We start from the raw sequence: 56,260 nt of genomic DNA, 5'->3' as shown, positions 1-56,260 counted from the left end.
GCTGGCCTGGTTGGCGCGGAGTTATCACCTGGGCTACAGCGTTGGACGGCCACGGGTAGAACGGCGCCTGTCGGTTTCCTCCTAAATGGCATGGTATGCTAAACGATGGGCAACGGGGGCAATCGTCATGGAATACGCCTTACGCACCGTCACCGGTAACCGTTACCGCTGTGACCTGATTCCCCTACCACCGACCCAACAAGGGGCTGATGTGGTTCAGGGCCTCACCCGCCGTCCGAAAACCTTGCCCAGCTACTACTTCTACGACCAGCGGGGGTCAGAACTGTTTGAACAAATTTGTGACCTACCGGAGTACTATCCCACCCGCACAGAACAGGGCATTTTAGCGGGTGCCGCTCCCGAAATTGCCGCCTTGACCGGCCCCTGTGACCTGGTGGAGTTAGGCAGTGGCAGTTCCCGGAAAACACGGCTTCTCCTGGATGCCTACACCCAATTACAACCCCACTGCACCTATATACCGATTGATGTGAGTACAACCATGTTGCAGGCGACGGCCTTTGCTTTATTAACCGACTATTCCAATTTACGGGTGCATGCCCTAGCCGGTATTTATGAGACGGCATTGGATTATTTACCCCCATTGCTAAACCCTCGTTTACTCATTTTTCTAGGCAGTACGATTGGCAACTTATCGCCCCAAGAAGAACAGCTATTTTTGCAAAAAATTTATCAAAAATTGGCGCCGGGGGACTATTTTCTATTGGGCGTAGATTTACACAAAGATGCGGACGTTCTTACGGCTGCTTATAACGATAGTCAAGGGATAACGGCAGCGTTTAATTTAAATATCTTACACCACATAAATCGTAAATTCAACGGTAACTTTAATGTGGAGAACTTCACCCACTGGGCCTTCTACAATGAAGACCTACAGCAAATCGAGATGCACCTGGTCAGCCTGAATTCCCAAGTGGTGTGGCTATCGGCCTTGGGATTAGAGGTTACTTTCTTGCCCAACGAGACGATTCGCACGGAGATTTCCCGTAAGTTTAATCTCCCAACATTAACTAAGCAGTTAGATGGCCAGGGATTGGCGGTACGGCGGGTCTGGCAGGATGAACAGCGATGGTTTGCGCTGGTGCTCTGTCAACGTCAGTTATGATTCCCTAGACCAATGTTAGCGATTGCCATGGCAAATATTTGGGAAAAGTTGCATCGTCGCTACTTGAGATGGACAACCCCAATTTGGGGAGAAATACCGGCGCAAGGCTATTGGTCATCTGCTGGGGAATACTACCAAAACTATCGAGGAGTTTTGCCTGATTTGGAGTACCAAATTTACTATCCAGCCCACGAACTTATTTATCCGTTGCCCCGCACCATCCATCCAGAGGTTCATCCTTGTTTTCAACAACGTACCCGGATACCCATACCGGAAACCTACTGGCTAACTGTACCTGGAGGCACTATTCTCAGAGCACATCATTCCATGGGAAGTGTCATCGCCCATGATGGTCGTGTTATCCATGATATTTCGCGCCAGTTTATTTTTCCAGCCGAGAAAAACGAAGCTCTATATCTCCGCTTTCCCAAGGTTCAGTCAACCAATAGTTGTATTGCCGTGACAACGGACGGTGGTGGTGCCGGTGGATGCAACTATTGGCATTGGCTCACCGATATAGTACCCAGGGTCTACTTATTACAGCAACAAAAAATCCACTCTAAAATCAACTATTTCTTAATAGATAAACCCCCAAAACAATTAGAGGTAGCATTGGACATCTTAGGCATTGATAGACAAAAAATTGTTTATCCAAGATTTAACTATTCTCTCCGTAGTCCTTTGGTTGTTGTGCCCAGTTATATCAAACAAAGGCCCAAGTGGATTTTAGATTGTTTAAGGAAGTTATTTTTGCCCCATGGGGAAACATGCTTGACTGGTTATAAAAAGCTCTACATTAGCCGTTCCAAGGCTAGAAGACGACGAATTGTCAATGAGTATGAAGTTTTGGATTATCTCGTTTCTCGAGGATACATACCCTGCTGGCTGGAGGATTTAAGCTTCTCGGAGCAAATCGGTCTGTTTCGTGGGGCAAAATATGTCATTGGTTTACATGGTGCCGGTTTGACGAATATTGCTTGGTGTGAACCTGGAGGAAGGGTCCTAGAGATTTTTCCCGATGTACCCTGGCGTGATTGTTACTGGGTTTGGGCCAATCAAGTGGGCTGGGATTACTACTACTGGTACCCCCAAATCGAGCAGGCAACTGCAGGTTATGATGCTGACATTTGGATAGATATGGCGGCCTTTAGACAGGTTGTCGAACATTTTGAGAGTTAAATTTTGTGATTGGTGATTGAAGCTCGTATCTAGCAGTAGGGACTATGGAAATAGGTTAGGAGCAAGAAAGGGAGCAGGTGTAATTGCCGTGTCATCCCCTGGAACAAACTCTCTATAAGCCGGCCGGTCTTGACCCTGGTTGGCTCATGAATCTACTATACACAGCAGGGGGGTAGGGTGTGGTTAACCAGGGAGAGAAGGCAGTGCGAAACAGGGGAGTAGCCATCCTGCTGTGCTTTTTTCTAGGATGGTGGGGGGTGCATCATTTTTATTTGGGCAACAGCGGTGTTGGTATTCTTTATCTGCTGAGCAGTACGGTGGGGATATGTTTGGTACTTCCTCCCATCATTATTGGTCTACTGACTTTTGTGGACTTTTTGGGGTTGCTGGTAATGTCGGATGCGGATTTTGACCGGCGCTACAATGCCACTGCTTCCCTACCGCCTCTGAACCCCAGCGATATAACCCGTGCCCTGGCCGAGTTGAAACAACTCTATGAAGATGGGGTGATTACGGCGGAGGAATACGAACACAAACGGCGTGACCTGCTGCGCAGGCTCTAGCGGATGGGGTTGGATCATCAGCGCTCGCTTACCTGGTTTTACTTCGCCTGGGTTCCCTGGCTGGGTGGGATAGCCCACATCTGCCTCGGTTGGCACATCAAAAATTACCGATTGCTCCTGGCGGGCTTAGCCTTCACCTTGGCACCCCTGGTTGCGATGGATGCCCTAGTGCTGACGTGGCTCGGACAAATCATTGTGGCTTTGGTGTATCGTCGGGAGTTTTTAGCGCATTCCCATCCTCGGCCCCTGCCGCCCCCTGTAACCCTGGACTTGAATACCTGTTCCAAACACGACCTGGTCTATCAGCTCGGCTTGCCCATTGTTTATGCCAATGCCATCATGGCTTTGCGGGAAAGGGGCCACCAATTTACCCACCCGGAGGAGCTGACGGACCTGGTGGGGATTCCGGCGGCTACGGTCCAGCGGATCGCCCCCTACCTGACCTTCAGCTATGACCTGGCCCAAGAACCCTATGTGTCCTGGCGCCGGGCCAATCATCTGGAGGCCGAACGCCTGGTGGCCATTGGTTTGGAGCCGGATGTAGCTTGCCAAATCGTGGCTGAGCGCCAACGCCGGGGTCCCTACCGCTCGGTGGCCGACCTTGTCCAACGCACGGGGCTATCCACGGAACAGTTGCGGCCGTTGCTCTAGGAGGAACTCACCAGGGATTTGGGCACATACAGTTCCACTCGCCGCAGGGCGGGAATGGTCAGGGCAAAGAGCAAAAACGTCCGGCTACAGGTGATGGCGGTAAACATGCTCACCAACACCCCAATCGCCAGAGTGACAGCAAACCCTTTCACCATCCCCGTCCCCAACCAAAACAGGGCGGCGCAGGCAATCAGGGTGGTCACGTTACCGTCCAAAATGCTGCTAAAGGCGCGATAGAAACCCGACTCCACCGAGCGATACAAGCTCTTGCCCGCCTGCAATTCCTCCCGGGTACGCTCGAAGATCAAGATGTTGGCGTCCACGGCCATACCGATGCTGAGAATGAACCCGGCAATCCCCGGCAGGGTCAGGGTCACCCCCAGTAACAAAAAGGCGGCGAAGGTCAATAGGGCATAAATCATCAGGGCCAGGTCGGCGATGAGCCCCGGTAGACGGTAATACCAGACCATAAACAGCAGCACCAGGGCCAACCCCCCGGCAAAGGCCCAGTAACTGCGCTGGATACTGTCTTGGCCCAAGGTCGCCCCCACCGTACGGTTCTCTACGATCTCCACCGGCACCGGCAGGGCACCCCCCCGCAACTGCACCGCCAAGTCGTTGGCCGATTCCGCCGTGAAATTGCCCGTGATCACCGCTGCCCCCCCGGTAATCCCCGTCGCCGCAAATTCCGGCCCTACGGTGGGGAAACTGATGAGCTGGTTATCCAAAAAAATTCCCAGGGTGCGTCCTGTGCCGGCAATGGCTTTGGTTAGCTCGGCAAACTTTTGTCCCCCCGGCCCGTCAAAGCGAATGGCCACCTGCCATTGGTTCCCTGCTGGCAAAGGCTGGGCAAAGGCATCCTTCAGATTTTTCCCCGTCAATCCCGTGGGTTCGTAAAAGGCCGCCAGGGCCGCATCCGTCTTTTGCAAATCTTTTTTCACCTGTTCCGGGTCGGCCAGGTTCTGGGGTTTTTTCAGCAGGGCCGCCAATTGCTCCCGCACCGCATAGAGCTGTTGGATTTGTTGGGCGTCGGTGCCCGGTTTTTGCAGGCGAAACTCCAGTTGGGCCGTGCCCCCTAGCACCCGTTCCGCCTGTTGGGGGTCGCTGACACCCGGCAGTTGCACCAGTAATTGGTCGCTGCCGACGGTTTGCACCACCGCTTCAGCCACCCCCAACCCATTGATGCGGTTTTCCACCACCCGCTGCACCGCCTCCAGAACCTGGGGCGTGATTTGTTTCACTTCAGCCGTGGTTTTTACCTGCAGGGTCAGCTGCGCCCCCCCCTGCAAATCCAAACCCAGGCGCACGGGTATCCGGCTGATGACCAGTAAGGCCCCCAGCACCAGGGCAATCACCAACAAGAGAATCAACCGCTGCCGACCGACCATCGTCCCCTGATACGGGCGATTTTTTTATCATACGGCACTCACCACTCCACGCGCCCCGGCAGTTCCCCCCGCTGATACCAAATGGCCAGCCGCAGCAGGTAATACCCCAAAAACAGCCCCAGCAACCCCCACTGCACCGGTCGCCGTGCCAACCACTGCCGGTAGGGCAGGACCATCGCCCGGTTGAGCGCTAACTCCAGCAGCAGATGCCCCCCCAGCAGGAAAAAGGCGCCAAACAGCAGGGGTCCAAAGGCATGGAACCGCACCGCCTGCAGTATATCCCCCCGGGCCAGGGCCATAAACGAGCGGGTCAGGCCGCAACTGGGGCAGGGAATGCCAGTGACGTGATACAGAGGACACACCAGCCCGGGAATCTGCCAACCCCGGTTGTAGAAAAACGCGGCCACCACCGGCGACCAGAGCATCCCTAGCCCTATCCACCGGTCCCGCCGCTGGGTTGGTGTCAACGACACTTGACCCCTAGTCATGGGATCATGAGTAAGGTAAGGCCGTTTCCATTGTACGCCCATGAGTTTCTATCAACCCCATCCGACGCTGGCCCAATGGGGAGACGAATTATTGCGGGAGATGGGTTCTCGGCATCACCTGACGCCCGAGCAGATAGGGATTGTCTGGTTGGTTTATGGGGGCGGGGTGCGGGTCAACACTGGGGGAGCACTTGAACCCCAAACCTTTTGGCAGCAACGGCCCTGGGGTTGGAGTCATCGGGGTCAGGTCAACGTCTATCCCGCCAGCATCGTCAAGTTGTTTTATCTGGTGGCGACCCACGAGTGGCTAGAGCGGGGCATGATTCCCCCCGACCCGGAAATTGACCGCGCCCTGCGGGATATGATCCAGCTTTCCAGCAACGACGCCACCAGCTACATTGTGGATGTGTTGACGGGGACCACCAGCGGTCCAGATTTGCCCCCCGGTCCCTTCAGTACCTGGCAGTATCAGCGCAATATCGTCAACCGCTATTTCCAGTCCTGGAACTGGCCGGAATTGGCCGGGGTGAATGTCAACCAAAAAACCTGGTGTGATGGACCCTACGGGCGGGAGCGGGCGTTTTTGGGACCGAATCAGGAAAATCGCAACCGGTTGAATCCCTTGGCCACGGCCCGGTTGTTGCACGCTATTTTAGGGGGGGTGGCGGTGTCGCCTCGCCGGTCACAGCAGATGGCTGAGCTGTGTCGCCGCTCGTTAGACCCCGCCGATTGGCCCATTGATCCCGCCTACAACCAAATTCAGGGATTTTTAGGGGAAGGGCTGCCGACGACGGCGCGTCTTTGGTCGAAAGCCGGACACACTAGCCAAGTGCGCCATGATTGCGCCTACGTGGAATGGGGCGATGCCCTGGCTTATTTGCTGGTGGTGTTTACGGTGGGGGAAGCAGCCAGCCGCAACGATAAGTTCCTGCCCGACCTGAGCCGCTGGGTGTTTGCCCGGCTGCAGGCTGAGCCTCTGTTACCCTAGAACTGTGTATCCATCCGGAGTGGCTATGGCCCATACGATTGTGACGGACGTGTGCGAGGGGGTGGCGGATTGCGTGGCGGCTTGCCCGGTGGCCTGTATCCACCCTGGTCCGGGGAAAAACGCCAAAGGCACCGATTGGTACTGGATTGACTTTGGGATTTGTATTGACTGCGGGATTTGTCTGCAGGTGTGTCCGGTGGAAGGGGCTATCGTGCCGGAGGAACGCCCGGATTTGCAACGCACACCCCGCTAGGAACTATGACGCCGCTGTGGCAAAACCCCCAGCTGATGCGGACCGCTCTGGAGCGAGCGTTGGCCCACAAGGGGGTGCAGGTGTGTCAGGTGCATAGGCAGGGGGATGAATGGTTGGTCGAATTGGCGGTCCAGCCGTTGCCCCCAGCCGTCCTGGTGCAAGAACTGCTGGCCCAGGAACTGCACCGCTATGGGCTGCCGTTGACCACGGCGTTGCGGGTGCGGGGGGATGGCTGGGAAATGGCCTTTACCCTGGCGGAGGTCCTGGCACCGGTGCGACGCTCACCCCGGCGTTCCGTTGACCTGCCGCTTTATACCCTTGACGCTACCCAACGTCGTATCCTGCTGATCGGGCTGGTGACGGCCCTGGTGCTGGACAGCATCCCTTTGGTCCGGTTGGTGCTGAGCTACTTGGTGATCACTATCCACGAGTTAGGACATACCCTGGCGGCCTGGTTGATGGGTTATCCGGCGATTCCGGCGTTTGATTTTTTGTACGGGGGCGGGGTGACGTTGCAGTTGGGACAACGGTGGGTGCTGGTGCCCATGGTGGTGTACATGGTGCTGGTAGGGGGGTTGATGTACTTCCGGCGCAACGGTTGGACTTGCTTGGCGCTGCTGGCTTTGGGGTTGATCTACACCGGGCTGTATTTCACCCGCTGGAGTGAGGGGCTGGTGGTGGCCATGGGGCACGGGATGGAGTTGCTGCTGGCGGGACTGTTTTTGCTGCGGGCGCTGACGGGTTGGGCCTGCCAACAACCGGGGGAGCAAACGCTCTACGGCATCCTGGGCTTTTTTGTCCTGGTCTATGACTTGCATTTCGCCTGGCAGTTGTTGTTCGACGCGCAAGTGCGGGCCTGGTATCTCCAGGGCAAGGGGGGCCTACTCGACCAGGATGTGGTGCGTCTGGCCCAGGAGTTTTTGGGGGTGGACCTGGCGTTGGTGGTGGTGCTGCTGGGCCTGTCGTGCCTGGTGACGCCGCTGGTGGCCTGGGGGCTGTACCGTTACCAGAGCTATTGGCTCTATGCTGGTGTAGGGTTGTTGCGCAAGGTGGGGTAATGGCGGATTTGGCCCAGGCGTTGCAGCGGTTGGAAGTCCAGGGACTGGCGGCGATTGCCCAGGCGGAGTCTTTGGCGGCACTCGAGCAGTTGCGGGTGGATTATCTGGGGAAAAAGGGGGAGCTTTCCCAGGTGCTGCGGGGGATGGGACAATTGCCGCCCTCGGAACGTCCTGCCATTGGTGCGTTGGCCAACCAGGTCAAAGAACGTCTCCAGCAGGCGTTGAGCGAACGGATGGCCCAACTCCATGCCGCTGCCCTGCAGGCCCGTATTGCTGCCGAAACCTTGGATGTGACCATGCCAGGGCTGGGGATCCCACCGGGACATGCCCACCCCCTGCAGCAGACCATGCAGCGCATTCTGGATATTTTTGTGGGGCTGGGGTATCAGGTGACCCAGGGGCCGGAGATCGAGACCGATTACTACAACTTTGCGGCGTTGAATTTCTTGCCCGACCACCCGGCGCGGGATATGCAGGATACCTACTACCTGCCCGATGGGCGGCTTTTGCGCACCCACACCTCCACCGTCCAGATTCGCTACATGGAAGGCCACCAACCTCCAGTGCGGATTGTCGTCCCCGGACGGGTGTACCGACGCGATGCGGTGGATGCCACCCATTCGGCCATGTTTCACCAGGTGGAAATCTTGGCGGTGGAACCGGGGTTGAAGTTCACCGATTTGAAAGGAACGCTGGTGACGTTTGTGCGAGCTTTGTTTGGAGAGGAGGTACCGGTGCGGTTCCGGGCCAGCTATTTCCCCTTTACCGAGCCGTCGGCGGAAATGGATTTGCAATGGCGGGGGCGTTGGCTGGAGGTCCTGGGCTGTGGCATGGTGCATCCTAACGTACTCAAGGCCGTCGGCTATGACCCAGAGCAGTACACGGGTTTTGCTGCTGGGCTGGGGGTGGAGCGCCTGGCCATGATCCTGCACGAAATTGACGACATCCGCCGTTTCTACACCAGTGACCTACGCTTTTTGACCCAGTTCTAACGGCTGACTAGAATGGAGGAAACAAAAAGGGGATGCCCATGGACAAACGGGTGTGGGGTTGGCTGACGGGATTGGGGCTGCTGGTGGGTGGGCTGCCGGCAGGGGCTATAGTGCCCTATATACCGGAATTGCGCCCGGAACAACTGGAGGCCCAGGGGTTGGAATTGGCCCGGGAAGTGGGCATCCTAAGCGAAGTGCAAGTCCTAGAACCCAAACGCGCCATTGCCAATGCCCGCCTGGCGACCCAGTTGGCCCCCCATCGCTTTGAACCCTGGGTGATCCTGGCCCAACTCTACCTGCGGCAAAACGACATCAAGCTAGCTAGCAGCGCTCTGCAGGAAGCCCACAAACTGGCCCCTGATAACCCGGTGATTTTGTTTACTCTGGGGTCCCTGGCGTTTCAGCAGGAAAACTACCCCCAGGCGCTGCGTTATCTCCAGGCGGGTCTGGCCCTCAAACCGGACCACGTGGAGGGGTTGTTCCAGCTGGGCAATACCTTCCTGAAAATGAACAAGTATCCCCAGGCGATTGCCCACTACCAAAAAGCCCTTGCCCTTGACAAAAAGTTCTGGCCGGCGATCAACAACATTGGTCTGGTGCAGTTTGAAATGGGGGACCGGGAGGGGGCGCGGCGCAGTTGGCAAGCGTCTATCGCCATTGACCCCAAGGCCGCTGAACCCATCCTGGCCCTGGCGGTGTGGCACTACCAGCAGGGGCAACGGCAAAAAGCGCTGCAATTGGCGGAACAGGCCCTGACCCTTGACCGGCGTTATGCCCAGGTGCCCTTTTTGATTGAAAACCTGTGGGGGCCACGGTTAATTGCGGCGACGAAACCCCTGCTGGCCGAACCCCAGCTGAAACGGTTTATGGGTGACTAGGTCAGGGCCAGCACCGAGACCCGGGCGGCAACTTTACCGGCAATATCCCGAAAGGCCCGGGCGGAGGCTAATTCCGGGTGAGCCACCACCACCGGCTGGCCACTGTCACCCCCCCACTGCACCGGCAACTCCAGCGGCACTTGTCCCAGCAACGGCACACCTAAGGTTTCGGCCAATTGTCCACCTCCTCCTTCCCCAAAAATGGCGTAGCGTTTTTCCGGGGCATCCGGGGGGATGAAGTAGCTCATGTTTTCGATCACCCCCAGCACCGGCACCCCCAACTGGCGGAACATCTCCAATCCCCGGCGAGCGTCCGCTACCGCCACCTGCTGGGGCGTTGTGACGATCACAGCACCGGCCATCGGGACGGCTTGCGCTAGGGTCAACTGGGCATCGCCAGTACCGGGGGGCAAGTCCACCAGTAAGTAATCCAGCTCTCCCCACTGCACCTGGTAGAGAAACTGGCGGATCACACCGTTGAGCATCGGTCCCCGCCAGATCACCGGTTGACCGGGGGTGAGCAAAAAGGCCATGGACACTAGCTTGACGCCATAGTTTTCGGCGGGTGTGAGCATCTCCCCCTGGGGACTGTCGGCTACCACCAGTCGTTGGTGACTCACCCCCAACATAATCGGGTCGTTGGGGCCGTAAATATCTGCATCCAGCAGGCCCACCCGCGCACCCGTCTGGGCTAGGGCAACGGCCAAGTTGACCGACACGGTGCTTTTGCCCACACCCCCCTTGCCGCTGGCGATAGCAATAATATTACGCACACCGGGCACCGGCTGCCGCTGGGGCAGGGATTTCTGCTGGGGCGTTTCTGCCGTCGTGACAATCTCCACCTGCTGCACCCCCGGCAGTCGCAACACGGCCTGGCGGCAGTCATCTTCAATCATCTGGCGCAGGGGACAAGCCGGCGTGGTTAACACCAATTGAAACGACACCCGTCCATTCTCCACCTGTACTTGCCGGATCATGTTGAGTTCCACCAGACTGCGCTGCAATTCCGGGTCCTTGACCGAGCGCAAGGCGTCGAGCACCTGCTGGGGCGTCACGCTCATCATGGGCCTCTCTCAGACTTCCTTTGGCATGGTAACGTACTTATCTAACCTTTGCAGAAACCACTGGGCGCGGGCTTGCACCACCAGGTCCTCGTCCTGGCTCAACTGCTGGAGTAAGGTGACCATCTGGGGTTGGAGAAACCCTGGCAAGCCCCGTTGCTGCCATAGTTCCCAGGCGACCACCACCGCATAACGAATCCCCCAGTCCCCATCCCGGCTCAAGTCAACCAGCGTCTGGGCCACCTGCCGTTGGGGGGGTTCCGGGTTAGGCAGCTGCGACCACTGGAGGTTGCCCAGACCCCGAATGGCGGCGCGGCGCACACTGGGGGCAAAGTCCTGGCGGGCTGCCGTTTCCAGAACTGACAACGCCCGGGGGTCGCCGATGTGGGCCAGCACCCGCACCCCATAGGCCCTAGCCCCGTAGTTATAGCCATCCAACCGCGCTAGCAATTCCGGCACCGCCTGCCGTCCCCACCGTTGGAGCGCAGCCATCGCCACCTGGGCCACCGCCGGATTGTTGTACCCCAGGGCCTCGATCAACAAAGGAATCGCCTGAGACGGCTCCGGCCAATCGGCGACCACCTGCACCGCTGCCACCAACGCCTCCGGCGACGCTGCCGTTTTTACCTGTTGCACCACCTGCGCCCAATCCATGTTTTTCATCCTAGCGGGACTTGACCCTCTAGCTGGAGCAACTCTTTAAGATGGGCCTAGCAACTAGCTTTTGGGGCAGGCCCATGACAGCAGCGCTATTGGTGGTGGATGATGACCCCCTGACCCGTAAGCTCCTCCAGAAATTTCTCACCCAGCAGGGCGGTTACCGGGTAGAGACGGTGGGTGATCCCGCTACTGCCTTAGGACGGCTACAAGCCCAAGCCTGGGACCTGGTGCTGCTGGACTGGCTGCTGCCGGGGATGACGGGGTTAGAGTTACTGAGACGGATTCGCCAGAGCTATCCGCCGGGGGTTTTGCCGGTCATCATGGTGACGGGGCGAGAGTCCAGCAATGACGTGATTACGGCCCTGCGGGCAGGCGCCAACGACTACATCACCAAACCCTTGAACTTACCAGTGGTGGCGGCGCGGGTAGCGGCTCAACTGGCGACGGTGCGGAGCATCCGGGCACAGCGCTCACTTAACCCCTCGCTTCTGGGGGGACGTTACGAAATTCTGCGCCCCCTGGGGCAAGGGGGTTTTAGCCGCACCTATCTGGCCCAGGATTGGCACCGGCCCGGTCAGCCCCTGTGCGTGGTAAAGAAATTACTCTCGGTGCCCCCCGGCGACCCCCAGAAACTGGAGCGCATCCGGCAGTTATTTCACTGGGAAGCCCAGGTTCTCGAGCGGCTGGGACACTACAAGCGCATTCCCCGCTTACTGGCCTATTTTGAACAGGAAGGCAATTTTTATTTGGTGGAAGAATTTATTGCCGGGCCAACTTTGCGGGAGCGTTTTGCCGACGGCCAACCCAGGTCCTTCGCCTGCTCAAAAACCTGCTGAAAACCCTCAAGTTCATCCATCGCCACGGTGTCATCCACCGGGACATCAAACCCGACAACATCATTTATGCCGATGCCAGCGACCACTACTTCTTGATTGACTTTGGCGCGGTCAAGGACCTGTCACCCCAACAAGTAGATGCCTATGTCACCAGCTCCCCCGTTGGCACCCGCGGCTATGCCCCCCTAGAACAACTGCTCGGCTACCCCGAGTACAACAGTGACTTATACGCCCTCGGCATGGTGGCGTTGCAGGCCCTCACAGGGTTACCGCCCACGGATCTACCCTGGGATATTCATACCGGCGACCTGAATTTAACCCCCTGGCGCACACCCGACCATGGCCCCTTGCTGGCGGTGCTATGGACCATGACCCGCTACCGTCCCCAGGACCGCTATCCATCTGCTGCCGACGCCCTGCGGGACCTACACAAACTGGAATCCCTGGTGTTGCCCCTCAAGGACTAGACCGGTACAGGTGCTGGAGCGTGTCCCAAAACTCCGGATAGGAAATGGCCACACAGTCGGCAGGGGCCAGGTAGGACGGGCCTTGGGCATTCAAGGCGGCAATCGCCAGGGCCATGGCAATCCGGTGGTCGTCGTAGGTGTGCAGCTCCGCCCCCACCAGGGGTTTTTCGGCTCCGTAGATGGTCAAACCGTCCGGGTATTCCTCCACCTGCACCCCCAAGCGGGTCAATTGGGTGGCCATGGCCGTCAACCGGTCACTTTCTTTCACCCGCAACTCCGCCGCGTCCCGGATCACCGTTTTTCCTTGGGCCAGAGCCGCCGCCACCGTCAGGATGGGAATTTCGTCAATCAGCCGGGGAATCAAGGCCCCCTCTATCGTTACCCCCCGCAAGGGACTGTGCTGCACCCAGATATCCGCCAGAGGTTCGCCGGCACTTTCCCGCCAATTGGTCACCTCGACCCGCGCCCCCATCGCCTGGAGCACCTCCAAAACACCGGTGCGGGTGGGATTGACACCCACATTGGTCAAAAGAATATCCGCCCCGGGGGTAATGGCGCCCGCCACCAGCCAAAACGCCGCCGAACTAATGTCCCCCGGCACCACCACCCGTTGTCCCCGCAAGGGAGCGCCCCCCCGCAGTTCCACCACCCCCTGGTCCCAGGCGATGTCCGCCCCAAAGGCCCGCAGCATCCGTTCCGTGTGGTCCCGGGAAGGGTACGGTTCTTGCACCCGGGTCACCCCCTCACCGGTCAACCCCGCCAGCAAAATGGCCGATTTCACCTGGGCCGACGCCACCGGACTGGTGTAGTGAATGGCCTGAAGTTCCTGACCCCGGATGGCTAAAGGCGCCCGTGACCCCTTCTGGCGGCCATCGATCACAGCCCCCATCTGGCGCAAAGGAGTCACCACCCGTTGCATGGGCCGGCGGCGTAGGGACGCGTCCCCCGTGAGCACAAAAAACTGGTCTACCCGGCCCGCCAGCACCCCTGCCAGTAGACGCATGGTCGTCCCCGAATTGCCGCAGTCCAGCACCTGGTCCGGCTCCTGCCAATCCCCCGGCGTCACCTCCACCCCCTGGGGCTGCAGCGGCGCAATGTGGTGTCCTAACGCCCGCAAACACTGGGCTGTACTCTGGGGGTCCGCTGCCGGCAGGATACCTTCGATCACCGTCGTCCCCACCGCCAGACACCCCAGGATCAAGGCGCGGTGGGAAATGGATTTATCCCCTGGCACCTGCACCTGTCCCCGCAGGCTGGCTCCCGCAACGGGACCAATAACGACACCGTTAGCCGTGAAGCGCAAAAGGCTCATGGGGACCGTTCCGGCAACGGCTCATGGGCTGCAGCACTGGCCTGGGCCAACTGGTCCCGCACCTGGTCAATCGTCTCGTTGAGCTGGTTAATTTTTTCCTCCAAATTCTGGCGCAAGTTGTTGCCATTGGGGGGCGCTTTGACCGTCTTGGTCGGCGAAGGGCTACTCAAGCGGTTGGCCAGGATCACCCCGACGATGCCACCCACCACACCCCCCAGCAACGTTCCCAACAATAACCCCTTACCAAAGCCGTCCCCACGAGATTCCATGCGTTTGTGCTCCCAGCCCTACCTTCAGTTTACCCCGTTCCAAAACTCCGGTCACCAGCATCCCCCAATCCCGGCACGATAAACCCCCGCTCATCCAACGTCGGGTCCACACTGGCGGTGTAAATCTGCACCTGGGGATATTGGGCAGTGATTTTTTGCAGGGCCGGCGGTGCCGCAATCACCGCGACCAGACGGATGTAGGCTGGTTGCGCCCCCCGTTCCACCAGGGCCGTGAGAGCCGCCATGGCCGTGCCGCCGGTCGCCAGCATTGGGTCTAGCACCAGCACCCGCGTTTGGGAGTCCAACTGCGCCGGCAAGCTATTCAAGTACACCGTCGGGGTCAGGGTATGTTCATCCCGCACCACCCCCAGGTGATACACCCGCGCCAGGGGCAACAGCCGTTGGGCGCCCTCGACCAGCGTCAATCCCGCCCGCAGGATGGGCACCAGCACCACCGGCACCCTCCCATCCACCCATTGGACCGTTGCCGGCGCCAGGGGCGTTTCCACCGTCGCCGTGGTCAAAGGCAACCAATCCCGCCGGATCGCCTCGTAGGTCAACCACTGCCCCAGCTCCACCAGGGTCGAGCGAAACAGGGCATTGGGCGTGTGTCTATCCCGTACCACCCCCAACCCGTGCTGGATCAGGGGATGGGAGAGCACATAGACCGTTCCTTGGACTGCCACCGGTACATCGCGCCAACGTCCTACCTATTATCCCTCAACCGGTACCGCTGCTGGGGTCTGCTGCTGCAGCCAAGCGTTGACCGTCTCGGCCACCTCCCGGGGATAGATCAACCAGGCGCGGGTGTGGGCATCGCTCAAAACCTGCACCAACGGCGACAGCTCATTAATTTCCCGCACCCCCTCATCCGTCTGCAGCCGAATCCCTTTTTGATAGAGCGTATAGCCACGAATGGAACGGCAGTGCAACCCACAGTAGTAGGCCGCCTCCCACCCCCTTTGCCGCACCGCCTGCTGCACAGCAGTTAACAGCTCCTGACGTTGGGGTTCACTCCAGCGGGTCACCTCCACGATCTTGAACAAATCGCGCTGTAAAAAGCGTCGGCACAAATCCGCCACCACCGGGTCTGGGGCCTCCGTCCAGCGATGGAAATGGTAGTTCAGCACATCGTCATCGGCGGCCAAATAATCCGAGAGCATCAGGGTGTCAATCGGCTGGGTCAACCAGCGGCGCATCGTCGGGTCACAAAACAGGCCGTCGGGGTTTTGTTTAGCGCGGTCCAGCAACCGGCAGAGCATCCAGGTAGCTGCCACATTCTTACGGTGGTTATACACCTGGACATACATGAAATAGCGCACCACCAAGTAATGCTCAATCGCTGCCAGTCCCTTGCGGTGCACCACCAGGTCGCCGCTGGTGGGGTCGTAATCAATCGCCGCCAGAATCCGGTCCAAATCCAAGCGCCCGTAGGCTGCCCCCGTGAGATAACTATCCCGCATCAGGTAATCCAACCGGTCGCAGTCCAGTTGCCCCGACACCCATTGCCCCACAAACGGCAACGGATACTCCCGGCGATAGACCTGCAACACCTGGGGCAGCAGCAGGGGGTCAAAATCCTGCAAAAGCCCCCGAATGGTGGGGTCCTGCTCCAGAATCCGCTGCGTCCACCGTTCATGGTGATAATGAAACATCTCTTCCCCCGTGTGGCTGTAGGGACCGTGCCCCAGGTCGTGACACAACGCCGCCACCAACACCACCGCCCGGTGGGGTCGCAACTCCGGGTAAAGGTTTTGCAACCGGTCAAACACCCGGCGGGCCACCCACAGCACCCCCAACGAATGGGTAAACCGAGACCCCTCCGCCCCGTGAAACGTCAAACTGGCCGCCCCCAACTGGCGCAAGCGCCGCAACCGTTGAAACGCCGGCGTATCAATCAGGCGAATGAGCAAGGCCTCCACCGGGTCCTGCCCATCCAGCGTGATGGCCCCGTGTACCGGGTCATGGTAGGTGCGGGTTTTTCCCTTCATCCGCCATGCTCACTTCCCACCTTAGGACAGGTTAGGCGTTTTTCTGCCCCACCTGCGCCCAGACCCGCAGCGGCAACCCCCATACATAAATGAACCCCTCCGCCGCCCGATGGTCAAACCGGTCGCTATCGGTGTAGGTCGCCAAATCCGGGTCATACAGGGAGTAGGGGGATTGCCAGCCCACCACCGTAGCCGTGCCCTTGTGCAGCCGCAGCCGGATGGTTCCCGTCACCCGCTTTTGCGTCTCCCGGATAAAGGCATCCAACGCGGACTTCAGGGGACTAAACCACAGCCCGTTGTAGACCAGTTCGGCGTAGGTCTGCTCAATCCCGTACTTGTAGTGGAGGACCTCCCGCGTCAGGGTAAGACTTTCCAGGGCCTGGTGGGCCGTGAGCAACACCGTCAGCCCCGGCGCTTCGTACACCTCCCGGGATTTGATCCCCACCAGCCGATTTTCTATCATGTCAATCCGGCCCACCCCGTGCCGCCCCGCCAGAAAATTCAGTTGGGTGAACAGATCCACCGGCGGTAGTCGTTCCTCGTTCAAGCCCACTGGCTGCCCCTCCACAAACTCCACCGTGATGTATTCCGGCAGGGGGGGTGCCTGGGCTACCGAGCGCGTCAGGGTGTAAATCTCCTCTGGTGGTTCCAGCCAGGGGTCCTCCAGGGGTCCGGCTTCAATACTCTGCCCCAGCAAATTGCTGTCAATGCTATAGGGGGACGACTTTTTCACCGGAAAACTTAGGCCGCAGCGCTCCCCGTAGGCCATCGTCTCCTCTCGGCTCATGCCCCACTCCCGCGCCGGCGCCAGCACCTTAAGCCGGGGATTCAGCGCCGCAATAGCCACATCAAACCGCACCTGGTCATTGCCCTTGCCCGTGCAACCATGGGCTACCGCATCGGCCCCGTATTCCGCTGCCACCTCCACCAACAACTGAGCTATCAGCGGCCGGGCCAAAGCAGTCATCAGGGGGTAACGCTTTTCGTAGATCGCATTGGCCTGTATCGCCGGTATAGCATAGTCCCGCACAAAGGTTTCCCGGGCGTCCTTCACCAGGGCCACGCTGGCGCCGGCGGTCAGGGCTTTGTGGCGAATGGCCTCCAGCTGGTGTTGGCGACGGATTTCCAGCTCCGGGATGTCTGCCATATCCAAGGTGATGCCTTGACCCACATCTACCGCCAAAGCGATCACCTCCTCTACTCCCCACTCCTGCCGTAAGTAGGGAATACAGACTGTGGTATCGACCCCCCCTGAGTAGGCCAACACCACCTTTCGCGCCCGCTGTGCCATTGGGTTGCTCCCACTTGACCTCCCTATTCTCCATCGTAGCGGGAGACGATCCACTAAAATACGACGACATCGGTGCCAGCCAGCCCTTTCAAAACAGGAGGCGAATCAAATCACGGGCAATATTGGCACCGGCGCGGTAGTCACTCGGGGTTTTGGCGAAGGAAAAAAATGTAACGATCATCCCCGCGCCATTTAATTTTGTAATGGTTCGGGCTATCTAAAAATTCAAAACCCAGGACACCCAAATCGCGAACCAGTCGTTCTGTCTTACCTTGATAGCTGGTAAACAGTGACTTAATTTCTTGCTGAAATCTATCCCGGTTACCAGAGAAGGAATTACATGCCAAAATGTCCCGTAAAATGTGGTGGCGACGACGGTAATCATCGGGCAAACTATCCATGTGGGTTTTCAGAACACTCAAGATAGTATCGTAGATTTCGTCAGGATATAGGTCCGACTCTGTTCTCTTAAAAATGACAGTGAAATGGGGAATTTGATGAATAGAAGGTGACACTTCTAATCGCTGGTTAATCTTTCCATTGCCGACATATTCTAACAGTTGATCCACTTGCTCCTGCCATTGTTCCGTTTCCTGCTCTAACTGCTTGACATAATTGAGTGCATCTTGATAGTTATGCTGGATTTGATTGAGCTGATTGTGTAACTGTTGGCAGTTCTGTTCCAGATGTTGCACCTGCTGTTGATAGTGTTGACTTTCCCGTTCTAGTTTTTGATTTTCCGTCTCTAGGGCTTGGATGCGGACGAGGGCTAGCTGATGGTCGTGTTCCAGTTCCTGTAGGTTTTGGGTTGCTGCCTGATACTGCTGGACAACTGCTGTCAGTTCCCGTTGTACCTCCTGGAGGGTTTGTTCTGCTTGTTGGGCACGTTTTTGCCACTGGGAATGGACGCGCCGGTAGTGCTGCCATAACCAGATGATTCCCGCGAAACTAACCAGCAGCCCAAGCCAAAAGTTGACCATGGCAATCTGCCCACCGCCTGCATTTTTCCCCATAATTTCTCATAATATAGATGACGTTTTTGGGGGATGACCACCCGATGACCCTGCCGCAAACCCTGCCAGAGGCCATTGCTCAAGCCCAAAGGGCGGCCCAACAAGCAATAGCTGCCGGTGAAACCCGTTTACTGGTGGAGCTGTGGCTGCCGGAGGTTAAACCGATGGCGCTGGGATGGGCCTTCATGCAGGCGTTTGAGGCATGGGGGGAGCATGGCCGGGTGGTGTTTCCCGATGCGGGGGCAGCGGCCTTGGCGCGGCGGGATTGGGGGGAGGTGCCTTGGCGCTTGGAAACCCTGCGGGAACCCCATCACCCCACCGACCAGGGCGTGGTTGTCATTGCTCCCGACCCGGCGGCGGTAACCGAGGTGCGGCTACTGGTGGAAACGGCCCCCTGCCCTGTGATTCTGCTCAACCCCCGCCTGGAGGATGCGGCTACCGTGGGCATTGGCTATGCGGGTCGCCGGTTGCGTCGGGAATTCCTCCAAACCCTGGTGACCGCCTATCACCTGCGTCCGGTAGAGGGGGGAGCTGTTTTACGCCGCTACCCCGACCCCTGGCAGGTCTGGCGGGAAACCCTGGAAGGCGATTACCAAGCTGTCGGGGAGACAGCCACCAATCCAGACCCCGAGACCCTGGAGCGGTTACTGCATCCCCCTAGAGGTGGTTTTTGGCGGGGTTTGGAACGGCTGTGGCGGGCGCTGCGGGCCTAGTCCTCCCGGATTTGTTCCGCCTCCGGGCACTCGTCCGAGACTAGGGGTTCTAGGTTGCCCCGAGGAACGGAGGCGATCTTTTGGGTAATGGAACCGATGCTGTCAATGCGCACCATCTCTTCCCAGGAGCAAATTTCGTCCTCTTCCTCCGTTTCGTAGCGGAGAGTGACCAAGTCCCCCTCAATATCCACAATGCGAGCCCGCTCGATCATGCGTTGCTGGTCCTTGAGATAGACCCACACTTCGCGACCATCACAACAGAGCTGGTAAAGCTTGCGGTGTAACATCGGCGGTCTCCTCAGGTGAAAGAGTGACAAACAATAGAAACCTGTCCGGTTTTCCACAGGTTCTTCCTAATTCTCTAACATGGTGATTATTCTAACAATAGTCAGGCTGGAATGGGTTATGGACCAGCGGGTGGTGGTACTGCTATCGGGCGGATTAGATTCGGCCACCGTCTTGTACCAAGCCAAAGCCGAGGGTTATGCCTGTTACGCCCTGTCGTTTGACTACGGCCAACGGCACCGACGGGAGCTACAGGCAGCCCAAGCCATTGCCCAGCGGGCCGGTGTCGTCCAGCACGAAGTGATACCCATTGCCCTGGGACGGTGGGGGGGGTCAGCGTTAACCCAGGGGGATTTGGACCTGCCGCGCCACCGGTTGCCCGCCGAGATGAACCAGGGTATCCCCATCACCTATGTCCCCGCCCGGAATACGATTTTCCTCAGTTTTGCCCTGGCCTGGGCCGAAGTTTTAGGCGCGGTGCGGGTGTATATTGGGGCCAATGCCTTGGATTACTCCGGTTATCCCGATTGTCGCGAGGACTACCTGGCCGCCATGCAGCAGGTGTATACCCTGGGCACCAAGCAGGGCCGCGAAGGGCAACCAATTCTGCTCACCGCACCCCTGTTGCACCTGCACAAGGCGGACATCATCCGGCTGGGGCAAGCCCTGGGCGTCCCTTGGGAACTCACCTGGTCCTGTTACCGGGGCGAAGCGGTGGCCTGTGGGGTGTGTGATAGCTGCATCCTGCGGCGGGCGGGCTTCCGGGAGGCGGGGATAGAAGACCCCTTGCCTTATGCCATCACCCCAGAAAGCCCCCATGTTTGAGGACATCCTGGACCGGGAACGGGCCTTTCATGACGCCTGGGCCAGTGACCTGGATGTGGGGAGTATTCCGGTGGTTGAAACTTTCACCGCCTGTACCGCCCCAGAAAACCAGTTTATTCTCCGGCACCTGGGGGACCTGCGCAACAAACGGGTTTTGGACTTGGGGTGTGGTGCGGGGGAAAACAGCGTTTATTTGGCGTTGCAGGGGGCCTATTGCATCGCGGCTGATTGCGCGCCGGCCATGCTCGCGGTGGCTCAAAAGCTAGCCGAGCACTATGGGGTCACAATTGGCACAAAAGTGGTGAATGCTATGGCCATGGATTTCCCCGATGATACGTTTGACATTGTCTATGCGGCCAATCTTTTGCATCACCTGCCGGACCCCCTGGGGGCGATTCGGGAAATGCACCGGGTGACCAAACCGGGCGGCCATGTCTGTTTTTGGGACCCCTTGATCCATAATCCCCTTATTCAGGTGTACCGGCGCTTGGCTACCCGCGTGCGGACGGCGGACGAAAAACCTCTATCTATCGGCATTGTTGAGCAAATTCGTCCCCTATTTCGCCACCTGGTCTGGGATACGTCTTGGTTGACGACCCTGTGGATTTTTCTGCAATTTTATTTCCTCGAAAGGGTGGACCCTAACCGGGAGCGCTACTGGAAAAAAATCCTCCTAGAGCACCGGCGCCTGCAACCCACCTACCAGTTCCTGGAACGACTCGATCATTGGCTGAAACGCTTGCCGGGTATGAAACGCTGGGCCTGGAACCTGGCCGTCGTTGCCACCAAGTGACCTGACCACCCGACGCGTCCTGGAGGACTCGAACCCCCGACATCCGGTTTTGGAGACCGACGTTCTACCAACTGAACTAAGGACGCACAGACTCTTATGTTATCACTTCCTAGTTTACACCGGCGCCCCCGGTTCTGGCGCTCACTGGCCCCTTGTGATCTAACTTACACGGATGACCCCCCGTCTTCGGCTCTAATAAATGTCAGGGCAATCACCATCCTGGCGGCGGTATCCGACCTAAGTAAATGTACGTAGGTGTGCATACAATGTACGGTAAAATATCCATGTATTTACGGATGTCTGGGTTGAGGGGGTGGGCTAATGGCTGACTATTTGACGGACATTCTGTCCAATCCAGACGAGGAGGTGATTTACGCGGGGGTGTACCGGTGGGTGCGGCAGGAGACGCCGGAGCAGGTGTTGGCCCGGTTTTGGGAGTTGTTTACCGAGTTGCGGGGTGAAGCGTCGGTTGTTAGGGCTTTGGAGCGGGTGGTTTCCCACGGGGATGCCCCCAAGCGGTTTCGCTACATCCTGAACCGGTGTTGTTACATCCTGGTGAACTACTGGCGCAATCAGCCCCAGTATCGGGAGGCGATGGACCGGTTGGTAGAGTTATTGAGGCGACCGACGCCGGTGCGGGGCCTAGACCGGGGGCGTCCTGTGGGGACCTTGCGGCGTTTGTTTGCGGGGTTTGCCCAGACGGATTTGTACCTGCGGCTGTATCAAACGGTTGCCCTTCTAGAAGCCAGCGATGAACCGGCGGATGACCGGCCCCTGGCGGATTTGTTGCGCCGTTATCCCTATCTCTACGCGGCCCAGTTAGCGGGTGGGGAGGACCGGCAGTTGTTGCGGGAGCAGCAGGAGGTGGTGCAACAGTTGCAGACGGAGACTCAGCGCCAGTTCGAGTACCAGTTGGCCCGCTATGTGACCTATGAGTACCGGCGCGCCTTGGGGGCGGATAAAAATTGCCAACCGGTGAAAAATCCCACGCTGCTAAGCAATCAGGAACTCTATTGGGCGCTGAAGTGCTTTGGCGGTCGGGGGGAAAATGGCCTGACCTATCAGGAGCGGGCGGAGAAGTTTCTCCAGGAAAATCCCCAGGGGCAAAACTACCGCTTGTTCAAACAGAACCTGGCCCATTACGTTCTTAGCACTTTGCCGCTGGGGATCAACCGGGATACCTTTGCCCGCCAGTTGTACAAGTTTATGGAGGGGTTGTTTCCCCAGTTTGATGACCAGGGGGTTGATGATTTTCTCTTGACGCGCACCTGTAGTCGCCTGCTGAATTGCCTGGTCACGGACGGGGCCCAACCGGGAAATCACCAAACGTTCATTGACTTGTTGTGTCAATTGGGGCCGACGCGCCTGGTGGGTCTGCTGCTAAAAATCGTGTTGATTTGCCGCAAGGTCAAGGGGTATCTGGAGCGGTTGCTGGGTCACCTGTTTGACTACTACGCGGAAAAGTTACAGGGGGAGGTGCGTTGGCTCATCAAGGTGTTGGAGAATTTCAAGGTGGCTTTCAGCTTGCACTTTGGGGTGGTGGATTTGCGTTTCATCCGCCAGTTGTTCGCCTAGGGCATTGCACAGACGTACCCAGTCAGCGGCGCTGATGGCTTCGGCCCGCACGGTGTCGGGATAACCGAGTTGCTCCAGGGCAGAGAGAAGTAGGCTGCGGTCAAGTGGCAGGGTATTGCGCAGCATCTTGCGGCGTTGGCTGAAGCCTTGGCGCACCCACTGCTCAAACCGGCGGGGATACAAAGCTATGGGGTCCGGCGAGCGGGGGGTTAGGCAAATCACGGCGGAATCCACCTGGGGACGGGGGTAAAAGGCATCGGCAGGGACATCGCAAACCCAGGTGCAATGGGCCAGGTACTGCAGGAACACCGACAGAGACCCAAAAATTTTGCTGCCGGGGGCGGCGGTGAGGCGTTGGGCGACTTCCTTTTGCACCAGTAGCACCACCCGTTGCCAGGGCCAGGGCCAGGGGCGCGACGGGGTCCCCACCAGGTAGCGCAATAGGGGGCCGGTGATGTGGTAGGGGATGTTGGCCACGACTTTGTTGGGGGTAGGAAATTGGGGATTGTGCGCTAAGGCTGCCGGCAAATTAAACCTTAAAATATCGGCCTGGACTAGCCAAAAATGCTCGTGATGACCGTATTTTTTGTGCAGAAATTGCACCAATTGGGCATCTAATTCCACGGCCAGTAATCCCTGGACCCGGGGGAGCAGATGGCGGGTGAGTTGACCGGTGCCGGGGCCGATTTCCAGTACGCTATCGGTGGGTTGGAGTTGGGCTGCCTGTACGATCCGCTGCAAAAGGTCATCCCGCTGGAGCCAGTATTGGGCTAGGGCTTTGCGGGGGCGGGGCGCTCGGGTTGCCATAGGGCCAGCAATTTTGAATACAGTTGTTGCCACTGGGCCTGTAACGGTGCCGGGGTCACGACCCCTTTTTGCAGCAGCACCACTTCATCCTGTAACCCTATGATGCCGTACTCGCCGCGGGTGATGCGCTCGTTGAGCAGGCGAATATCCCAGGCATTGTGCAAGGGCAGGTTGAATCGGCGCCAATACCACAAATCGGCGATGATGTAATCAACGGGCGCAATTTGCCGGTCATCTAGGCGCAGTTGGTAGTGGGGCAAGCGCACGATCCCCCGCCGGCCGGATAAAGGGGGGACCAGTTGATTAGTAGCCGCCACGGTGGCGTCGGGGGGAATTTGGCGAATCAGGGCCTGAATGGCCTGGCGATGGGACCAGCGTTCGGGCAGCGGTACCCACACCCAGGGTTGCACCGCATCCGGCAGTACCCAAGAAAAGGTCTGGTTGGGATTGGCCAGGATAATTAGGGCAATGGACACCGCAATGCACCACCGCCAAAACGCTAAAAAGCGTTGATGGAACCGATCCAGATGTTGCGACCACCAAAGAATCGTGCCGTAAAAAAGGGCCGGCACCAAATTCATGGCATAGCGCACGTTCAGCAGCAGGGCGATGGGGGAGTTTTGCAGGATGCGTTGCCCCAGGGGAAAGATCACCATTGCCCAGGCCGGCCCGGACAAGGCAGGCACCAACCCCAACGGCAACCACTGCCCCAGTAAATACAGCAGAATGCCCAGGGGACGACGGCCAATGATAACTAGCACCTGCAGGGGATTGGTCAGTAGGCCCCGGAGAATGTCTAGGGTACTCGCAGCATCCACCCCATCCCCCATCACCTGCCCGAAATAACCCGGCAAAAACCGGCGGCTCAAATCATCCGAAAACAGGGGCATCCAGACATTGGTCACCAGCACCACATAGAGAAAGCTCAGCCCGCACACGGCCAGCCCCACTCGGGGAAACCGGCGACTCAGCAGCCAATACACCCCAAATCCAAACACCACAATCCCCGTGTCTTCGCGAATCATCAACGTCAGCAGGACCAAGGGCCAAAACAGCCACCAACGGCGTTTTTCCAGGCTCAAAGCGGCCCCAAACAAAAATAGGGGCAACTGCACCGCATCGTGAAAATTTCCCAGAGCCGGACCAATAACCGCCCCAGCACCGTAATAACTGGCCGTGATCCACCAGGCCAACTTCGGCTCCAGCCAGTGCCGCGCCAAATAGTAGAGAACGATGCCTCCTGCCGTCAGTAGGGCAGCTTGCAAAACAATCAGGGTGACCGGCGACGGGGCCAGGGCGTAAATCGGCAGCCAAACCAGCAGCGCCGGCGTGAAATGCTGACCCAACCGACGGTAGAAAACGCTGGGGACATCGCCATCTAACTTCACCGCCACGGACAAGGTAGAAGACAGGGAACTTTCAAACCAACGCCCCTGGACGCTGTTCCAATACACCTGGTTGAAAATGCCGTGGTCAATGGTGGCGAAAAAGGTGCTGTAGCGCAGCAGGAGAAGGCTGAGGATGGCTATGAAAAAGAGCAAGGCCACGCCGTAGGGGGTATAGGGCTGGCGTAGCTGTCGTATCCCTTTACCGCTCATCCCCAGGCGTCCGACCGTCAATGTGCCCCCCCATTTTACCTCCAGCGGCATGCACTACCCTAGAGATATAAAGTATTAGCGGCGCAATGATTGTATGACCCCCCGACCGCTGTTGGGTCAAACCTTGCCGGAGCTGACCGCCTGGGTAACCGCCCAAGGTCAACCCCCCTATCGCGCTAAACAGTTGCACCAGTGGCTCTACCGGCAAGGGGTGCGCGAGTTCCAAGACATCACCGTGTTTCCCAAGTTCTGGCGGGAGCAGGTGCAGGTGCCCATCGGCCGCTCCCAGCTCCATCGGCAGGTGGTGGCCCAGGACGGTACGGTGAAGTTTTTACTGCGCCTGCACGACGGAGCGTTAATCGAAACGGTGGGCATTCCCAGTAACGACCGACTGACGGTGTGTGTCTCGACCCAGGTGGGCTGCCCCATGGCCTGCGATTTCTGCGCCACCGGCAAGCAGGGCTTTACCCGTAACCTGGCGCTGCACGAAATCCTGGACCAGGTGCTGACGGTGCAAACGGCCATGGGGCGGCGGGTGTCCCACGTGGTGTTTATGGGCATGGGCGAGCCTTTGCTGAACTTGAAGACGGTGGTTAAGGCGGTGCGCCGGCTCAATGAGGACTGCGGCCTTTCCCAGCGGGCCATGACCATTTCGACGGTGGGGGTGCCGCGGCAAATTCGTCGCCTAGCCCAGGAACACCTGCAAGTGACCCTGGCGGTGAGCTTGCATGCCCCTAGCCAGTCCCTGCGCCAGCGGCTTATCCCCAGTGCCCGCCATTACCCCTTGGAGCAACTCCTGGCCGACTGCCGCCACTACGTCCACACCACCAAACGGCGGGTGAGTTTTGAGTACACGCTGCTGGCGGGGGTGAACGATACACCGGAGTTGGCCCGGGCCTTGGCCAGATTGCTGCGGGGCTGGCAGACCCATGTTAACCTGATCCCCTACAACCCCATTGCCGAGGCGCCCTACCAGCGACCCACGCCGGAGCGGGTGCAGGCCTTTGCAGCGGTGCTCTCAGAACAGGGGATTGCGGTGACGGTGCGCCAGACCCGGGGGTTAGACGCCCAAGCCGCCTGTGGTCAATTGCGGGTTTGGGAGCAACAGGGGCGATGACATCGGCTTTGCCCTGGGAGTCGGTATGGGATTATCCCCGTCCACCGCGGGTTGAACCGGTGCCCTATCGCATCCAGATTTACACCCAGGGGCTGTGCCTAGCCGATACCCAGCGGGCCTACCGGGTGTTGGAAACCAGCCATCCCCCTGTTTATTACCTGCCGCCGGCGGATATCCAAATGCAGTATCTGTGCCCCAATCGCCGCCGTAGTTTTTGTGAGTGGAAGGGCTGGGCGCATTACTACAACCTGCACCTAGGGGAGCGGGTGATAGACGATGTGGCCTGGGCCTATGCTGACCCCATGCCGGCCTACCGGGTTATCCGGCATTACCTGGCCTTTTATGCCCAAAAGCTGGAGCGCTGTTTGGTCAACGGGGAAGTGGTCAGGCCCCAGCCGGGCGAGTTCTACGGGGGGTGGATCACCGGCAACCTGGTGGGGCCTTTCAAGGGGGAACCGGGTACCGAACACTGGTAGCCCCAGTAACGATTGGTAACAATTGGCGCTATAATGATGCGTAATCCTGGAAACATCCCTGGTGCGGATGGGTCGGCGATAGGCCGTTTTCAGGTGATTGAGGTTTTGGCGGTTTCAATCAGGGTTCAAGACTCACCGTCTGAGGTGGGGTGCTTGAGGATAGGGGTTGAACCGGAACGCGCCAGTGGAGGCCGGGAGATGATTTTGATGTTTTAAGGAGTATGGATGTCTAAACAGATTATCCTGGCGGAACAACACCGGATTGCTGCCGTGTTTGCCGATGACCAAATCCAGGAGTTGGTGGTGGCAACCGGCAATGTGCAGGTGGGGGACATCTTTTTGGGGATCGTGGAGAATGTGTTGCCGGGGATTGACGCCGCCTTTGTCAATATCGGCGACCCGGAACGCAATGGCTTTATCCATGTGTCGGACTTGGGTCCCCTACGTCTGAAAAAAACGGCAGGCGCCATTACCGAGTTGCTGCTTCCCCAACAGAAGGTGCTGGTGCAGGTGATGAAGGAACCCACCGGCAACAAGGGGCCGCGCCTGACGGGCAATATCACGCTGCCGGGGCGTTATCTGGTGCTGATGCCCTACGGCCGGGGGGTGTTTCTTTCCCAGCGGATTCAAAATGAAAACGAACGCCATCGCCTGCGGGCCTTGGCCGTGCTGATCAAACCACCGCAAATGGGGCTGCTGGTGCGTACCGAGGCGGAAGGGGTCAACGAGGAAGCCATCATGGAGGACCTGGAGGCCCTCAAGCGCCAGTGGGAAAAAATCCAGCGGGATGCGGCGACGGCTAAAGGCCCAGGCTTGCTCAACCGGGATGATGACTTCATCCAACGGGTGCTACGGGATTTCTTCAGCGCCCAGGTCAACCGCATCGTCACTGACACCGCCGAGGGGGTCAAACGGGTCAAACAGCAACTGAGCGCTTGGTACGGGGGGAAATTACCGCCGGGACTCCTGGTGGACCATCACCGGGAACCGATCCCCATCCTGGAGTACTTCCGGGTGAATGCGGCGATCCGGGAGGCCCTCAAACCCCGGGTGGATTTGCCTAAAGGGGGTTACATCGTGATTGAGCCGACGGAGGCCCTGACGGTGATTGACGTGAACTCGGGGTCCTTTACCCGGTCGGCCACCTCTCGGGAGACGGTGCTGTGGACGAACTACGAGGCGGCAACGGAGATCGCTCGGCAGTTGCGGTTGCGCAATATCGGCGGGGTGATCATCGTGGACTTTATTGATATGGAGGACCGCCGCGACCAGTTGCAGTTGCTGGAGCACTTTAGCAAGGAACTGAAACAGGACAAGGCCCGCCCCCAGATTATCCATTTATCCGACCTGGGACTGGTGGAATTGACCCGCAAGCGCCAGGGGCAAAGCATCTACGAACTGTTTGGGCAGACCTGTCCCCATTGCAGTGGGTTAGGGCATTTGGTGCGGTTGCCGGGGCAGGCGACAGCCGAAGGGTTGACCCCCACTATTCCCCGACCGGCAGCTCCTAGTGAGCGTACCGAAAGTGTGGAGGAGATTGGCTTTGCCCCCACCCCCAATCCCGAACTGGCCTACACCACGCCCATGTATCCGGTGGTACCTCTAGGCAGTAGCGGCAGCGACCGGAGTGGTGGGGGGAATGCCAATAACCGGCGGCGTCACCGGCGGTATGAAAAACCGGCTCCTCGGGCAACGGCGGAACCAGAACCACCACCTTTTGCTCCGGCGACTACCAGCCCGCCCCCGCCCAGTGGCAACAATGGCGCCCGGGATACCTACCCGCGTCGGCGACCGGCCAAACCCACGCCTCCCCCGACCCAGGTGGTGACCGTTGGGATGACGCCGGAAGAGCAAACGGTCTATGCTGAGATGGGGGTGTCGCCCTTGGTGTTGACTGGGCAAACCCATTTACAGGACGTGGTGGTGGAGGTGCGGTTGCCGGAGGAGGTGGCGGCTATGAAGGCGGAAACACCGACGCCGTCCCCTGAGGTGGAATCGTCAGCCTCCCTGCCGTCCACGCCAGCGCCAGAAACAGGGGAAGCCATGACAACGGTTCCCTCGGTGACCGACACCCGGCGACGGCGGCGGCGTTCGACGACAACCCTGACAGAGACGCCAGTACAAACCGCTGCCGAGTAGCATGGGGCGCACCTACCAGGTCACGGCCATCAACCTACAGTGCCAGAGTCTGGGGGAGGCGGACCGGTTACTGACCATCCTCAGCCCAGAGCGGGGACTGCAACGGGTGGTGGCCCCCGGTGCCCGCAAACCCCATTCTCCCCTGGCAGCCTTGACGGGCCGGCTGACGGTGAATCGCCTAGAGTTGCGGGTAGGCCGCTCGCTGGACCGGATTGTGCAAGCGACGCTGGTACGTAGCCACCAGCACTTGGCCCAGGACTATACGCGCTGGGTAGTGGCCCAATACTTCGCCGAACTGGTGCTGGGGCAGGCCCTGGTCAATGCCCATCAGGGGGACCTCTTCGACACCTTTGGGCGTCTGCTGGCCGAGGTAGCCCATCTGTCCCCCGAGGACCCTTGGCCGCTAGTGGTGCAGGGGCTATGGCAATTACTGACCCTGGCGGGTTGGCAACCCCAGGTGCGGTTGTGTTGTTGGACGGGAGGACCCGTATCACCGCAACAGCGCCTGGGATTCAGCATTCCCCTGGGGGGATTGGTTCGTTTGCCCTTGCCGCCGACGGTGCCCCCCTGTCGGGTCCTTTCTCCCGATCAGGTGCAGTTGTTACAGGCCTTGGCGGACCCCCCCTGGCCCCCGGCCGCCCCCTGGCGCAGTCTCGAACCGCTTTTGCGGGGCTATGCAGAATATCACCTGGAGCGGCCCATTCGGTCGGCCTCCCTGCTGTATAGTACGATTACGCCTGCATCCTCTTTAGCCGGTTCATGAATCTGCTGCCCTCCCCTCCTCACACCGATGGGGCAAGTCTCTGGTCAAACCACAACTTTTTATTGCTGTGGCTGGCGCAGGTTTTTTCCCAACTAGGGGACAAGGTGTATTTGGTGTTGATGATCGCCTTGGTGGACCAGCAATTCCATGACCGTGCCACTATTACGCCCCTGGTCAGCGGTATCATGGTCGCTTTTACGATCCCGGCGGTCTTGTTCGGGTCCCTGGCGGGGGTGTTGGTGGACCGCTGGCACAAACAACGGGTGCTTTTTATCACCAATGGGTTGCGGGGGGTGCTGGTGCTGCTGTTGATTCCGGTGCTGGGGTTGGGGGGGTCGCCCTGGGTTAAGTGGCTGGTTCTGTTGGCTGTAACGTTTGCCGTCTCCGCCCTCACCCAGTTTTTTGCGCCGGCGGAACAGGCAGCAATCCCCCTGGTGGTGCCCAAGGAACAGCTGCTGTTGGCCAACTCCCTGTACACCACCACCATGATGGGGTCGCTCATTGTGGGGTTTGCCTTGGGGGACCCCTTGTTAAACGTGGCGGCGCAGGTTTTGCCCCAGGGCCGGGAATGGTTTGTCGCCGGTGCCTACTGGGGCGCAGCGGTGTTGCTATTGACCCTGCGGGTGCCGGAGCAGGCGCCAGCAACGGTACATACCTTGGCTCAGGTGGGGCAGGATTTGCGGGAAGGATGGGCGCTGCTGCGGGCCAAGCCCCTGTTGGGCAAAGCGGTGGCGCGTTTGGTGGTCCTGTACAGTGTTTTTGCGGCCCTGGTAGTGATGACGATTCAACTGGCAGAACAACTGCTGCGACCGTCCCAGTTCGGCTTTTTGCTGGCGGCGGCAGGAGCAGGGGTGGCGCTGGGGGCCTTGCTGCTGAGTCTCTGGCCGGCGGTCCGGCGCTGGCATCGGTGGGGAGGGTTGATGATGGGGGCGGCTTTGCTGGGACTGGCCTTGACGATCCGCAGTTTGACCTGGGCTTTTATCTGGTACGGTTTGCTGGGGCTGGGGGCGGCCTGGGTGGCTATTCCCCTGCAGACGCTGCTCCAGGCAGAAACACCGGAGGCCATGCGCGGCAAGGTCTTCGGTTTCCAAAACAATGCGGTCAACATTGCCCTGAGTTTGCCCCTGGCGGTGGTGGGAGTTGCGGCGGCGCGCCTGGGGTTGCCGATGGTGTTGGTGGGATTGGCGGGATTGGTGACCCTGCTGGCGGTCTGGTAGCTTGTCGGGGGCCAACGGGGGTGGTAGGGTTGAAAGGGGAAGTGGCAACAGGTAGCCCGTGCGACCGATTACTGTTTTGGGATCAACCGGCTCCATCGGCACCCAGACGCTGGACATCGTCGCCCAGTACCCTGACCGGTTTCGGGTGGTGGGGTTGACGGCCGGACGTAACATCGCCCTCTTGGCTCAACAGATTCAGCGGTTTCGCCCGGAAATCGTCGCCATCCAGGAGGCCTGCTTACTTCCTCAACTGCAGGCAGCGATTGCCCAGGTGCAACCCCCACCCCAACTGCTGGCCGGTCCCGAGGGCATTGCGGCGGTGGCAGCCTATGGGGATGCGGAAATCGTGGTGACGGGGATTGTGGGTTGTGCGGGCTTGCTGCCGACCATTGCCGCGATTCGGGCGGGGAAAAACATTGCCCTGGCCAATAAAGAAACCCTGATTGCCGGGGGGCCGGTGATTTTGCCGTTGTTGGCGGAATACGGGGTCAAGCTACTGCCGGCGGATTCGGAGCACTCGGCGATTTTTCAGTGTCTGCAGGGGGTGCCGCCCGGGGGCCTGCGACGCATTATCCTGACCGCTTCGGGAGGGGCCTTTCGGGATTGGCCTGTGGAAAAAATGGCCCAGGTGACCGTCGCTGATGCCCTAAAACACCCCAACTGGAGAATGGGACCCAAAATCACCATTGATTCGGCGACCTTGATGAATAAGGGGTTAGAGGTGATCGAGGCCCATTTCCTGTTCGGCCTGGACTATGACCACATTGACATCGTTATTCATCCCCAGAGCATTGTGCATTCGTTGATCGAGTTGCAGGACACGTCGGTTTTGGCCCAGTTGGGTTGGCCGGATATGCGGTTGCCCTTGCTCTACAGCCTGTCCTGGCCGGAGCGTTTCCCCACCCCCTGGAAGCCCTTGGATTTGGTCAGCATTGGCAGTTTGACCTTTCGGGCGCCGGACCACCAGAAATATCCCTGTATGCAGTTGGCCTATGCAGCGGGACGGGCAGGGGGGGCCATGCCGGCGGTCTTGAACGCAGCCAATGAGCAGGCGGTGAGTCTTTTTCTAGCAGAAAAAATTGCCTTTGCCGATATTCCCCGCTTGATTGCCGGCGCCTGTGAAGCCTATGCCCCAGTGAACCCAGCCTACCCCAGCCTCGACGACATCCTGGCGGCCGATGCTTGGGCGCGCAACTACGTCCTCAACGCCTGGAGGACGCCGGCGCCGCTGCAGATAGCCCTTGCTCCATCGCCTGCCACAGTTCCACCAAAACCGTGTTCGCCATAAGAAACCCCTGGGGCGGGACCAAAAACCAGCGGTCGCCCTGGCAATCCACCCAACCTTGGTCTCGGTAACGTTGCAAGGTCTGGACAAGGGCAGCCTGGACAGAAGGGGGTAAGTCCGCCAGCAACTCCATTAAATCCACCCCTTCGTGCAGTCGCAGTCCCAGCATCAGGCGCTCGAAGCATACCTCCACCGGAGTAACAGACGGCCCTTGGATGTACACCCCACCCGCTTGCGCTTGGCGCTCCACCCATTGCAGGTAGCCCGACAAGGTCGCCGGCCGGGAAAAGCGCACCCCTTGCAGATAGCTGGTCGCCCCTAGGCCAAAGCCGTAGTAGGGTTGATTGCGCCAGTAGGTCAGGTTGTGCCGACAGGCGTACCCCGGTTGGGCGTAGTTGGAAATCTCATAGTGCCCGTAGCCATGACGCGTGAAAAATTCATGGGCTATGACATACATCTGCACGGTAAGCTCTTCCGGTGGCAAGGCTAGCTGGCCCCGCTGGACATCCCGGTAGAAACGGGTTTTGGGTTCCAGGGTGAGGTCATAGGTGGACACGTGGCGGGGCCGGGCCTGGACAGCCTGGGTCAAACTGTATTGCCAATCCGCTAGCGTTTGTCCCGGCAGCCCTTGGAGCAAATCCAGATTCCAATTCTCCCAATCCAGGCGATGTAACTGCTCAATGGCCACGGCAATATCCGCCACCGTATGGGTGCGACCACTGCGCTGCAATAGCGCCGGCACAAAACTTTGCACCCCCAAACTCAAGCGATTGACCCCCAGTTGCCGATAGTCCCGCAAATACTGGATGCCCGGCGTTCCCGGGTCCGCCTCCAGGGAAATTTCTGCCCCCTTTGCCAGGCCAAAGCGCTGCGCTAACGTCTCCAAAAGCACCGCCAGTTCCTGGGGTGTAAGCAGCGAAGGCGTACCCCCACCAAAATACACCGATTGCAGCGGCCCACCAACTACTGGCGTCAGCCGAATTTCCCGAGCCAGGGCCTGCAAATAGCGCAAACGCCAAGGGGAATCCGCCCGGGCATCCGCCACCACCGGAAAGTCGCAGTAGTAACACCGCTGGCGACAAAAAGGAATGTGGACGTAGGCCGCCGTGGCCATCAGACCGTACCGGGGGTAGTCAACTGGGTCAACACCTCACTGGCGCGGTTCAAAAACGCCTGCATACTATCCGGGTCAAAGCTCTTTTGCGCCATCATCGCCAGGTCATAAATGTGTTGACACAGGTTGCGCAGCAAATCTTCCCGGGACCCCTGGCCACTTGTCCCCACCAGCACATTGCCTTGGGCCAGACGAATCAGATTCTCCACCAGGGGGTGCGCTAAATTCACCACCAGCGTATGTTCTTCGGGAAATTCCGCCTTTTGCGCTTGGAACAAGGCTGTCATATCCCGCAGGCGACGCAAGGTTTCCGGCAGCAACACCATCGCCGGCGGTGCCTGACCCGTTAGGGATTCAGTGCGAATCGTCAGCTTGGGTTTATTCAGATATTTCTGGAACAGTTCCTGCACCAATTGCGCCCGGGTCTTGTTCGTCTTGGGGTCAACAATTTCCGTCGCTTTACTCGTATCAATCAAACTGGCATCTAGGTCCGCATCCACCCGACTAAAGCGCACCTGGGCATACTCCTGCTCCAAAAAGTGAATAAAGTGGGTGTCAATGAAACTGTCCATAAACAAGACCTCCAGGCCCTGATTTTTGTGCAGGGTAATGTAGGTCGCCTGGGCCGCCTCATCCGTCGCGTAGAACACCCGGTTTTCGTGACGCCCCTTGGCCCGCTCCAGATAGCCCTGTAATGTGGTGTAGTTAAAGGTGGTCTCCCCTTGGCCGTTGGGGGCCGGTAAGGACACCGTCGTTCGATAAATCAGAATGTCTTGCACCTGCTTTTTGAACTTTTCGTCGTGGATGCAGCCGTATTTAACAAATAGGCCCAAATCCGGCCAGATGCGGGTGTAGTGGGCAAAGTCATTTTCGTAGAGTTCCCGCAGGCGGTCGGCAACTTTTTTGGCAATAAAGTCCCCAATGCGGCGCACAGTGCGGTCCAGTTGCAGGGCACTGCGGGAGACATTCAGGGGAATATCAGGACTGTCAATCACCCCCCGCATAGGCAACAAAAACCGGGGTAAAATCTCTTCGCAATGTTCGCTGACAAAAACCTGGTTGGCAAAGAGTTTGAGCTGACTGCGGGTGACATCCAAATCAGGGCGCAACTTGGGGAAGTAAAGAATGCCGTTGAGTAAAAAGGGGTAATCCGTCTGGAGATGCACCCACAACAGGGGGTCTTCCTGCCCAGGATACAGGTAGCGATAAAACTCCAGATAGTCCTTTTCAGTAAGCTGGCTAGGTGATTGACGCCAAATGGCTTTTTGCCGGTTGAGTACTTCCCCGTTGAGCTTGATGGGCACCGGCATAAAGTCAAAGTATTTTTGGGCCAGCTCCCGGATGCGCTGGGGTTCTAAGTACTCCTCTTCCCCCTCCATCAGGGTCAGCGTTACCGTTGTCCCCCGTTGCTGCCGGTCCGCAGAGCGCAGGGTAAACTCCGGTGAGCCACTACAGGTCCAGTGCACCGCCTCGGCATCTTTTTTGTAAGAAAGCGTGTCAATTTCCACCTGTTGCGCCACCATGAAGGCGGAATAAAATCCCAGCCCAAAGTGGCCAATCAAGGGCCGGTCCCCCGCCTGGTATTTCTGGATAAATTCTTCGGCGCTGGAAAAGGCCACCTGATTGATGTACTTTTTCACTTCTTCGGCGGTCATGCCAATGCCGTTGTCGGTAATGCTCAATTGGCGCTTGTCTTTGTCAATGCTCACGACAATTTCCGGTTGAAAGTCCCCCAATTCCGTCTCACCGGCATAGGCCACCATCTTCAGTTTTTCAATGGCATCCACCGCATTCGACACCAATTCCCGGAAGAAAACTTCATGATCGGAATACAGGGACTTTTTGATGATGGGAAAAATGTTCTGGGTATGGATGGTAATGGTGCCTTGCTCAAACATGACCCTAACCTGCTAGGGTAACCAATGGGCAATTTTATTTTAGGCAGTTCCATGCGGGTAGTACAGGTGTGGATTTCCGGACGGGTGCAGGGGGTGGGCTATCGGGCGGCGACCCGGCAACAGGCTCTGCGCTTGGGCCTAAGCGGTTGGGTGCGCAATCTCCCCGATGGACGGGTGGAGGCGGTCTTTGCTGGCCCAGCGGAGGCGGTGGATAAGATGATCGCCTGGTGTCATCAGGGACCACCGGCTGCCCAGGTGACGTCGGTATTGGTAGAGCCTTACACCGGACCAATGCCAGTCGGATTCACCGTTCGCTAGTGATTGTCGGTTGGGCCGTCTCTCTGGTAGCCTAGATGACTAAACAGAGCTAGGGAGTTGACGCCATTGCCACGCCGCTATTTGTTTACGTCGGAATCTGTCACGGAAGGTCATCCGGATAAGATTTGTGACCAGATTTCGGACACAATCGTGGATGAGTTGCTCACCCGGGACCCCTACAGTCGGGTGGCGGCAGAGGTGGTGGTGAAAAATAACGATTTGTTTATCCTGGGGGAGTTGCAGACCCAGGCCCCGGTAACGGCGGCGGATTACGAGCAGTGGGCCAAGCGCAAGATTGCGGAAATCGGCTACACCAATCCCGAATACGGGTTTTCCAGTGACCAGTGCCGGGTGCATGTTCTGATGGATGTGCAGTCGCCAGAGATTGCGCAAGGAGTGGACCGGGCGCTGGAACAGCGGGCGGATGGCAGTGTGGACCCCCTAGACCAAACGGGAGCAGGGGACCAGGGGTTGATGTTCGGGTTTGCCTGTGATGAGACGCCGGAGTTGATGCCGCTGCCGATTGCCCTGGCCCATCGGTTGGCCCGTCGGCTGGCTCAGGTACGTAAATTAGGGGAGCTGCCCTACCTGCGGCCCGACGGCAAAACGCAAGTGACGGTGATTTATGAGGATTTCCAGCCGGTGGGGATTGATACGATTCTCATTTCCACCCAACACGACCCGACGATTGGGGATTTGACCAGTAACGAGGCGGTGCAGGGCCGCATTAAAAGGGATCTGTGGGAGGCGGTGGTGTTGCCGGTGTTTGCCGATACGGCGGTGCGCCCGGATGCCCAGACGAAGTTTCTGGTTAATCCCACGGGTCGGTTTGTGACGGGGGGGCCTTGCGGGGATTCGGGCTTGACGGGTCGCAAGATTATTGTGGATACCTACGGGGGATATGCGCGCCACGGCGGGGGGGCGTTTTCGGGCAAAGACCCTACGAAGGTGGACCGGTCGGCGGCTTACGGTTGTCGGTTTGCGGCCAAAAATATCGTGGCGGCGGGACTGGCGCGGCGGTGTGAGGTGCAGGTGAGCTATGCCATTGGCAAGGCGCGGCCGGTGAGTGTCCTGGTGGAAACGTTTGGAACGGGGCGGGTGCCGGAGTCGGTGCTGTTGGAGCTGATCCAGAAATACATCGAACTGCGGCCGGCGGGTTTGATCCAGGCGTTCCATCTGCGGGATTTGCCCCGGGAGCGGGGGGGACGCTTTTACCAAGATGTGGCGACCTACGGGCATTTCGGGCGCATGGACTTGGATTTGCCCTGGGAGCACACGGAACTCAGCCAGCAGTTGCGGGAGGCGGCCCTGTCAGTGAGCCTGTAGCCATGCGCTTTACCATCCTGAGTCATGCCGGGCTGTGGGTGGAGGAAGGGGGGGTTTCGCTGCTGGTGGACCCCTGGCTGCGGGGTTCCTGTTACTGGCGCAGTTGGTGGATTTTTCCCGAACCACCCCGGGAGTTGATTGAGTCCCTGCAGCCGGATTACATCTACATCACCCATTTGCACTGGGACCATTTCCACGGGCCGTCGCTGCGCTATTTCGACCGGGAAACGCCGATGCTGGTACCCCTGGTGCACAGCCGCCGGATGGTGGAGGATTTGCAGGCGTTGGGGTTTAAAAATATTCGGGAGATTCCCCACGGGGGGACAGTCCGGTTGGGGGAGAATTTCTTGCTTTCGTCGTTCCAATTTGGCATTACGGTGGATTCGGCGGTGGTGGTCACCAACGGGCGGGTGACGTTGCTCAATGCCAATGACTGTAAGTTGTTTGGGTTGCCGTTGCGGCAGATTCAAAAGCGGTTTCCCCGGATTGATTTTGTGTTTCGCAGTTTTTCTAGCGCGTCGGCCATTCCCTATTGCATTGAGGATTATCAGGAACGCTTTGGCAGTTTTCGCTCGCCCCAGGACTACATTGAAGAATTCACGGAATTTAGCTTGAGTGTGGGGGCGCGCTATGCTATTCCCTTTGCCAGCAATTGTTGTTTCCTGCACCGGGAGACGCGCCCGTTTAACCGGACTCGGGTTTCGCCGGTGGCGGTGGCGGAGTACTGCAATCGCATGGCGCGGCTGCGGGGCCTGCCCACCGAATGTGTGGTGATGCCGCCGGGGAGTTCCTGGTCGGAAACGGAGGGGTTTCAGGTGCGGGAGTTTGACTACCAACGGGCTGATGAGTACATTGAGGCACTGGCCCAGAAGTACCAAGCTACCCTGGAACGGCAATATGCTGAGGAGGCCCAAGCCCAGCCGGACTATCTCGCCTTTGAGCGCTATTTCACGCCCCTGTTGAAGGCCCTGCCCCCGGGGTTGCCGCGGCTTTCCCGCATGACGGTTGTGTTTCATATCCCCCAAAACGGGGACCACTACTGGCTGTTGGATTTGGGGAAGCGGCAAGTGCACTGTTTGACGGCACCGGTGGAGGCCACCCTGACGATTACTGTACCGGCGCTGGTGATCAATGACTGTTGCCACAAGCGCATGTTTTCTACCTGGGGGCCGTCGAAGCGGTTGCGGGTGCGGTTGGGACCGGGGGCGTCTTGGCTGGATGTGCGCTTGTTTTTGTCGCTGTTGGATGCCTGGGAGAATGAGTATTTGCCCCTGGGGAAGCATCTTCAGCCCCGTTATGTAGGGATTTGGCTGCGGCGCTGGCGGGAGTTTGTAGAAGCGGGTCGGTTAGCCTGGCGCTGGCGCCGTAAAAGGCTGCGGGTAAAAGAACTTTATCGGCAGGAGGCGGCGCTCTAGCATCACCCCACGGGACATAATGGAAGCGATGGCTCGTTGGAGGGTAGCTGGGCTAGGGGATGATGAGCGACAAAGGACCATTGCTGAGTGTGGTCACGGCAACCTACAATGCGGCTCACGACCTGCCCCGGTTGATTGCATCACTGGCGGCCCAGACGGACCAGGATTTTGAATGGGTGGTGGCGGATGGGGTTTCCACGGACGGGACGCTGGAGTTACTGGAGCAGGCCCGCCAAAAACTGCAACGGGTGGTGGTGGATTCCCGCCCCGATTTTGGCATTTATGACGCGCTGAACCGGGCGGTCAAACTGGCCAGTGGCGAGTATTACTTGGTGGTGGGGGCCGATGACATGTTGTTTCCTGAGGCGATTTAGCGCTACAAAGCGGCTTGCGTGGCCACCGGTGCGGATTTGATTACGGCCAAGGTGCTGTTTGGGGATGACCCCAGGCCCCGGGGCCGGTACTTCCCTGCTTGGGATTTTCTCTGGGGGCAAAAGGCGCTGGTGAGTAATCATGCGGTGGGTTTGGTCATCCGGCGGTCGTTGCACGAGCACTTTGGTTATTACTCGCGCAAGTTTCCTATCTCGGCGGACCAGTTGTTTATCATGCAGGCGGTGCGGGGGGGGGCGCGGGTGGCCGTGCAGGATTTCGTGGCGGGTCGGTTCGACTGTGGGGGCACCAGTGGTCAGGATGTTTTGGGGGCTTCGATGGAGCTGTGCCGGGTGCAGGTCCTGCTGGGGCGCTCCCTTTTCTGGCAGACGGTGCTGCTGCTGATTCGCCTGGTTTTTAAATGGCAGCGCATCCTGGCCGCCCAAGTCCAGCACCAAAAGAAGTTGCCCCCGCCTGTCCGTCGGCCATGAAAATTGGCTTTGATTACCCAATTTTTACCCTGCAACACACGGGCGGTGTTTCCCGGTACTTTGTGCGGCTGGTTGAGCAGTTGCTGAGCTTGGGGGAAGAAGTAGAAGTTTATGCCCCCCTGCTGATCAACCACTACGTCGCCCAGCTTCCTCGGGCAGTTGTGCGGGGATGGCCGGTTCCGTTCCTACCCCAAAAAACAGCACGATTACTGGATGTGGTCAATCGTTGCTTGACACCCCTGATGGCAGGAAATCGCCGCTATGACTTGGTTCACGAAACCTACTACACCACCACACCGGTTATGACAAATGCCAGCGCCAGGGTGACCACTATTCACGACATGATACCGGAGCGGTTTCCCCATTTCTTCAGCTCCCGTTCCCGCATCTGGCAACGGAAACAAGCGGCGATCCAGCGCGCGGACCACATCATCTGTGTTTCCCAGCAAACCAAGATGGATCTGTGCGATGTGTACGCAGTCGAGCCGGCACGGATCACGGTCATTTATTTGGGGGTAGACACCCAATGGGCTGCAGGGGCAAGTACAGCGGTACAGGAGCGGCCCTTTTTGCTGTATGTGGGGAGACGGGGGCGCTACAAAAATTTCCGCGGTTTGTTAGAGGCGGTGGCTCGCTCACGGGCGTTGCGAAGGGAATTAGCCGTGATTGCGTTTGGGGGGGGAAGGTTTACGGCCGAGGAAAGGCAACTCATCCGGCGGTTGGGGTTGTCGGAGCAGCAAATCAAGCAGGTGTCTGGCGATGATGCCCTGCTGGCTCGGTACTACCGGTCGGCGACGGCGTTGGTCTATCCATCGCTGTATGAGGGTTTCGGATTGCCACCTTTGGAGGCCATGCAGAACGATTGCCCGGTTGTGGTGAGCCAGCGGGGGGCGATTCCCGAAATTGTGGGCGCAGCAGGTGAGTATTTTGACCCGGAGGACCCGGAGGATATGGCCAGGGGTATTGGTCGGGTGGTTTTTGACTCGCGGCGACGGGCAGAACTGATCGCTGCCGGACGGGAGCGGGTTGCCCAGTTTTCCTGGCGGCGTTGTGCGGAACAAACACGGGCAGTTTATCAGCAGGTGTGCCAGCAAAAGGGGTGAGATTGCGCTATAGTAGTGGCCTGCGTAGTTGCGGGGGTGGGGATTGCTGCAAAGGCTGCCGCTGGGCAATGTAGGGATGGGGCTGGGGTCGGCGTTGACGATTCTGGGGTTAGGGGCCTATTTCATGGATTGGCCGACGCTGAATCTGGCGGGCTTTTTCTACGGGATTCCTTTGTTGCTGGGGGGGCTGGCGCTTAAGGCGGCGGAGTTGCCACCGGTGCCCTGGTTGAGGCCAACTCCACCGGAGGTCCAGGCCAAACGCACCCAGGCGACACCCACCCAGACCCAAATCCGCCAAGAGGTCACCCGCTACCACTATGGGGAAAAGTTACATTTGGCTAAGGCGTGGGAGCGTTTGCAGTTGGGGGAAACGGCGGCTCAATGGCCCGTACTGCTGGGGATTCACGAGGAGTTGCGCGATGGGCACTACACGTTGGTGTTGACTTTCGATTCGCCCGCAGTCCCCTTAGCCAGTTGGCAAGCTAGACAGGAGAAACTCACCAGCTTTTTCGGCCCCGATATTCAAGTGGCCCTGGCGCAACCGGAAAAGGACGTGGTGGAACTGGCTCTGATCAGTCAGCGGGGTTGAAGTCGCCGGCGGAGGTTGGAGGTGACAACGCCTTAAATCCGGGGAGCAGGACCAACAACGATTCCTACCCCCCAGGCAACGACCTAAGCCGGTGTTACACCCGCAATGCGTCCCCCTTGCCGTTGGATTTGTTGTAGGCGCTGGGAGAGCTGGTCATAGGGCACTAAAAAGGTGGTGGTCACCCGCCGCACCTTGGGATAGCCGGGTCCGGCCAAACCTACCACTTCCACCCGGTACATGCGCGCGTCTTGCCCTAAAGGTGGCCCTTGCCGGGATTGGGTGACCGGATTTTGGGGCGGACGATAGGCCCAGGCGTCGTTAACCCCCGATGGTGCCACCACCGTGCTGGCGCGGTTTTGGGCCAGTTCCCAATTCAGCCGGGGATTGGTGCGCTCCAGTTGGCTGCGGTCGCTATTGGCATAGCCCCGGTACAGGCGGAACAGGCGGGTAAAGCCCACCACCTTTTGCCCCGGTTGGCTCCAAAAACCCCGGTAGGCGGGAACCATGTATTCGCCAAAGTTGGCTGCGTATTCGGGACTGTCAATGTAACTGTCAATTTCGGCGTCGTAGCCCCGGCGGTGGTAGAGGTCCAGGTGATAGGCAATTTCACTCTGGTCGTAGGGGGCGCGGCCCAACAGGTGCTTGTAATTCAGCTCGATAAACCGGTTGTTGGAATTGGGGTAGAAAAACTTTTGTTTGTAAAGCTCGGATTTGGCTACGGCTCGTACAAATTCCCGCACGGTGATGTTGCCGTTGCGCAGTTGGGATTCGGCGTCGGTCAGACGCTCGCTGGTCATGAGATAGTCATTGCCCAGGACATAACGGTACACCGCCCGGATCACCAAATCCGTATCGGCGGGGCTGCGCCATTCGATGCACTCCTGGGGGGAAAATTCACTGATGCCCAAATTACGGGCTGACGTGGATTGGGTCATGGCTGCTCCACTCCATAAGGTTCTCGCTTCGCATTGTCTAAGCAAATGAGAAACCTGTTGCTGAAGGCCGCATTTTTTGCAACAAAATTTCGCACGCTGTAGCAATTGTTGATGGGGGCCGGGTTAGTCGCCGGTGGGGGGGGGCGCCAGTTGCTGGAGAAATTGGTCGCTCAGTTGACCGGTGGGGGAGTCAGGATACACCACTTCCACGACCGTATGCACGTTGCCGCGGGGGTTGAAGTCCGCCTTGAGTCGCACTGCCAGGGGGGCCACCGCCGCCACAAAATCGTCTAGGATTTGATTGGCCGCCGCTTCGTGGGAAATCTGCCTGTCCCGGTAACGGTTGATGTAGAGCTTCAGGGACTTGAGTTCCACTAGCTTCTGATGGGGGATGTAGTCCAGATAAATGGTGGCAAAGTCGGGATAGCCGGAAAAGGGACACTTGCAGGTGAACTCCGGCAGGGTGATGTGAATCCAATAACGCCGACCGGGCCGGGGATTGGGAAACGCCACCAACTCCGCTTCCCGAATCAAACGCTCCCCATAGGGTTCTGTCACCGCCGTCATGGACACACTCCCTAACAGTCCCCCCCCATCCACTCTAGCACGGGCGCCAATGGCAGCATTAACAAAACTTCATTTTCTTTCTCATTCTGTCGTATAGTAAACAATAAAGTTGCGTGGTGACCCGTTGGCTGTGGAGGAGTTGAGTACATGGTTGCGACCCCGGTGTTGCGCCAGCCGCCCAAGGAGTACCTGGTTGCGCCGGCGAGTTTGTGGAACCCCACCTTTGGCATTTTTTGCCTGGCGTTAGGTTTAGCGGTGGGTTCAGCCCTGGGGTACTGGTGCTGGGGTTGGTGGCCGCCCGTGTGTTTCGGGTGCAATGTGTTGGCGTTGCATTTGGCGGGAACGGTGATCCACGATGCGTCCCATCAGGCAGCTCACCAAAACCGGCTGATCAATGCGGCGATGGGCCATGTGAGCGCCTTGATGCTGGGATTTACATTTCCGGTGTTTACCCGGGTGCACATGCAACACCACGCCCATGTCAATGACCCGAAAAATGACCCCGACCATTTTGTGTCCACCGGCGGACCCCTATGGCTGATTGCCGCCCGCTTTTTCTACCACGAGGTGTACTTTTTTCAACGGCGGCTGTGGCAGGGTATGGATTTGTGGGAGTGGGCCATCAGTCGTCTGCTTGTTGCCGGGGTGATTGTCGCCGCCTGCTACTACGGGTTTTTGGGCTATATCCTGAATTTTTGGTTTTCGCCGGCGTTGGTGGTGGGGTTGGCGCTGGGGTTGTTTTTTGACTATTTACCCCATCGGCCTTTTCGGGAGCGCAGTCGTTGGCGCAACGCCCGGGTGTATCCCAGCCGCATTTGGAACTGGCTGATTCTGGGGCAGAACTATCACTTGATCCATCACCTGTGGCCGTCGATTCCCTGGTATCACTACCAGCGGGTGTATGAGCTGATGCAACCAACCTTAACGGCCCATGGGTCGCCCCAGACCTTGGGGTTGTGGGAGGACTCCCGCAGTTTCCTGGGCTTTTTGTACGACCTGTTTATCGGCATCCGCTGGCACCAACCGGCCACCGACGAGCAATCGCATCACACATCTGGGTAAAGACGGTTTCGCTGGGGGGGGTGGCGTCGATCCGATAAATGCGCTGGGGGTGCTGGGCGGCCAAGGCTTGATACCCCTGGCGTACCCGCTCATGGAAAGCGAGGGTTTCTTGTTCGATGGTGTTGAGGGGTCCCCGGCCCCGGGCGCGTTGCAGTCCGACGGTCACAGGTACATCCAACCACAGGGTTAAATCGGGCAGCAGACCCCCGGTGGCAATGGCGTTGACCTGGTCAATCAGTTGTAAGTCTAGGCCGCGTCCATAGCCCTGGTAGGCCACGGTGGAGTCCACGTAGCGGTCGCATAGAACAATGTCGTATTGCTCAAGGGCGGGCTGGAGTACGTCGGTTACGTGGGCAGCCCGGTCGGCGGCGTACAACAGGAGTTCAACGCGGCTGGGCAGTCGGCGATGCAGCAGCAGGGGGCGCAGGGATTGACCTAAAGGCGTACCCCCGGGTTCGGCTGTGGTGAGCACGCGCCGCCCTTGGTCCCGGAACCAAGCCGCTAAACGCTGCATCTGGGTGCTTTTGCCGGCCCCTTCGATGCCTTCTAGGGAAATGAACCAGCCCGGCATGGTTCTCCGGTTGCGCAAGCCTTCATGCTACCATAATCAACTAGTCGGCGGCATAGCCAAGTGGTAAGGCAGAGGTCTGCAAAACCTTCATTCCCCAGTTCGAATCTGGGTGCCGCCTTGGGGAACTTGACAGGGGATAGTAATATAAAGGACAAAATTGATCCATCGCGGGAGAGAACGGTTTATGTCCCATCCCACAGCCCCAGTTGTGTTGGTGATTCTTGACGGTTGGGGGTACCGGGAGAACCCGACGGCCAATGCCATTGCCCAGGCGGCTACCCCGGTGATCGATAGTCTTTGGCAGGTTTATCCCCATACGTTGTTACAGGCGTCGGGGCGGGATGTCGGACTGCCGGCAGGCCAGATGGGGAATTCGGAGGTGGGGCATCTGAATTTGGGGGCGGGCCGGGTGGTGCCCCAGGAGTTGGTGCGGATTTCCGATGCGGCGGCGGGGGGAGAGTTTTTGCGCCATCCGGTGTTGCTGTCCCTGGCGGAACGGCTGCGGCAACGGGGGGGCAATTTGCACCTGGTGGGCCTGTGTTCACCGGGGGGCGTGCACGCTCATCTGGACCATCTGCTGGCGCTGTTGGACTTTGCCAAGGCCCAGGGCTTTGACCAGGTGTGTGTCCATGCCATTACCGATGGGCGGGATACCCTGACGACGGCGGGGCAGGCCTATTTGGCACAGGTGCAAGACTATCTGCAACGCCTGGGCATCGGTCGCATTGCCACGGTCAGCGGCCGCTATTACGCCATGGACCGGGATAAGCGTTGGGACCGCACGCAAGCCGCCTACCAGGTGATGACCACCGAGGGTCCGGGCAAAGGCATGAGTGCGGTGGCTTTGCTGGAGCAGAGTTACCGGGAGGGAATCACGGATGAATTTATTCCGCCGGTGCGGTTGACGCCAGGGGCGATCCAAGCGGGGGATGGGGTGGTCTTTTTCAACTTTCGCCCCGACCGGATGCGGCAGTTGGTGCGGGCGTTTGTGGACCCGGCCTTTAGCGGCTTTCCCCGCCAGCGCATCGAACCCCTGGAGGTGGTGACCATGACCGAATACGACCCCGCGTTGGGGTTGCCGGTGCTGTTTCCCCCCCAGAACTTGAACAACTTGTTGGGGGAGGTGGTGGCCCAACACGGCTTGAAACAGCTGCGCACCGCCGAAACGGAAAAATATGCCCATGTCACCTATTTCTTCAACGGGGGACGGGAGCAGCCATTTGTCGGGGAAGACCGGGTGATGATCCCCAGCCCCCAGGTGCCCACCTATGACTTGGCCCCGGCCATGGCCGCCGAAGCGGTGACGGAGGTGGTGGTGGAGGCCCTGGCCAACCGCGCCTACGACCTGATCGTGGTCAACTATGCCAATCCCGACATGGTGGGACACACGGGACAGATGGCAGCCACGGTCACAGCCATTGAAACGGTGGACCGGTGTGTGGGGCGAGTGCTAGAGGCGGCCAGTCAAGTGGGCGCTACCGTACTCATCACGGCTGACCATGGCAACGCCGAACTCATGGCGGATGAGCAAGGCAACCCCTGGACAGCCCATACCACCAACCCGGTGCCTTTCATCGTGGTGGAGGGGGAAGGGGCGAAAATTCCTGGCCACGGCGGGCAGGTGAAATTGCGAGAAGGCGGGCGCTTAGCCGATGTGGCTCCCACGGTGCTGCAAATTCTGGGCTTGCCGCAACCCCCGGAGATGACCGGTCAGTCCCTGATTGCCCCCGCCGACTACGACATCATACCGGCAGCAGAGTTACTGGCGGGTCAAACCAGCTAAAAAACTCCCGTACATAGGGATGTAATTCCGGCTCCAGGTAATAAAAGCTTTCGCCCCGGTCGGTAAACTCCCAAAAGTCCTCGCCGGTGGTGAGCAGTTCTTCACCAAGCAGTTGTAGGCGGTGGTGAGGCTCGCGTCGCATATCCTGGAAGATTAATTTGGCTAGGGATATTTCGCCCCGACTGAGGTAATAGGCGGCCAATTTCACCTGGGATTTGCGCACCCCCCGCGAGGACTGTTCCTGCTGTTCGCTTTCCGGGTCCTGGTCCACCCGCAGGAAAATCTCCAGTAGTTGCCGGTGGGTAGTTTCCCTGAGTTGGAAGCTGGTGCGCACCAGATGGCCCAGGTCATAGGCAAACACTTCGCACAAAAAGTACAAACCGACCTGGTGGGCTAAGAGACTGTAGTAGCGAAAGTGATGGGCAATGTCCAGGGCAATGGTGTCAAAACCCTGTAAAAGGGCCCGTTCCGCTAGCAGGCGATATTGTTTGATCAGGTTGTAACCGGCACGCACATCCCGTTGATTGATCACCAGACGCAGGTAGGTATTGAAAAATTTCACGGTTAGATAGACGATGGGTTCTTGCCCCAAATCTAGGGCCTGCTCACCAATCTCCCGCGTGTAAATGCCCACCAGGGTACAGGTTTCCGCCGAGGCCAGAAGCGAATTGGTGAGAATGCCCTGATACTGGCGCAGGATTTTCACTTCTAGCCAGATTTTTTGTTTCTCAATTTCCCGCAGCTTCATGGCGTCCACGGAAATAAAATCCGGGTCTTTATAGACGGCGGGGGTCAGGCGAAACCATAGGTCTGGCAACTGCAATTTGTGCTCCCCGTAAAACAGGGCCAAATCCCGCAGGCTTTCTAAGCAACCGAGAATGATGGCCTGGTCCCGTTGTTGCAGGGCGCTGATAGCAATGGAACGAAATTCCGCCAGGGCCGAAAGACAGTCCTGCTGCTGGCGGTAAACCACCTGGAGGGGGGTGATTTTGCTCAACTTCTGCATAATGCCCCGGCGCACCTGACGCTCTAGATTTTGAATGATGGAGCTAGGTTGGAGGAAATCCAGCACAAAGATAAAGTAGGGAATCAGGATGATAAACGCGAGACTGCCTAGCAGGAGATTCAGAACCACCAACCCAAAAGGCAGGGGGTCAAAGGCAAAAGCCAAGGTGGTCCACACGCTAATTAAGTTGGCCAGGATCAAAAACAAAATGGTCAACCAATTGATCCGTTCCCGCAAAAAGAGTTCGGTGACCTTGGGGCTAAAGCGCTCGGCGCTCAGTTGCACGACGATGGCGACTGCCGAAATGGTAAACCCCAAAACCCCCGCCAGGACTTCCGCCAGGGTTGCCACAAACCCCGACAGGGACTCCCACTGTTGAATGCGGGGAAGCAACCAATGGGCGCCCGGTCCCCACAACCAGACGGCCAACCCCATGAACCCAGCGATCAGCAACGCCCGCCGGAGAGCCGCCGCCTTGTGCCTGTCCCACCTGCCAGTCCTGCTAGAAGTAACCACGCCAAACCGTTGACCCGCCCATCAAACAGGGTTACATCTAGCATATGGAATAGGGTGACGCCGATAAATGCCAGCCCCATGCCCCCGTACCAGGGTTGCCGGTCCTGTTGCCAGGTCTGCCAAGCCCCTACGATCACCCGCCCCACCAGATACGTCAAAAGGCCCGTTGTCCAGACCCCCGTTTCCACCAGCAACATGACCCACAGGTTATGGGGATGGCCCACCCAACTGCCAGTAGCCCGGTGATAGAGATTGGGGAAGGAACGTAACCCCCAGCCCCAGCAGGGCCGCTGCCAAAACCCTTGCCAGGCGATCCGCCACTGCACCGTGCGTAAATCCTCGGCCTGACCGGTGATGTATTTAGGGATGCGCCCCCACAACACCTCCGGCACCACCGCCCGCCAGCCCGGCCAATCCCAACCCGCCCCCACCACCGCCACCCCCAGCAGGAGCAGGAACACACTCAACCCATAGCGCCGGAAGGCCACAGTCAGCGCCAAGCCCATCCCCCACATCACCGCCAGGCCATTTAGGGAACGGGTCAACACCAGCGCCAGCAACGTCAAACCCGCCGCTGCCCCCCACGCCCAGCGTCGCCAGGACTTTGCCGGTGCCGTTCCTGCCAGGCCCAGTTGCACCCAGAACATCATCACGCAGTAGGACGCCATCACATTGGCATCGCTGAACACCGAATCAATGCGTCCCGGGATGCGGGGATGCCAGTTTATTTCCACCCCCAGTAGGGATACGGTCCAGGGGTGAGGAAACAGGGCCTGCGCCAGGCCAATTCCCGTAACCACCACCGCCGTACTCCCCATCACCGCCAGCAACCGACGCATCCGTAACGGCGACAGCTCCCCCCGCACTGCTAAAAAAAACGCCAGGAACGGTAGGACATTGCCCAAGCCCAGCAACGCTTCCCCCGGCGTCGGTGATTGCCAGGTACTGACCCCCAACCCCACCACCAGCAGTAACCCCAGCCAGGTGTCCCGGTCCCGGAGCAAAAGCCCACCCCGGCGGACCCAGAGCGCGACCATCCCTCCTGCCCACAGAGCCAGTGCCAGCGCCGACCAAAACGGCAGCAAGCCCAGCCCCAGGGTCAACCAATCTACGCGGGCGCCCAAGTTAGCGATTCATCCCGCAACAGCCGGATTTGGGCCAGGGTCAGCACCGCCGGAATCACCCGCGCGTAATTGGTGGCGATGGCACTCCAGCCCAATTCCGCCAGAAACCAGCCCCACAACACCGGCCCCAGCAGCGCCGTTACCCCCCGCACCACCATTAGTCGCGCCCCCTGCACCAAGGCCGTGTAGCGCACCAGTTTTTTGAGCAGCAGCGCCCGCAGCACCGACCCCAGCGCCACTACACTCCCCTTTTGCAAAAAAGCCTTGACCATTTCCCGCTGCCAAGGCCCTGTCAACTCCTGTCCCAGTTCCGCCTGCAATTCCGCCTGTTGGTCGGCTGGTAAGCGCTCCCAGGACCGCTGCAACACATGCAAGAAAATCTCCGACTCCAAATCCGGTACACTCATATCCGCCGTACAGGGCAGCTTCAGGTACTGGCCCACCCGCAGCAGGATGTCGTGATACGTGAGTTCATCCGCTCGTCCCTGCAGTACCGTCAGCCCATCCGCCGCCAGAAACCGCAACCGTGCCGCCAACATGTCCAACCAAGCCTCTCGGTCCAACGACTGCACCATCTCCGGCGACGGCGTGCACAGGTAATCCAGGGGGTTAAAGCGACGGCTAAACAGAATCTGCGTCAAATCCTGCAACTCCTCCACCGTTGCCAGTTCCAAAATTGCCCGCAGCTCGTCCATGGGCGCACCCCAGGTTTCACACAGGTTTACAAATCATCATACCCCAGGCGACCCGAACCGTACCTGCCGAAACTGCGTGAGGTCTATCCAAGCCCCTCGTGCATCGTAGCGCCGCCACATGGCCTGACCCCCCCAGACCAACCCCAGGGCAAACGACTGTCCCCGGCCAATGACCGGCGGTAGGCACACCAGCACCTCCGGTTGCAGGCACAGCAAACGGTATCCCTGTCCCTCGTAGTAGCCATCTGGGTGACATTCTCCAGACCATGTCCAGGTTTCCGTCCCCATGACCATTTGCCAGTGGGCCGCCTGAGCATGCCAGGTCACGGTCAACTGCCCCGTCAACGCCATGGGGGTTCGCCAATCCGGGTAGAGCTGCGTCACCGGCGGATAGGTCTCCCCAACCACTGCCGTCGGTTCCCGCTGCTCTTGAATCAGCGTCAGCCGTTGCAAAACGCTGTCTTGGTACACCATGGCGCAGCGGACCCGCCGATCCCCCTGGATCAAGCCCAACTCCGCCCCAAAATCCCCCAGCGGCCCCCACTGCAACGACCCCTGGGAAAATGCCCCGTCGGCAAACAGCAAAATCCCCCGCCCTAGCGTGCGGTACACCAGAACCCGTTCCTTTCCGTCAACCCGAATCGTTTGCCGGATGGTGCTTCCCTCATCCAGGACCTCCAAGGTCACAACGCTAGGGTGTTCTGCCAGTACCTTCCCCACCGGCGACACATCCGTAAACGTCCCTTGCCATTGCCCTAGATTGCGCAATAAACACTGCCACTGGGGCGGATAGTTCGGTAACGGTTGCATGGAGTTCACCTAGCCTGAGCAGCATAACAAAAAAACCCCTCTTTGGGTTGAGGGGTCCAGCATAGGCAATTGATGAGCCAGCCTAGAAGCTAAAGGTCGTGCGAATAGCGCCCACCAGTACTGTGTCGTTAGCCCGGTTGCCTTCCGGATTAAAGATGGCAAACACCCCCGGCGTGATGCTGATGTTTTCCGAGAATTTGAAGCGATAGGACGCCTCCACCAGAATCGGCACATCATCGCTGCGGCGATTCACAAAACCATTCGCCACCAACCCCCGGCTGGTCGAGAGATAAGGCGGCGCCCCTACCACCAGCTGGGCCTGACTCCCCTTGGTCCCCACATCTGGGAAAGCAAATACCAAAGCGTAATTCAAAGCGGTACCCGTGGCAGTCAATCTAGGCGCCTCGTCCCGGAACCACGTTGCCCCGAACCAACCGCCGAGCACGAAATTGCGCAGGGGTTGCCACTTGAACTGAAAGCCCAAGTTATCCGCCGATACAGGTACAGCCGCCGTCAGAGCGTCCACCGACTGGGTACCCACAAACCCCCCCAGATTCAAAGGAAAGCCCGGGTCGCTATAGCCCCGCACATACAGCAAACCCAGACCTAAATTATCCGTGGGATAACCCGTCAGTTGGGTGTAGGCCACATAGGACGACCCAAACAGACCATTATCCGGCGAATAGGCCCCCTGGCCCTCTGCTCCATTGGCCAAGTAACCGATCGTGAAATTCAACTTATCATCCAGGAAATTCACGCTAAAGCCAGCGCCGACCCCCAACGCACCGTTTTGGTTGTAAATGGGGTTGCGCAAGCCAAACGCTGACAACGCTCCCTGCCCATCATCATTTAGGGGGCTTAGCGGGTCTGCCAAATCGTTGACCCCCCCACCCACAGCGGTAACTGCAATTTTGCCCTTATCGGCCAGCACGGGGAACGTGTAGTTCAGGAAGGTAATGCCCACACCACCGCCAGGCGCACCGTTCAGAAAACCATAACTCAGGCTGGCGCTGCGGGTCCCTGTAGCATGAAGAGCATCCGTATTCGGGTCAACCCCAAACGGCACATCGTTGACCTGCAGATTGGTGGTGAGCAGGTCCTTCCCCGTAAAGCTGGTGTTGAACGTCAAATTCACCCGGTAACCAAACGTCACCGCATCCCGCACATTGCCCAAACTTCCCTGGGGCACACCCCTAGGCACCGCCCGCCGGTCAGCCCCAAACGCCCCTTGCACCCCAAAAATCGCCTGCCCCGTCAGCTTGGTCGTCGTGGAAAACTGCTGCGCCTCCAACGTGGCCGTGCGCGCTTCTAGGGTATCCACCCGCCCCCGCAGCAGGGCCAACTCCGCCGCAAACTCCTCCTGCAACCGCTGGATGAGTTTCATATCTTCCTTGGTCACCAAATCAGCGGTGGACGCGGCGATGAGTTCGTTAATCCGGTCCAAGCAGGCATTCAACCCGGCAGCAAACTCATAACGCGTCGTCGCCCGCCGCCCCTGATAGGTAGGGGGATTCGTCGGCAACCCCACAATACAGCCATAGCGCTCCACCAACGACTGCAACGCCTGAAACGCCCAGTCCGTCGGCTTCACATCCACAAACTCCGAAACCGACGTCACCTGCCCCAGTTCATCCTCGACGCGCAAATCCCGCACATACTCCCGCACCTGCCGAATCGACTCCCGGGGATTTGGGGTGGTAACTTGCGCCTGGGCGGCACCCGCCAGGGTTAACCCCGCCACCGCCACCCCACTTGCCAAGTAACGTCGGACCGGCTTGCTCATCGCTCAACTCCTCACAAGTCCAACACTGACAGAAACTTTAGTCAATTATAACGCCACTTAGAATGATTCTCAAGCTTTTCTTTAACCAACTCTTAACTTTTCACCGGTGGCTTAGGCGACCTAGGGGGTCATGTCTGTCGTCAGCACCTGGCGCAAAATGGTCAGCAACTGGGGCACCAGGCGGTAGTAAATCCCAGTTCCCCGACGCTCCCGGGTCAATAGCCTGGCCTCGTACATCACTTTCAGGTGGTGGCTGACGGTAGGTTGCGATAGCCCCAAGGTTTCCACCAAGGCGCAGGCCTGCACCTCTTGGCGCGGTTGGGCGGCAATCAAATTTAACAGGTACAGGCGCGTGGGGTCCCCCAGCACTCGAAAGACGCTTGCCAGGGCCTCCGCCTGCTCAAAGGTTAACCGCCCCGTCAATAGCGGCGGACAACACTGCCATACCCGGGGATGAATGGCCTTAACTTTCATACCCATAACCCTATCCTGCTCAACCTATAGATACTTGTCAATATAGATGATGATTGATATAGTGGGTAGGGAGTTGTTGGGGAAAAGCGGATGGGGAAGGGGGCCTTAGGGGTCTTTGAGCGGTATTTATCGCTGTGGGTGGCGCTGGCCATCATCGCGGGGGTGAAGCTGGGGTTAGCGTTTCCCCAGTTATTTAATTTCTTGGCCCGGCTGCAGTATGCCAATGTCAACTTTGTGGTGGCGGTGCTGATCTGGGTCATGATTTACCCGATGATGGTGAACGTGGATTTTGCCTCATTACACCAGGTGGGCCGCCAACCCAAGGGGTTATGCCTCACGCTGGTGGTGAATTGGCTCATCAAACCCTTTACGATGGCCCTGTTGGGGGTCCTATTTTTCCGTTATCTGTTTGCGGGGTGGGTATCTCCCCAGGCGGCCCAGGAATACATTGCGGGGATGATTTTACTGGGGGCGGCCCCCTGTACAGCCATGGTGTTTGTGTGGAGTCAGTTGGTGGGGGGGGATGCCAATTACACCCTGGTGCAGGTGTCTATTAATGATTTGGTGATGGTCTTCCTGTTTGCCCCGATCGTGTCGTTTTTGCTGGGGATTACGGATATCCAAGTCCCTTGGGAAACGTTGCTGCTGTCGGTGGTTCTGTATGTGTTGATTCCCTTGGCGGCGGGATATTGGACGCGCCGGCGCTTGGATGCTGTGGGTCACGAGGTGGCCATTGCCCGGTTCTGTGAACGTCTCAAGCCCTATTCCGTGGTGGGGCTGCTGGCAACGGTGGTGTTGCTGTTTGGCTTCCAGGCGCCCACTTTGGTCCGCCAACCGGGGGTAATCGGTTTGATAGCTATCCCGTTGTTGGTGCAAAGCTATGGAATTTTTGCCATTGCCTATGCCTGGGCCTACTGGTGGCGGGTGCCTTTTACCGTGGCAGCGCCGGCGGCGTTGATCGGCACGTCTAATTTTTTTGAGCTGGCGGTGGCGGTGGCCATTAGTTTGTTTGGCCTGGAGTCGGGGGCGGCCTTGGCCACGGTGGTCGGGGTGCTGGTGGAGGTGCCGGTGATGTTGTCGCTGGTGGCTTTGGCTAAACGCACGCAAAAGTATTTTGCCTAATCGGAGGTGGAACTATGCACCGGATTATGTTTGTGTGTAAGAAGAATTCGCGGCGGTCGCAGATGGCGGAGGGGTTTGCCCGGACCTTGGGGGGAGACCGGGTGCAGGTGGCCAGTGCTGGGTTGGCAGCCAGTGTGGTGGACCCCCTGACAGTGCAGGCCATGGCGGAAGTGGGTATTGACATCAGCCGGCAGGTCTCTAAACCCTTGAGCGATTTCCGGCCTGAGGATTTCGACGTGGTGATTTCCCTGTGTGGCTGTGGGGTGAGCTTGCCGCCGGCGTGGGTGACGCGGGACTATTTTGCTGACTGGCAATTGGCGGACCCGGAAGGGGGGGATATGGATACGTTCCGGCGGGTGCGGGACCAAATCCGGCAGCGGGTAGTCGGCCTGCTTCAGGAGCTGGGGGTGTTGGTGTCGCCGTAGTACGCCACTAGGGCTTGTACCAGGCCGTCGAGGGTGTACTCCTGGGCTTGAACGTCCACCCGCTGTAGGTAGTGCTGGCAGGCTTGGGCGGTCTGGGGACCAATAGCGGCAATCAGGCTGGGGGCGATCCAGGAGAGCCATTCGCCGGGGGCCGTTTGTTCCAGAAGCTGGGCAAAGTGGGCGACGGTCTTGGCACTGGCAAAAGTCAACACGTGAATGTGTTTGTGGCGCAGGGCGTCGGTAATGTAGAGCGGTACAGTAGCGGGGCAGACGGTTTCGTAGGCGGCGACTTCGGTGACCTGGGCACCTCGGGCGCGGAGTCCTGCGGTGAGCACCTGCCGACCCCCACTGGCTACTCGGGGAAACAGCACTCGCATCCCCCGGCAGTCAACTGGGAAGCTCTCGAGCAGGGCATCGGCCACAAATTCCCGGGGAACCAGGTCGGCCCGCAGTCCCTGGCGTTGGAGATAGGCGGCGGTTTTCTCCCCCACAACCGCAATCTGGAGATGGGCCAAGGCTCGCCCGTCGTAGCCCCGCGCCCATAACCGCTGCCAGAAAAACTGCACGGCATGGGCGGAGGTGAGCACCAGCCAGTTAAAGGTGGCCAGGTGGTCTAGGGCTTGGTCCAGAGGGGTCCAATCGGGGGGCGGGGTGACCACCAGCAAGGGTAAATGCACTACCTGGGCACCTAGCCGCTGCAATCGCTCCGCCAGTTCGCTGCCGCCGTCAGCTGCTCGGGTCACCAGGATGGTTTTCCCCGCCAATGGTAATCGGGATTGCCCCAACCCTTGATACCCGGCTCCTGGACCGATGACCACCACGCTGGGGGGGGCGGCCGTCTGTTGCCCGAGTGTTCCTAAGGTGCCCGTCCACACGGTTTGCCCCAGTTGGCCGGCTCGATGGATGAGCGCTGCTGGGGTGTCGGGGGGTTTGCCGTGGTGGAGCAGTTGGGTCTGGATGGGTTCCAGTTGCCCTGTTCCCATCAAGCACACCAGCGTATCCAGACGGGCCAGGGCCGCCCAATCCAATTGCGCCGGGGCATGGGCGGTGATGACGCCGATGGAGCGCCCCCAATCCTTATCCGTCAGGGGAATGCCGGCCAAGGTAGCAGCGCCGGTGGCTGTACTGATGCCGGGAACCACGTGGTAGCGGCAACCGGCGGCGGCCAGGGCTGCTAACTCCTGGGTGGCCTTGCCAAAGATAAAGGGGTCACCGCTTTTGAGGCGTACCACTTGTCGGTTCTGGCGGTAGTGGCTAATCAGCAGGTCATTAATTTGCTCCTGGGATAGTCCCTGCACGCTGTAGGTCTGGGCCTGGGGGGGAATCAGCGCCAGCACCCGGGGGTCCACCAGCGTGTCATACACCACCACCTCAGCCTGTGCCAGGGCTTGCTGGGCGGCTTGGGTCAAATGCTCGGGTGCCCCTGGCCCGGCCCCCACCAGCCAAACCGCTTTCATTCCCGATACCATTCGGTGATGCCACCGGGTTTGTCCACCAGACGAATGCCTTGGGCCGCCAGCAGCTCCCGAATCCGGTCGGCCTCAGCGTAGTTTTTTTGGCGGCGGGCCTCCTGGCGTCGGGCAATCAGGGCGGCAATCTCTTGGCTAATGTCCGGGGCGGGGGGGGGCGGGTCGAATTTCAGCCCTAACACCTGTTGCCCCAAGTACCCCAAGGTCCGCCACAGGCGTTGAAACTCTGGGGTCTGCCGGTGACCGTTGCCCAAGTGGGCCAGATGCTTGAGTTGCTTAGCCACCTTAAATAGCACCGCCACCGCTGCTGGGGTATTGAAATCGGCATTCATGGCCGTTGTGAACTCCTGCTGCACCTGGGGGTCTAAGTCAGTGGGGGCGAGGGTGGCCGGGTCCTGCCAGTCGCCAAACCACAGGGTTCGCTGCAGCGTGTGCCAGCCGGATTGGGCCGCCTGTAGGGCTTGGGGGGTGGCCTCAATCGGTTGCCGGTAATGGGACTGCAAAATCCACAGCCGCAGGGCCATGGGTTCGTATTCCTGCAGTACGTCCCGGATGGTGCGGAAGTTGCCCAGGGACTTGGACATCTTTTCCCCCGCCACTGTGACAAACCCGTTGTGCAGCCAGTAGCGGGCCAAGGGTTTTTGGGTGAGCGGCTCCGACTGGGCAATTTCGTTTTCGTGGTGGGGAAAGATTAAATCGCTGCCGCCGGTGTGGATATCAATGCTGGGGCCAAGGGTTTTGTAGATCATAGCCGAGCATTCGATGTGCCAGCCGGGACGTCCGGGTCCCCAGGGGGAATCCCAGGCTGGTTCACCGGGTTTGGCGGCTTTCCACAGGGCAAAATCCAGGGGGTGACGCTTATGGGCCATTTCCTCATCCACCCGCCCGCTGGCTCCCGCCTGCATTTGGTCTAAGCTGCGTCCAGACAAGGTGCCGTACCTGGGAAACCGCTCTACTGCGTAGTACACATCCCCGCCGCTGGCATAGGCATATCCCAAGCTTTCCAGGCGTTGAATCATTTGGATGATTTCCGGGATGGTTTCTGTGGCGCGGGGACTGGCTTTGGCCGGTAGGATGTTTAACCGGGCAAAGTCTTCTTGGCTGGCCTGGATGTAGCGTTCGGTGATCACCTGCAGAGGCACCCCTTCGGCCTGGGACCGCTTGAGAATCTTGTCGTCAATGTCGGTGATGTTTTGCACATGCTCGACGGTGTACCCCAAGTACTCCAGGTAGCGGCGCAC

At 58.9% G+C, this 56,260-nt stretch carries 59 protein-coding genes and 2 tRNA genes (1 of these 61 cut by a window edge); 34 read left to right on the top strand and 27 right to left on the bottom strand.

The window, feature by feature from the left end; all coding sequences use genetic code 11:
• The 5 genes from Q6L55_07640 to Q6L55_07620 form a co-directional block, all read left to right on the top strand.
• Positions 1–85, top strand: partial view of a hypothetical protein gene (locus Q6L55_07640; protein ID MEN9258581.1) — the final stretch only. 1,913 nt of this gene lie to the left of the window's left edge; the window shows 85 of its 1,998 coding nt (coding positions 1,914–1,998); its start codon lies beyond the left edge, outside the window; it ends in the stop codon at positions 83–85.
• A 42-nt stretch (positions 86–127) separates the two neighbouring features.
• Entirely contained in the window at positions 128–1,123 is a 996-nt protein-coding gene (gene egtD, locus Q6L55_07635; GenBank protein ID MEN9258580.1) for an L-histidine N(alpha)-methyltransferase, read from the top strand.
• A gap of 12 nt (positions 1,124–1,135) precedes the next feature.
• Positions 1,136–2,302, top strand: coding sequence for a glycosyltransferase family 61 protein (locus Q6L55_07630; GenBank protein ID MEN9258579.1), 1,167 nt, complete (start codon positions 1,136–1,138; stop codon positions 2,300–2,302).
• Between the two features lie 203 nt (positions 2,303–2,505).
• A complete protein-coding gene (locus Q6L55_07625) occupies positions 2,506–2,865 on the top strand; it encodes an NINE protein (protein ID MEN9258578.1) in 360 nt (119 codons plus the stop codon).
• A gap of 3 nt (positions 2,866–2,868) precedes the next feature.
• Positions 2,869–3,516, top strand: a complete 648-nt coding sequence (locus Q6L55_07620) for a helix-hairpin-helix domain-containing protein (protein MEN9258577.1) — start codon at positions 2,869–2,871, stop codon at positions 3,514–3,516.
• On the opposite strand, the gene secD is transcribed toward Q6L55_07620, so the two are convergent.
• Together secD and Q6L55_07610 are read right to left on the bottom strand one after the other, a co-directional pair.
• On the bottom strand, positions 3,513–4,904 hold the full coding sequence (secD, locus tag Q6L55_07615; GenBank protein MEN9258576.1) for a protein translocase subunit SecD: 1,392 nt from the start codon (positions 4,902–4,904) through the stop codon (positions 3,513–3,515). The genes Q6L55_07620 and secD overlap by 4 nt on opposite strands.
• 38 nt (positions 4,905–4,942) lie before the next feature.
• The gene (locus Q6L55_07610) at positions 4,943–5,392 is read right to left on the bottom strand and encodes a DUF2752 domain-containing protein (protein ID MEN9258575.1); all 450 of its coding nucleotides are present in this window, start codon (positions 5,390–5,392) and stop codon (positions 4,943–4,945) included.
• Positions 5,393–5,432: 40 nt separating this feature from the next.
• Between Q6L55_07610 and Q6L55_07605 the strand changes: the two genes are divergently transcribed.
• Genes Q6L55_07605 through Q6L55_07585 form a run of 5 tightly spaced genes read left to right on the top strand, consistent with a single transcriptional unit; the run spans position 5,433 to position 9,561 of the window.
• Positions 5,433–6,380: a serine hydrolase gene (locus Q6L55_07605; protein ID MEN9258574.1), complete on the top strand. Its 948-nt coding sequence runs from the start codon at positions 5,433–5,435 to the stop codon at positions 6,378–6,380.
• A 25-nt stretch (positions 6,381–6,405) separates the two neighbouring features.
• A complete protein-coding gene (locus Q6L55_07600) occupies positions 6,406–6,633 on the top strand; it encodes a 4Fe-4S dicluster domain-containing protein (protein ID MEN9258573.1) in 228 nt (75 codons plus the stop codon).
• 35 nt (positions 6,634–6,668) lie between these two features.
• A complete protein-coding gene (locus Q6L55_07595) occupies positions 6,669–7,691 on the top strand; it encodes a hypothetical protein (GenBank protein ID MEN9258572.1) in 1,023 nt (340 codons plus the stop codon).
• Positions 7,691–8,683: a phenylalanine--tRNA ligase subunit alpha gene (gene pheS, locus Q6L55_07590; GenBank protein MEN9258571.1), complete on the top strand. Its 993-nt coding sequence runs from the start codon at positions 7,691–7,693 to the stop codon at positions 8,681–8,683. Before Q6L55_07595 ends, pheS begins: the two co-directional genes overlap by 1 nt.
• A 38-nt stretch (positions 8,684–8,721) precedes the next feature.
• Complete coding sequence (locus tag Q6L55_07585) at positions 8,722–9,561, top strand: tetratricopeptide repeat protein (protein MEN9258570.1); 840 nt, start codon at positions 8,722–8,724, stop codon at positions 9,559–9,561.
• Here the strand turns inward: Q6L55_07585 and Q6L55_07580 are convergent.
• Positions 9,558–10,625: an Mrp/NBP35 family ATP-binding protein gene (locus Q6L55_07580; GenBank protein ID MEN9258569.1), complete on the bottom strand. Its 1,068-nt coding sequence runs from the start codon at positions 10,623–10,625 to the stop codon at positions 9,558–9,560. The genes Q6L55_07585 and Q6L55_07580 overlap by 4 nt on opposite strands.
• Before the next feature lie 9 nt (positions 10,626–10,634).
• The gene (locus Q6L55_07575) at positions 10,635–11,276 is read right to left on the bottom strand and encodes a HEAT repeat domain-containing protein (protein ID MEN9258568.1); all 642 of its coding nucleotides are present in this window, start codon (positions 11,274–11,276) and stop codon (positions 10,635–10,637) included.
• Positions 11,277–11,359: 83 nt separating this feature from the next.
• On the opposite strand from Q6L55_07575, the gene Q6L55_07570 reads away from it, so the two are divergent.
• Both Q6L55_07570 and Q6L55_07565 read left to right on the top strand, forming a co-directional pair.
• A complete protein-coding gene (locus Q6L55_07570; GenBank protein MEN9258567.1) occupies positions 11,360–12,118 on the top strand; it encodes a response regulator in 759 nt (252 codons plus the stop codon).
• Positions 12,119–12,132: 14 nt separating this feature from the next.
• A complete protein-coding gene (locus Q6L55_07565; GenBank protein MEN9258566.1) occupies positions 12,133–12,585 on the top strand; it encodes a hypothetical protein in 453 nt (150 codons plus the stop codon).
• Here Q6L55_07565 and aroA read toward each other — a convergent pair.
• The 6 genes from aroA to Q6L55_07535 form a co-directional block, all read right to left on the bottom strand.
• Positions 12,575–13,897, bottom strand: coding sequence for a 3-phosphoshikimate 1-carboxyvinyltransferase (gene aroA, locus Q6L55_07560; protein ID MEN9258565.1), 1,323 nt, complete (start codon positions 13,895–13,897; stop codon positions 12,575–12,577). The genes Q6L55_07565 and aroA overlap by 11 nt on opposite strands.
• Entirely contained in the window at positions 13,894–14,166 is a 273-nt protein-coding gene (locus tag Q6L55_07555; GenBank protein ID MEN9258564.1) for a hypothetical protein, read from the bottom strand. The genes aroA and Q6L55_07555 overlap by 4 nt, the downstream gene beginning before the upstream one ends.
• A 29-nt stretch (positions 14,167–14,195) precedes the next feature.
• A complete protein-coding gene (upp, locus tag Q6L55_07550; protein ID MEN9258563.1) occupies positions 14,196–14,852 on the bottom strand; it encodes a uracil phosphoribosyltransferase in 657 nt (218 codons plus the stop codon).
• Between the two features lie 27 nt (positions 14,853–14,879).
• On the bottom strand, positions 14,880–16,157 hold the full coding sequence (locus tag Q6L55_07545; GenBank protein MEN9258562.1) for an HD domain-containing protein: 1,278 nt from the start codon (positions 16,155–16,157) through the stop codon (positions 14,880–14,882).
• Positions 16,158–16,188: 31 nt separating this feature from the next.
• Entirely contained in the window at positions 16,189–17,448 is a 1,260-nt protein-coding gene (locus Q6L55_07540; protein ID MEN9258561.1) for an argininosuccinate synthase, read from the bottom strand.
• A gap of 140 nt (positions 17,449–17,588) precedes the next feature.
• Positions 17,589–18,461: a hypothetical protein gene (locus Q6L55_07535; GenBank protein MEN9258560.1), complete on the bottom strand. Its 873-nt coding sequence runs from the start codon at positions 18,459–18,461 to the stop codon at positions 17,589–17,591.
• Positions 18,462–18,505: 44 nt separating this feature from the next.
• Between Q6L55_07535 and Q6L55_07530 the strand changes: the two genes are divergently transcribed.
• Positions 18,506–19,174 (top strand): DUF1995 family protein, encoded by a 669-nt coding sequence (locus tag Q6L55_07530; protein MEN9258559.1) that lies wholly within the window; start codon positions 18,506–18,508, stop codon positions 19,172–19,174.
• Here the strand turns inward: Q6L55_07530 and Q6L55_07525 are convergent.
• Positions 19,171–19,461, bottom strand: a complete 291-nt coding sequence (locus tag Q6L55_07525; GenBank protein ID MEN9258558.1) for a hypothetical protein — start codon at positions 19,459–19,461, stop codon at positions 19,171–19,173. The genes Q6L55_07530 and Q6L55_07525 overlap by 4 nt on opposite strands.
• A gap of 79 nt (positions 19,462–19,540) precedes the next feature.
• Between Q6L55_07525 and queC the strand changes: the two genes are divergently transcribed.
• Together queC and Q6L55_07515 are read left to right on the top strand one after the other, a co-directional pair.
• On the top strand, positions 19,541–20,284 hold the full coding sequence (gene queC / locus Q6L55_07520; GenBank protein MEN9258557.1) for a 7-cyano-7-deazaguanine synthase QueC: 744 nt from the start codon (positions 19,541–19,543) through the stop codon (positions 20,282–20,284).
• Positions 20,277–21,077, top strand: coding sequence for a class I SAM-dependent methyltransferase (locus Q6L55_07515; GenBank protein MEN9258556.1), 801 nt, complete (start codon positions 20,277–20,279; stop codon positions 21,075–21,077). The genes queC and Q6L55_07515 overlap by 8 nt, the downstream gene beginning before the upstream one ends.
• Before the next feature lie 13 nt (positions 21,078–21,090).
• Here the strand turns inward: Q6L55_07515 and Q6L55_07510 are convergent.
• Positions 21,091–21,163, bottom strand: a tRNA-Trp gene (locus Q6L55_07510).
• 235 nt (positions 21,164–21,398) lie between these two features.
• Here Q6L55_07510 and Q6L55_07505 point away from each other — a divergent pair.
• Entirely contained in the window at positions 21,399–22,652 is a 1,254-nt protein-coding gene (locus Q6L55_07505) for a hypothetical protein (GenBank protein MEN9258555.1), read from the top strand.
• On the opposite strand, the gene rsmA is transcribed toward Q6L55_07505, so the two are convergent.
• Both rsmA and Q6L55_07495 read right to left on the bottom strand, forming a co-directional pair.
• Positions 22,542–23,459: a 16S rRNA (adenine(1518)-N(6)/adenine(1519)-N(6))-dimethyltransferase RsmA gene (gene rsmA, locus Q6L55_07500; protein ID MEN9258554.1), complete on the bottom strand. Its 918-nt coding sequence runs from the start codon at positions 23,457–23,459 to the stop codon at positions 22,542–22,544. The two genes, Q6L55_07505 and rsmA, sit on opposite strands and share 111 nt — an antisense overlap.
• A complete protein-coding gene (locus Q6L55_07495) occupies positions 23,423–25,057 on the bottom strand; it encodes a DUF2079 domain-containing protein (protein MEN9258553.1) in 1,635 nt (544 codons plus the stop codon). The genes rsmA and Q6L55_07495 overlap by 37 nt, the downstream gene beginning before the upstream one ends.
• 94 nt (positions 25,058–25,151) lie before the next feature.
• Between Q6L55_07495 and rlmN the strand changes: the two genes are divergently transcribed.
• The 6 genes from rlmN (at position 25,152) to Q6L55_07465 (ending at position 32,057) form a co-directional block, all read left to right on the top strand.
• Positions 25,152–26,174: a 23S rRNA (adenine(2503)-C(2))-methyltransferase RlmN gene (rlmN, locus tag Q6L55_07490; GenBank protein MEN9258552.1), complete on the top strand. Its 1,023-nt coding sequence runs from the start codon at positions 25,152–25,154 to the stop codon at positions 26,172–26,174.
• Positions 26,171–26,650 (top strand): DUF427 domain-containing protein, encoded by a 480-nt coding sequence (locus tag Q6L55_07485; GenBank protein ID MEN9258551.1) that lies wholly within the window; start codon positions 26,171–26,173, stop codon positions 26,648–26,650. The genes rlmN and Q6L55_07485 overlap by 4 nt, the downstream gene beginning before the upstream one ends.
• A 225-nt stretch (positions 26,651–26,875) precedes the next feature.
• The gene (locus Q6L55_07480) at positions 26,876–28,789 is read left to right on the top strand and encodes an Rne/Rng family ribonuclease (protein MEN9258550.1); all 1,914 of its coding nucleotides are present in this window, start codon (positions 26,876–26,878) and stop codon (positions 28,787–28,789) included.
• 1 nt (position 28,790) lies between these two features.
• Entirely contained in the window at positions 28,791–29,552 is a 762-nt protein-coding gene (recO, locus tag Q6L55_07475; GenBank protein MEN9258549.1) for a DNA repair protein RecO, read from the top strand.
• Entirely contained in the window at positions 29,549–30,769 is a 1,221-nt protein-coding gene (locus Q6L55_07470; protein MEN9258548.1) for an MFS transporter, read from the top strand. Before recO ends, Q6L55_07470 begins: the two co-directional genes overlap by 4 nt.
• A gap of 58 nt (positions 30,770–30,827) precedes the next feature.
• On the top strand, positions 30,828–32,057 hold the full coding sequence (locus tag Q6L55_07465) for a 1-deoxy-D-xylulose-5-phosphate reductoisomerase (protein ID MEN9258547.1): 1,230 nt from the start codon (positions 30,828–30,830) through the stop codon (positions 32,055–32,057).
• Here the strand turns inward: Q6L55_07465 and hemW are convergent.
• A complete protein-coding gene (hemW, locus tag Q6L55_07460) occupies positions 31,972–33,168 on the bottom strand; it encodes a radical SAM family heme chaperone HemW (GenBank protein MEN9258546.1) in 1,197 nt (398 codons plus the stop codon). The genes Q6L55_07465 and hemW overlap by 86 nt on opposite strands.
• Positions 33,168–35,066 (bottom strand): molecular chaperone HtpG, encoded by a 1,899-nt coding sequence (gene htpG, locus Q6L55_07455; protein ID MEN9258545.1) that lies wholly within the window; start codon positions 35,064–35,066, stop codon positions 33,168–33,170. Before htpG ends, hemW begins: the two co-directional genes overlap by 1 nt.
• Before the next feature lie 51 nt (positions 35,067–35,117).
• On the opposite strand from htpG, the gene Q6L55_07450 reads away from it, so the two are divergent.
• Genes Q6L55_07450 through Q6L55_07420 form a run of 7 tightly spaced genes read left to right on the top strand, consistent with a single transcriptional unit; the run spans position 35,118 to position 40,677 of the window.
• Complete coding sequence (locus Q6L55_07450) at positions 35,118–35,384, top strand: acylphosphatase (GenBank protein ID MEN9258544.1); 267 nt, start codon at positions 35,118–35,120, stop codon at positions 35,382–35,384.
• Positions 35,385–35,441: 57 nt separating this feature from the next.
• Positions 35,442–36,710: a methionine adenosyltransferase gene (gene metK / locus Q6L55_07445; GenBank protein ID MEN9258543.1), complete on the top strand. Its 1,269-nt coding sequence runs from the start codon at positions 35,442–35,444 to the stop codon at positions 36,708–36,710.
• A 2-nt stretch (positions 36,711–36,712) separates the two neighbouring features.
• On the top strand, positions 36,713–38,125 hold the full coding sequence (locus tag Q6L55_07440) for an MBL fold metallo-hydrolase (GenBank protein ID MEN9258542.1): 1,413 nt from the start codon (positions 36,713–36,715) through the stop codon (positions 38,123–38,125).
• A 59-nt stretch (positions 38,126–38,184) separates the two neighbouring features.
• Positions 38,185–38,499 carry a glycosyltransferase gene (locus Q6L55_07435; protein MEN9258541.1) on the top strand — a complete coding sequence of 105 codons (315 nt, stop codon included), beginning with the start codon at positions 38,185–38,187 and terminating at the stop codon, positions 38,497–38,499.
• Positions 38,500–38,517: 18 nt separating this feature from the next.
• Positions 38,518–38,985: a hypothetical protein gene (locus tag Q6L55_07430; protein MEN9258540.1), complete on the top strand. Its 468-nt coding sequence runs from the start codon at positions 38,518–38,520 to the stop codon at positions 38,983–38,985.
• On the top strand, positions 38,982–40,088 hold the full coding sequence (locus Q6L55_07425) for a glycosyltransferase family 1 protein (protein MEN9258539.1): 1,107 nt from the start codon (positions 38,982–38,984) through the stop codon (positions 40,086–40,088). Before Q6L55_07430 ends, Q6L55_07425 begins: the two co-directional genes overlap by 4 nt.
• Positions 40,089–40,131: 43 nt before the next feature.
• On the top strand, positions 40,132–40,677 hold the full coding sequence (locus Q6L55_07420) for a DUF2854 domain-containing protein (GenBank protein ID MEN9258538.1): 546 nt from the start codon (positions 40,132–40,134) through the stop codon (positions 40,675–40,677).
• Between the two features lie 83 nt (positions 40,678–40,760).
• Here Q6L55_07420 and Q6L55_07415 read toward each other — a convergent pair whose 3' ends face one another.
• Together Q6L55_07415 and queF are read right to left on the bottom strand one after the other, a co-directional pair.
• Positions 40,761–41,612, bottom strand: coding sequence for a phycobilisome linker polypeptide (locus Q6L55_07415; GenBank protein ID MEN9258537.1), 852 nt, complete (start codon positions 41,610–41,612; stop codon positions 40,761–40,763).
• A 123-nt stretch (positions 41,613–41,735) separates the two neighbouring features.
• Positions 41,736–42,179, bottom strand: a complete 444-nt coding sequence (queF, locus tag Q6L55_07410) for a preQ(1) synthase (GenBank protein MEN9258536.1) — start codon at positions 42,177–42,179, stop codon at positions 41,736–41,738.
• Positions 42,180–42,326: 147 nt separating this feature from the next.
• Here queF and Q6L55_07405 point away from each other — a divergent pair, with 147 nt between their 5' ends.
• On the top strand, positions 42,327–43,241 hold the full coding sequence (locus Q6L55_07405) for a fatty acid desaturase (protein MEN9258535.1): 915 nt from the start codon (positions 42,327–42,329) through the stop codon (positions 43,239–43,241).
• Here Q6L55_07405 and tmk read toward each other — a convergent pair.
• Entirely contained in the window at positions 43,180–43,812 is a 633-nt protein-coding gene (gene tmk / locus Q6L55_07400; GenBank protein ID MEN9258534.1) for a dTMP kinase, read from the bottom strand. The two genes, Q6L55_07405 and tmk, sit on opposite strands and share 62 nt — an antisense overlap.
• A gap of 46 nt (positions 43,813–43,858) precedes the next feature.
• Here tmk and Q6L55_07395 point away from each other — a divergent pair.
• Together Q6L55_07395 and gpmI are read left to right on the top strand one after the other, a co-directional pair.
• Positions 43,859–43,930: transfer RNA gene (locus Q6L55_07395), tRNA-Cys, on the top strand.
• A 66-nt stretch (positions 43,931–43,996) separates the two neighbouring features.
• Positions 43,997–45,595, top strand: coding sequence for a 2,3-bisphosphoglycerate-independent phosphoglycerate mutase (gpmI, locus tag Q6L55_07390; protein ID MEN9258533.1), 1,599 nt, complete (start codon positions 43,997–43,999; stop codon positions 45,593–45,595).
• Here gpmI and Q6L55_07385 read toward each other — a convergent pair.
• From Q6L55_07385 to Q6L55_07360, 6 genes are all read right to left on the bottom strand, one after another.
• On the bottom strand, positions 45,555–47,036 hold the full coding sequence (locus Q6L55_07385) for a DUF2254 family protein (protein ID MEN9258532.1): 1,482 nt from the start codon (positions 47,034–47,036) through the stop codon (positions 45,555–45,557). The two genes, gpmI and Q6L55_07385, sit on opposite strands and share 41 nt — an antisense overlap.
• Before the next feature lie 11 nt (positions 47,037–47,047).
• Entirely contained in the window at positions 47,048–48,241 is a 1,194-nt protein-coding gene (locus tag Q6L55_07380) for a hypothetical protein (protein ID MEN9258531.1), read from the bottom strand.
• Complete coding sequence (locus Q6L55_07375) at positions 48,226–48,936, bottom strand: hypothetical protein (protein MEN9258530.1); 711 nt, start codon at positions 48,934–48,936, stop codon at positions 48,226–48,228. The genes Q6L55_07380 and Q6L55_07375 overlap by 16 nt, the downstream gene beginning before the upstream one ends.
• Positions 48,937–48,972: 36 nt before the next feature.
• Positions 48,973–49,746 carry a DUF3598 family protein gene (locus Q6L55_07370; protein MEN9258529.1) on the bottom strand — a complete coding sequence of 258 codons (774 nt, stop codon included), beginning with the start codon at positions 49,744–49,746 and terminating at the stop codon, positions 48,973–48,975.
• A gap of 82 nt (positions 49,747–49,828) precedes the next feature.
• On the bottom strand, positions 49,829–51,529 hold the full coding sequence (locus Q6L55_07365; GenBank protein ID MEN9258528.1) for an iron uptake porin: 1,701 nt from the start codon (positions 51,527–51,529) through the stop codon (positions 49,829–49,831).
• A gap of 120 nt (positions 51,530–51,649) precedes the next feature.
• Entirely contained in the window at positions 51,650–52,009 is a 360-nt protein-coding gene (locus tag Q6L55_07360) for a metalloregulator ArsR/SmtB family transcription factor (protein MEN9258527.1), read from the bottom strand.
• A gap of 84 nt (positions 52,010–52,093) precedes the next feature.
• Here Q6L55_07360 and arsB point away from each other — a divergent pair, with 84 nt between their 5' ends.
• Positions 52,094–53,125, top strand: coding sequence for an ACR3 family arsenite efflux transporter (arsB, locus tag Q6L55_07355; GenBank protein MEN9258526.1), 1,032 nt, complete (start codon positions 52,094–52,096; stop codon positions 53,123–53,125).
• Between the two features lie 26 nt (positions 53,126–53,151).
• On the top strand, positions 53,152–53,550 hold the full coding sequence (gene arsC, locus Q6L55_07350) for an arsenate reductase, glutathione/glutaredoxin type (protein ID MEN9258525.1): 399 nt from the start codon (positions 53,152–53,154) through the stop codon (positions 53,548–53,550).
• On the opposite strand, the gene cobA is transcribed toward arsC, so the two are convergent.
• On the bottom strand, positions 53,520–55,007 hold the full coding sequence (gene cobA, locus Q6L55_07345) for a uroporphyrinogen-III C-methyltransferase (protein ID MEN9258524.1): 1,488 nt from the start codon (positions 55,005–55,007) through the stop codon (positions 53,520–53,522). The genes arsC and cobA overlap by 31 nt on opposite strands.
• A partial coding sequence (cysS, locus tag Q6L55_07340) for a cysteine--tRNA ligase (GenBank protein ID MEN9258523.1) occupies positions 55,004–56,260 on the bottom strand: 1,257 nt, incomplete at its 5' end. The genes cysS and cobA, both read right to left, overlap by 4 nt.

The sequence above is a fragment of the Gloeomargarita sp. SRBZ-1_bins_9 genome, assembly GCA_039794565.1.
Taxonomy (GTDB): domain Bacteria; phylum Cyanobacteriota; class Cyanobacteriia; order Gloeomargaritales; family Gloeomargaritaceae; genus Gloeomargarita.
The sequence above is the reverse complement of the archived record's forward strand: the minus strand, read 5'-3'. Positions and strand labels throughout refer to the sequence as shown.

Bases quoted from the DNA above. Each gene is read 5' to 3' on its own strand.
- egtD (MEN9258580.1), top strand. From the start codon at position 128: ATGGAATACGCCTTACGCACCGTCACCGGTAACCGTTACCGCTGTGAC.
- Q6L55_07630 (MEN9258579.1), top strand. From the start codon at position 1,136: ATGTTAGCGATTGCCATGGCAAATATTTGGGAAAAGTTGCATCGTCGC.
- Q6L55_07620 (MEN9258577.1), top strand. From the start codon at position 2,869: ATGGGGTTGGATCATCAGCGCTCGCTTACCTGGTTTTACTTCGCCTGG.
- secD (MEN9258576.1), bottom strand. From the start codon at position 4,904: ATGGTCGGTCGGCAGCGGTTGATTCTCTTGTTGGTGATTGCCCTGGTG.
- Q6L55_07610 (MEN9258575.1), bottom strand. From the start codon at position 5,392: ATGACTAGGGGTCAAGTGTCGTTGACACCAACCCAGCGGCGGGACCGG.
- Q6L55_07605 (MEN9258574.1), top strand. From the start codon at position 5,433: ATGAGTTTCTATCAACCCCATCCGACGCTGGCCCAATGGGGAGACGAA.
- Q6L55_07600 (MEN9258573.1), top strand. From the start codon at position 6,406: ATGGCCCATACGATTGTGACGGACGTGTGCGAGGGGGTGGCGGATTGC.
- Q6L55_07595 (MEN9258572.1), top strand. From the start codon at position 6,669: ATGCGGACCGCTCTGGAGCGAGCGTTGGCCCACAAGGGGGTGCAGGTG.
- pheS (MEN9258571.1), top strand. From the start codon at position 7,691: ATGGCGGATTTGGCCCAGGCGTTGCAGCGGTTGGAAGTCCAGGGACTG.
- Q6L55_07585 (MEN9258570.1), top strand. From the start codon at position 8,722: ATGGACAAACGGGTGTGGGGTTGGCTGACGGGATTGGGGCTGCTGGTG.
- Q6L55_07580 (MEN9258569.1), bottom strand. From the start codon at position 10,625: ATGATGAGCGTGACGCCCCAGCAGGTGCTCGACGCCTTGCGCTCGGTC.
- Q6L55_07575 (MEN9258568.1), bottom strand. From the start codon at position 11,276: ATGGATTGGGCGCAGGTGGTGCAACAGGTAAAAACGGCAGCGTCGCCG.
- Q6L55_07570 (MEN9258567.1), top strand. From the start codon at position 11,360: ATGACAGCAGCGCTATTGGTGGTGGATGATGACCCCCTGACCCGTAAG.
- aroA (MEN9258565.1), bottom strand. From the start codon at position 13,897: ATGAGCCTTTTGCGCTTCACGGCTAACGGTGTCGTTATTGGTCCCGTT.
- Q6L55_07555 (MEN9258564.1), bottom strand. From the start codon at position 14,166: ATGGAATCTCGTGGGGACGGCTTTGGTAAGGGGTTATTGTTGGGAACG.
- Q6L55_07545 (MEN9258562.1), bottom strand. From the start codon at position 16,157: ATGAAGGGAAAAACCCGCACCTACCATGACCCGGTACACGGGGCCATC.
- Q6L55_07540 (MEN9258561.1), bottom strand. From the start codon at position 17,448: ATGGCACAGCGGGCGCGAAAGGTGGTGTTGGCCTACTCAGGGGGGGTC.
- Q6L55_07535 (MEN9258560.1), bottom strand. From the start codon at position 18,461: ATGGGGAAAAATGCAGGCGGTGGGCAGATTGCCATGGTCAACTTTTGG.
- Q6L55_07530 (MEN9258559.1), top strand. From the start codon at position 18,506: ATGACCCTGCCGCAAACCCTGCCAGAGGCCATTGCTCAAGCCCAAAGG.
- Q6L55_07525 (MEN9258558.1), bottom strand. From the start codon at position 19,461: ATGTTACACCGCAAGCTTTACCAGCTCTGTTGTGATGGTCGCGAAGTG.
- queC (MEN9258557.1), top strand. From the start codon at position 19,541: ATGGTGATTATTCTAACAATAGTCAGGCTGGAATGGGTTATGGACCAG.
- Q6L55_07515 (MEN9258556.1), top strand. From the start codon at position 20,277: ATGTTTGAGGACATCCTGGACCGGGAACGGGCCTTTCATGACGCCTGG.
- Q6L55_07505 (MEN9258555.1), top strand. From the start codon at position 21,399: ATGGCTGACTATTTGACGGACATTCTGTCCAATCCAGACGAGGAGGTG.
- rsmA (MEN9258554.1), bottom strand. From the start codon at position 23,459: ATGGCAACCCGAGCGCCCCGCCCCCGCAAAGCCCTAGCCCAATACTGG.
- Q6L55_07495 (MEN9258553.1), bottom strand. From the start codon at position 25,057: ATGAGCGGTAAAGGGATACGACAGCTACGCCAGCCCTATACCCCCTAC.
- rlmN (MEN9258552.1), top strand. From the start codon at position 25,152: ATGACCCCCCGACCGCTGTTGGGTCAAACCTTGCCGGAGCTGACCGCC.
- Q6L55_07485 (MEN9258551.1), top strand. From the start codon at position 26,171: ATGACATCGGCTTTGCCCTGGGAGTCGGTATGGGATTATCCCCGTCCA.
- Q6L55_07480 (MEN9258550.1), top strand. From the start codon at position 26,876: ATGTCTAAACAGATTATCCTGGCGGAACAACACCGGATTGCTGCCGTG.
- recO (MEN9258549.1), top strand. From the start codon at position 28,791: ATGGGGCGCACCTACCAGGTCACGGCCATCAACCTACAGTGCCAGAGT.
- Q6L55_07470 (MEN9258548.1), top strand. From the start codon at position 29,549: ATGAATCTGCTGCCCTCCCCTCCTCACACCGATGGGGCAAGTCTCTGG.
- hemW (MEN9258546.1), bottom strand. From the start codon at position 33,168: ATGGCCACGGCGGCCTACGTCCACATTCCTTTTTGTCGCCAGCGGTGT.
- htpG (MEN9258545.1), bottom strand. From the start codon at position 35,066: ATGTTTGAGCAAGGCACCATTACCATCCATACCCAGAACATTTTTCCC.
- Q6L55_07450 (MEN9258544.1), top strand. From the start codon at position 35,118: ATGCGGGTAGTACAGGTGTGGATTTCCGGACGGGTGCAGGGGGTGGGC.
- Q6L55_07440 (MEN9258542.1), top strand. From the start codon at position 36,713: ATGCGCTTTACCATCCTGAGTCATGCCGGGCTGTGGGTGGAGGAAGGG.
- Q6L55_07435 (MEN9258541.1), top strand. From the start codon at position 38,185: ATGATGAGCGACAAAGGACCATTGCTGAGTGTGGTCACGGCAACCTAC.
- Q6L55_07425 (MEN9258539.1), top strand. From the start codon at position 38,982: ATGAAAATTGGCTTTGATTACCCAATTTTTACCCTGCAACACACGGGC.
- Q6L55_07415 (MEN9258537.1), bottom strand. From the start codon at position 41,612: ATGACCCAATCCACGTCAGCCCGTAATTTGGGCATCAGTGAATTTTCC.
- queF (MEN9258536.1), bottom strand. From the start codon at position 42,179: ATGACGGCGGTGACAGAACCCTATGGGGAGCGTTTGATTCGGGAAGCG.
- Q6L55_07405 (MEN9258535.1), top strand. From the start codon at position 42,327: ATGGTTGCGACCCCGGTGTTGCGCCAGCCGCCCAAGGAGTACCTGGTT.
- tmk (MEN9258534.1), bottom strand. From the start codon at position 43,812: ATGCCGGGCTGGTTCATTTCCCTAGAAGGCATCGAAGGGGCCGGCAAA.
- gpmI (MEN9258533.1), top strand. From the start codon at position 43,997: ATGTCCCATCCCACAGCCCCAGTTGTGTTGGTGATTCTTGACGGTTGG.
- Q6L55_07385 (MEN9258532.1), bottom strand. From the start codon at position 47,036: ATGGGGTTGGCCGTCTGGTTGTGGGGACCGGGCGCCCATTGGTTGCTT.
- Q6L55_07375 (MEN9258530.1), bottom strand. From the start codon at position 48,936: ATGGACGAGCTGCGGGCAATTTTGGAACTGGCAACGGTGGAGGAGTTG.
- Q6L55_07370 (MEN9258529.1), bottom strand. From the start codon at position 49,746: ATGCAACCGTTACCGAACTATCCGCCCCAGTGGCAGTGTTTATTGCGC.
- Q6L55_07365 (MEN9258528.1), bottom strand. From the start codon at position 51,529: ATGAGCAAGCCGGTCCGACGTTACTTGGCAAGTGGGGTGGCGGTGGCG.
- Q6L55_07360 (MEN9258527.1), bottom strand. From the start codon at position 52,009: ATGGGTATGAAAGTTAAGGCCATTCATCCCCGGGTATGGCAGTGTTGT.
- arsB (MEN9258526.1), top strand. From the start codon at position 52,094: ATGGGGAAGGGGGCCTTAGGGGTCTTTGAGCGGTATTTATCGCTGTGG.
- arsC (MEN9258525.1), top strand. From the start codon at position 53,152: ATGTTTGTGTGTAAGAAGAATTCGCGGCGGTCGCAGATGGCGGAGGGG.
- cobA (MEN9258524.1), bottom strand. From the start codon at position 55,007: ATGAAAGCGGTTTGGCTGGTGGGGGCCGGGCCAGGGGCACCCGAGCAT.